Source organism: Arsukibacterium sp. (assembly GCF_033721375.1).
GTDB lineage: Bacteria > Pseudomonadota > Gammaproteobacteria > Enterobacterales > Alteromonadaceae > Alishewanella.
This window is the reverse complement of sequence record NZ_JAWWAP010000005.1, coordinates 173,015-230,685: the sequence shown is the minus strand read 5'-3', so window position 1 is coordinate 230,685 and position 57,671 is coordinate 173,015. Positions and strand designations below refer to the sequence as shown.

Annotated in this window: 50 protein-coding genes and 6 tRNA genes (2 of these 56 running past the window's edge); 42 read left to right on the top strand and 14 right to left on the bottom strand. The window is 47.8% G+C overall.

The window, feature by feature from the left end:
* On the top strand, positions 1 to 637 hold the 3' portion of the coding sequence (locus R3187_RS09590; protein WP_318966603.1) for a replication-associated recombination protein A. 746 nt of this gene lie to the left of the window's left edge; only the last 637 of its 1,383 coding nucleotides appear in the window; its start codon lies off the left edge, out of view; its stop codon occupies positions 635 to 637.
* Between the two features lie 112 nt (positions 638 to 749).
* Positions 750 to 2,039, top strand: coding sequence for a serine--tRNA ligase (gene serS, locus R3187_RS09585; protein WP_318966602.1), 1,290 nt, complete (start codon positions 750 to 752; stop codon positions 2,037 to 2,039).
* Positions 2,040 to 2,065: 26 nt separating this feature from the next.
* On the opposite strand, the gene R3187_RS09580 is transcribed toward serS, so the two are convergent.
* The 5 genes from R3187_RS09580 to R3187_RS09560 form a co-directional block, all read right to left on the bottom strand.
* A complete protein-coding gene (locus R3187_RS09580) occupies positions 2,066 to 2,407 on the bottom strand; it encodes a TusE/DsrC/DsvC family sulfur relay protein (RefSeq protein WP_318966600.1) in 342 nt (113 codons plus the stop codon).
* Positions 2,398 to 2,664 carry a DsrH/TusB family sulfur metabolism protein gene (locus tag R3187_RS09575; RefSeq protein ID WP_318966598.1) on the bottom strand — a complete coding sequence of 89 codons (267 nt, stop codon included), beginning with the start codon at positions 2,662 to 2,664 and terminating at the stop codon, positions 2,398 to 2,400. Before R3187_RS09575 ends, R3187_RS09580 begins: the two co-directional genes overlap by 10 nt.
* Before the next feature lies 1 nt (position 2,665).
* Entirely contained in the window at positions 2,666 to 3,022 is a 357-nt protein-coding gene (tusC, locus tag R3187_RS09570) for a sulfurtransferase complex subunit TusC (RefSeq protein WP_318966596.1), read from the bottom strand.
* Positions 3,022 to 3,369, bottom strand: a complete 348-nt coding sequence (locus tag R3187_RS09565) for a DsrE/DsrF/TusD sulfur relay family protein (RefSeq protein ID WP_318966594.1) — start codon at positions 3,367 to 3,369, stop codon at positions 3,022 to 3,024. The genes tusC and R3187_RS09565 overlap by 1 nt, the downstream gene beginning before the upstream one ends.
* Positions 3,370 to 3,439: 70 nt before the next feature.
* Positions 3,440 to 4,105 carry a Bax inhibitor-1/YccA family protein gene (locus tag R3187_RS09560; RefSeq protein WP_318966592.1) on the bottom strand — a complete coding sequence of 222 codons (666 nt, stop codon included), beginning with the start codon at positions 4,103 to 4,105 and terminating at the stop codon, positions 3,440 to 3,442.
* Positions 4,106 to 4,266: 161 nt separating this feature from the next.
* Between R3187_RS09560 and R3187_RS09555 the strand changes: the two genes are divergently transcribed.
* The 9 genes from R3187_RS09555 to R3187_RS09515 all read left to right on the top strand — a co-directional run bounded on the left by R3187_RS09555 (position 4,267) and on the right by R3187_RS09515 (position 8,540).
* Positions 4,267 to 4,357 (top strand) — tRNA-Ser (locus tag R3187_RS09555).
* A 201-nt stretch (positions 4,358 to 4,558) separates the two neighbouring features.
* Positions 4,559 to 4,649: transfer RNA gene (locus tag R3187_RS09550), tRNA-Ser, on the top strand.
* Between the two features lie 232 nt (positions 4,650 to 4,881).
* Entirely contained in the window at positions 4,882 to 5,532 is a 651-nt protein-coding gene (uvrY, locus tag R3187_RS09545; RefSeq protein WP_318966590.1) for a UvrY/SirA/GacA family response regulator transcription factor, read from the top strand.
* A 4-nt stretch (positions 5,533 to 5,536) separates the two neighbouring features.
* Entirely contained in the window at positions 5,537 to 7,354 is a 1,818-nt protein-coding gene (gene uvrC, locus R3187_RS09540) for an excinuclease ABC subunit UvrC (RefSeq protein WP_318966588.1), read from the top strand.
* Between the two features lie 32 nt (positions 7,355 to 7,386).
* Positions 7,387 to 7,944, top strand: coding sequence for a CDP-diacylglycerol--glycerol-3-phosphate 3-phosphatidyltransferase (pgsA, locus tag R3187_RS09535; protein WP_318966586.1), 558 nt, complete (start codon positions 7,387 to 7,389; stop codon positions 7,942 to 7,944).
* Between the two features lie 132 nt (positions 7,945 to 8,076).
* Positions 8,077 to 8,152: transfer RNA gene (locus R3187_RS09530), tRNA-Gly, on the top strand.
* Between the two features lie 61 nt (positions 8,153 to 8,213).
* Positions 8,214 to 8,287: transfer RNA gene (locus tag R3187_RS09525), tRNA-Cys, on the top strand.
* A gap of 51 nt (positions 8,288 to 8,338) precedes the next feature.
* A tRNA-Leu gene (locus R3187_RS09520) sits at positions 8,339 to 8,425 on the top strand.
* A gap of 39 nt (positions 8,426 to 8,464) precedes the next feature.
* Positions 8,465 to 8,540 (top strand) — tRNA-Gly (locus R3187_RS09515).
* A 67-nt stretch (positions 8,541 to 8,607) separates the two neighbouring features.
* On the opposite strand, the gene R3187_RS09510 is transcribed toward R3187_RS09515, so the two are convergent.
* The 4 genes from R3187_RS09510 to R3187_RS09495 form a co-directional block, all read right to left on the bottom strand.
* Positions 8,608 to 10,038, bottom strand: coding sequence for a DASS family sodium-coupled anion symporter (locus R3187_RS09510; RefSeq protein WP_318966584.1), 1,431 nt, complete (start codon positions 10,036 to 10,038; stop codon positions 8,608 to 8,610).
* Between the two features lie 8 nt (positions 10,039 to 10,046).
* Complete coding sequence (gene rluF / locus R3187_RS09505; RefSeq protein ID WP_318966581.1) at positions 10,047 to 10,808, bottom strand: 23S rRNA pseudouridine(2604) synthase RluF; 762 nt, start codon at positions 10,806 to 10,808, stop codon at positions 10,047 to 10,049.
* A 68-nt stretch (positions 10,809 to 10,876) separates the two neighbouring features.
* On the bottom strand, positions 10,877 to 13,066 hold the full coding sequence (locus R3187_RS09500; RefSeq protein WP_318966579.1) for a hypothetical protein: 2,190 nt from the start codon (positions 13,064 to 13,066) through the stop codon (positions 10,877 to 10,879).
* A 148-nt stretch (positions 13,067 to 13,214) separates the two neighbouring features.
* The gene (locus R3187_RS09495; RefSeq protein WP_318966792.1) at positions 13,215 to 14,849 is read right to left on the bottom strand and encodes an electron transfer flavoprotein-ubiquinone oxidoreductase; all 1,635 of its coding nucleotides are present in this window, start codon (positions 14,847 to 14,849) and stop codon (positions 13,215 to 13,217) included.
* Between the two features lie 197 nt (positions 14,850 to 15,046).
* On the opposite strand from R3187_RS09495, the gene R3187_RS09490 reads away from it, so the two are divergent.
* The 3 genes from R3187_RS09490 to R3187_RS09480 all read left to right on the top strand — a co-directional run bounded on the left by R3187_RS09490 (position 15,047) and on the right by R3187_RS09480 (position 17,337).
* Positions 15,047 to 15,796 (top strand): electron transfer flavoprotein subunit beta/FixA family protein, encoded by a 750-nt coding sequence (locus R3187_RS09490; protein ID WP_318966578.1) that lies wholly within the window; start codon positions 15,047 to 15,049, stop codon positions 15,794 to 15,796.
* Positions 15,796 to 16,722 (top strand): electron transfer flavoprotein subunit alpha/FixB family protein, encoded by a 927-nt coding sequence (locus R3187_RS09485; protein WP_318966576.1) that lies wholly within the window; start codon positions 15,796 to 15,798, stop codon positions 16,720 to 16,722. Before R3187_RS09490 ends, R3187_RS09485 begins: the two co-directional genes overlap by 1 nt.
* 117 nt (positions 16,723 to 16,839) lie before the next feature.
* Positions 16,840 to 17,337, top strand: a complete 498-nt coding sequence (locus R3187_RS09480) for a GNAT family N-acetyltransferase (RefSeq protein ID WP_318966575.1) — start codon at positions 16,840 to 16,842, stop codon at positions 17,335 to 17,337.
* Between the two features lie 52 nt (positions 17,338 to 17,389).
* Here R3187_RS09480 and fur read toward each other — a convergent pair whose 3' ends face one another.
* Positions 17,390 to 17,830 carry a ferric iron uptake transcriptional regulator gene (gene fur / locus R3187_RS09475; protein ID WP_318966573.1) on the bottom strand — a complete coding sequence of 147 codons (441 nt, stop codon included), beginning with the start codon at positions 17,828 to 17,830 and terminating at the stop codon, positions 17,390 to 17,392.
* Between the two features lie 154 nt (positions 17,831 to 17,984).
* Between fur and R3187_RS09470 the strand changes: the two genes are divergently transcribed.
* On the top strand, positions 17,985 to 18,449 hold the full coding sequence (locus R3187_RS09470; protein ID WP_318966571.1) for a DUF4442 domain-containing protein: 465 nt from the start codon (positions 17,985 to 17,987) through the stop codon (positions 18,447 to 18,449).
* 44 nt (positions 18,450 to 18,493) lie between these two features.
* On the opposite strand, the gene fldA is transcribed toward R3187_RS09470, so the two are convergent.
* Genes fldA through R3187_RS09450 form a run of 4 tightly spaced genes read right to left on the bottom strand, consistent with a single transcriptional unit; the run spans position 18,494 to position 20,349 of the window.
* Positions 18,494 to 19,024: a flavodoxin FldA gene (gene fldA / locus R3187_RS09465; protein ID WP_318966569.1), complete on the bottom strand. Its 531-nt coding sequence runs from the start codon at positions 19,022 to 19,024 to the stop codon at positions 18,494 to 18,496.
* Between the two features lie 14 nt (positions 19,025 to 19,038).
* A complete protein-coding gene (gene ybfE / locus R3187_RS09460; protein ID WP_318966567.1) occupies positions 19,039 to 19,311 on the bottom strand; it encodes a LexA regulated protein in 273 nt (90 codons plus the stop codon).
* 14 nt (positions 19,312 to 19,325) lie between these two features.
* Positions 19,326 to 19,523: a DUF2788 domain-containing protein gene (locus R3187_RS09455; protein WP_318966565.1), complete on the bottom strand. Its 198-nt coding sequence runs from the start codon at positions 19,521 to 19,523 to the stop codon at positions 19,326 to 19,328.
* A gap of 49 nt (positions 19,524 to 19,572) precedes the next feature.
* Complete coding sequence (locus R3187_RS09450) at positions 19,573 to 20,349, bottom strand: alpha/beta fold hydrolase (protein WP_318966563.1); 777 nt, start codon at positions 20,347 to 20,349, stop codon at positions 19,573 to 19,575.
* Positions 20,350 to 20,456: 107 nt separating this feature from the next.
* Here R3187_RS09450 and seqA point away from each other — a divergent pair, with 107 nt between their 5' ends.
* From seqA to R3187_RS09315, 27 genes are all read left to right on the top strand, one after another.
* On the top strand, positions 20,457 to 20,996 hold the full coding sequence (seqA, locus tag R3187_RS09445) for a replication initiation negative regulator SeqA (RefSeq protein WP_318966561.1): 540 nt from the start codon (positions 20,457 to 20,459) through the stop codon (positions 20,994 to 20,996).
* A gap of 9 nt (positions 20,997 to 21,005) precedes the next feature.
* A complete protein-coding gene (pgm, locus tag R3187_RS09440) occupies positions 21,006 to 22,655 on the top strand; it encodes a phosphoglucomutase (alpha-D-glucose-1,6-bisphosphate-dependent) (protein WP_318966560.1) in 1,650 nt (549 codons plus the stop codon).
* A gap of 176 nt (positions 22,656 to 22,831) precedes the next feature.
* The gene (locus R3187_RS09435) at positions 22,832 to 25,312 is read left to right on the top strand and encodes a glycogen/starch/alpha-glucan phosphorylase (RefSeq protein WP_318966558.1); all 2,481 of its coding nucleotides are present in this window, start codon (positions 22,832 to 22,834) and stop codon (positions 25,310 to 25,312) included.
* Between the two features lie 225 nt (positions 25,313 to 25,537).
* The gene (locus tag R3187_RS09430) at positions 25,538 to 26,377 is read left to right on the top strand and encodes a hypothetical protein (RefSeq protein WP_318966556.1); all 840 of its coding nucleotides are present in this window, start codon (positions 25,538 to 25,540) and stop codon (positions 26,375 to 26,377) included.
* A 26-nt stretch (positions 26,378 to 26,403) separates the two neighbouring features.
* The gene (locus R3187_RS09425) at positions 26,404 to 27,201 is read left to right on the top strand and encodes an SAM-dependent methyltransferase (RefSeq protein ID WP_318966555.1); all 798 of its coding nucleotides are present in this window, start codon (positions 26,404 to 26,406) and stop codon (positions 27,199 to 27,201) included.
* Between the two features lie 71 nt (positions 27,202 to 27,272).
* Positions 27,273 to 27,752 (top strand): GNAT family N-acetyltransferase, encoded by a 480-nt coding sequence (locus R3187_RS09420; protein ID WP_318966553.1) that lies wholly within the window; start codon positions 27,273 to 27,275, stop codon positions 27,750 to 27,752.
* Between the two features lie 25 nt (positions 27,753 to 27,777).
* A complete protein-coding gene (locus R3187_RS09415; RefSeq protein ID WP_318966551.1) occupies positions 27,778 to 28,077 on the top strand; it encodes a hypothetical protein in 300 nt (99 codons plus the stop codon).
* A gap of 394 nt (positions 28,078 to 28,471) precedes the next feature.
* Positions 28,472 to 29,893, top strand: coding sequence for a GGDEF domain-containing protein (locus R3187_RS09410; RefSeq protein ID WP_318966549.1), 1,422 nt, complete (start codon positions 28,472 to 28,474; stop codon positions 29,891 to 29,893).
* A gap of 50 nt (positions 29,894 to 29,943) precedes the next feature.
* Positions 29,944 to 30,990, top strand: a complete 1,047-nt coding sequence (gene astE, locus R3187_RS09405; RefSeq protein WP_318966547.1) for a succinylglutamate desuccinylase — start codon at positions 29,944 to 29,946, stop codon at positions 30,988 to 30,990.
* A gap of 173 nt (positions 30,991 to 31,163) precedes the next feature.
* Positions 31,164 to 32,348, top strand: coding sequence for a thiamine pyrophosphate-dependent dehydrogenase E1 component subunit alpha (locus tag R3187_RS09400; RefSeq protein WP_318966542.1), 1,185 nt, complete (start codon positions 31,164 to 31,166; stop codon positions 32,346 to 32,348).
* Entirely contained in the window at positions 32,348 to 33,325 is a 978-nt protein-coding gene (locus tag R3187_RS09395; protein WP_318966540.1) for an alpha-ketoacid dehydrogenase subunit beta, read from the top strand. The genes R3187_RS09400 and R3187_RS09395 overlap by 1 nt, the downstream gene beginning before the upstream one ends.
* A gap of 9 nt (positions 33,326 to 33,334) precedes the next feature.
* Positions 33,335 to 34,933, top strand: a complete 1,599-nt coding sequence (locus R3187_RS09390; protein ID WP_318966538.1) for a dihydrolipoyllysine-residue acetyltransferase — start codon at positions 33,335 to 33,337, stop codon at positions 34,931 to 34,933.
* A 91-nt stretch (positions 34,934 to 35,024) separates the two neighbouring features.
* Positions 35,025 to 36,485, top strand: coding sequence for an AAA family ATPase (locus R3187_RS09385; protein WP_318966536.1), 1,461 nt, complete (start codon positions 35,025 to 35,027; stop codon positions 36,483 to 36,485).
* Positions 36,486 to 36,518: 33 nt separating this feature from the next.
* Positions 36,519 to 38,357 carry a protein kinase domain-containing protein gene (locus R3187_RS09380; RefSeq protein WP_318966534.1) on the top strand — a complete coding sequence of 613 codons (1,839 nt, stop codon included), beginning with the start codon at positions 36,519 to 36,521 and terminating at the stop codon, positions 38,355 to 38,357.
* A 152-nt stretch (positions 38,358 to 38,509) separates the two neighbouring features.
* Positions 38,510 to 38,983 (top strand): GAF domain-containing protein, encoded by a 474-nt coding sequence (locus R3187_RS09375; RefSeq protein WP_318966533.1) that lies wholly within the window; start codon positions 38,510 to 38,512, stop codon positions 38,981 to 38,983.
* Positions 38,980 to 39,318, top strand: a complete 339-nt coding sequence (locus R3187_RS09370) for a hypothetical protein (RefSeq protein WP_318966532.1) — start codon at positions 38,980 to 38,982, stop codon at positions 39,316 to 39,318. The genes R3187_RS09375 and R3187_RS09370 overlap by 4 nt, the downstream gene beginning before the upstream one ends.
* Positions 39,319 to 39,325: 7 nt before the next feature.
* Entirely contained in the window at positions 39,326 to 40,069 is a 744-nt protein-coding gene (proQ, locus tag R3187_RS09365; protein WP_318966529.1) for an RNA chaperone ProQ, read from the top strand.
* Between the two features lie 17 nt (positions 40,070 to 40,086).
* Positions 40,087 to 42,111 carry a carboxy terminal-processing peptidase gene (prc, locus tag R3187_RS09360; RefSeq protein WP_318966528.1) on the top strand — a complete coding sequence of 675 codons (2,025 nt, stop codon included), beginning with the start codon at positions 40,087 to 40,089 and terminating at the stop codon, positions 42,109 to 42,111.
* 91 nt (positions 42,112 to 42,202) lie between these two features.
* Entirely contained in the window at positions 42,203 to 43,534 is a 1,332-nt protein-coding gene (locus R3187_RS09355; protein WP_318966527.1) for a sodium-dependent transporter, read from the top strand.
* Positions 43,535 to 43,609: 75 nt separating this feature from the next.
* Entirely contained in the window at positions 43,610 to 45,079 is a 1,470-nt protein-coding gene (gene nhaC, locus R3187_RS09350) for a Na+/H+ antiporter NhaC (RefSeq protein WP_318966526.1), read from the top strand.
* A gap of 78 nt (positions 45,080 to 45,157) precedes the next feature.
* Entirely contained in the window at positions 45,158 to 47,740 is a 2,583-nt protein-coding gene (gene pepN, locus R3187_RS09345) for an aminopeptidase N (RefSeq protein ID WP_318966525.1), read from the top strand.
* A complete protein-coding gene (locus tag R3187_RS09340) occupies positions 47,737 to 47,961 on the top strand; it encodes a DUF2835 family protein (protein WP_318966524.1) in 225 nt (74 codons plus the stop codon). The genes pepN and R3187_RS09340 overlap by 4 nt, the downstream gene beginning before the upstream one ends.
* A gap of 319 nt (positions 47,962 to 48,280) precedes the next feature.
* Positions 48,281 to 50,362, top strand: coding sequence for a DUF1302 domain-containing protein (locus R3187_RS09335; RefSeq protein ID WP_318966522.1), 2,082 nt, complete (start codon positions 48,281 to 48,283; stop codon positions 50,360 to 50,362).
* A gap of 16 nt (positions 50,363 to 50,378) precedes the next feature.
* Positions 50,379 to 51,740, top strand: a complete 1,362-nt coding sequence (locus R3187_RS09330) for a DUF1329 domain-containing protein (RefSeq protein WP_318966521.1) — start codon at positions 50,379 to 50,381, stop codon at positions 51,738 to 51,740.
* A gap of 124 nt (positions 51,741 to 51,864) precedes the next feature.
* Positions 51,865 to 52,905: a WD40/YVTN/BNR-like repeat-containing protein gene (locus tag R3187_RS09325; RefSeq protein ID WP_318966519.1), complete on the top strand. Its 1,041-nt coding sequence runs from the start codon at positions 51,865 to 51,867 to the stop codon at positions 52,903 to 52,905.
* Between the two features lies 1 nt (position 52,906).
* A complete protein-coding gene (locus R3187_RS09320; RefSeq protein ID WP_318966518.1) occupies positions 52,907 to 55,225 on the top strand; it encodes an efflux RND transporter permease subunit in 2,319 nt (772 codons plus the stop codon).
* A gap of 233 nt (positions 55,226 to 55,458) precedes the next feature.
* A protein-coding gene (locus tag R3187_RS09315) for an NAD-glutamate dehydrogenase (RefSeq protein ID WP_318966517.1) crosses the window boundary here: on the top strand, positions 55,459 to 57,671 show its start. It continues 2,614 nt past the right edge of the window; only the first 2,213 of its 4,827 coding nucleotides appear in the window; it begins with the start codon at positions 55,459 to 55,461; the stop codon falls past the right edge of the window.

Sequence of the window (57,671 nt, the reverse complement as noted above, 5' to 3'; positions counted from 1 at the left end):
TAAACAGATTGTACCAAGACAACTGCCGGGTTTTGATAATCAGGGTGATATGTTTTATGACCTGATATCAGCTTTTCATAAATCGGTGCGGGGCTCTGATCCGGATGCGGCTTTGTACTGGTATTGCCGGATCCTGGCCGGCGGTGGTGATCCGTTATATGTTGCCAGGCGGCTGCTGGCGATCGCCAGCGAAGATATAGGCAATGCCGATCCCAGAGCGTTAACACTGGCGCTGAATGCCTGGGATACCTTTAGCCGGGTAGGGCCGGCAGAAGGGGAAAGGGCAATAGCTCAGGCTGCAGTCTATCTGGCGCTGGCACCAAAGAGCAATGCCGTATACACCGCGTTTAACCAAATGCGTCAGCTTGCTGAAGAGTTACCTGATTATCCGGTACCACTGCATCTTCGCAATGCCCCCAGTAAATTGCAAAAGCAAATGGGCCATGGCGAGGGGTATCGCTACGCTCATAACGAACCCGGTGCCTATGCTGCCGGTGAGTGTTATCTGCCACCTGAGCTGGCAGATAAGCAATTTTATCAGCCGTCGGACCGGGGTATGGAAAAACAACTGGCCGAAAAGCTGCGTTACTTGCGCCAGCTTGATGCGCAAAGCTCACAACAACGCCATAAAGAGTAAGCTTTATTTAAGCAAAGCATTTCAATTTCAGCCCGAGCTGGTTAATATTCGGGCCTGATATTTTAACCTTGTCTGCCAGTTTTGGCTTCAGCCGACAGAAGAACTTATTATTATGCTAGATCCAAAATTTTTACGTACTGAATTAGCGGTCACTGCGGCGCGTCTGGCCAGCCGTGGCTTTACCCTTGACGTGGATAAATTCACCAAACTGGAAGAGCAGCGCCGGGTATTACAGGTACAAACTCAGGAATTGCAGAATCAGCGCAACAGCAAGTCTAAAGGGATTGGCCAGGCCAAAGCCCGTGGTGAAGACATTGGCCCTTTGCTGAAAGAAGTAGACGGCTTAGGGGCAGAATTGGATGCCGCTAAAGTAAAATTAGATGAGGTGTTAGCCGAGGTTGAGCAATTGGCGTTAACCATCCCGAATTTACCGGACGAGTCTGTCCCGGTCGGTGCAAATGAAACTGAGAATACCCTGGTACGCCAGGTTGGTGAGCCGCGGCAGTTTGATTTTTCGGTCAAAGATCACGTGGAATTGGGTGAAGCCTTTGCTGAGGGCCTCGATTTTGCGGCCGGTGTAAAGTTATCCGGCACCCGTTTTATTGTGATGAAAGGCCAGATGGCAAGGCTGCACCGAGCGCTGGCTCAGTTTATGCTGGATTTACACAGTGGCGAGCATGGCTACACCGAATTGTATGTACCTTATCTGGTTAATCACACCAGTTTATATGGCACGGGTCAGTTGCCAAAGTTTGGTGCCGATTTATTTCATACCCAGCCGGCAACTGAAGAGGGGCAGGGCCTGGCGTTAATTCCGACGGCAGAAGTGCCGGTAACGAATCTGGTGCGGGACAGCATTATCGACGCTGCTGAATTACCGTTAAAGTTTACCGCTCATACGCCGTGTTTTCGCAGTGAAGCCGGCTCTTATGGCCGCGACACCCGGGGTCTGATCCGCCAGCATCAGTTTGATAAAGTGGAACTGGTACAATTAGTACAACCCGAGCAATCCATGCAGGCGCTGGAGCAACTGACCGGCCACGCTGAAAAAGTATTGCAGTTACTGGGTTTACCGTACCGGGTTATGCTGTTATGTACCGGCGATATGGGCTTTGGTGCCTGTAAAACCTATGATCTGGAAGTGTGGTTGCCGGCCCAGAATACCTATCGGGAGATTTCATCGTGCAGTAACATGGCTGATTTTCAGACCCGCCGGATGCAAGCCCGCTACCGCAGTCCCGATATGAAAAAGCCGGAGTTGCTGCATAGTTTAAATGGCTCAGGCCTGGCTGTTGGCAGAACCTTAGTGGCCATTCTGGAAAATTATCAGCAGGCAGACGGAACGGTCTTGATCCCAGAGGTACTGCAACCTTATATGGCTGGTCAAACCCACCTAAAATAATATGGTAGCGCTTTAACCCGTTGCTGTTACAAGCAGCGGACGGGCTTTGGCAGGCCAGCCAGCCGGGTTGCCTGCTTCGCAGGGCCTTGCGGAAATAACATAAACAAATACTTACTGTTGCCTTTATCCGGGCCCAGCTGCTGGGCCATGGCTTTAACCAGTACCCGGATGGCTGGCGACGTACCAAATTCCTGATAAAAATCCCTGACAAACTGGATCACTTCCCAATGGGCGGCCGTTAAAGTTAGTTGCTCCAGTTTCGCAAAATGCTCTGCTACGGCCGGTTGCCACTGATTTATATCGGCCAGATAGCCGTGTTTATCCAGTGCCAGCTGTTTATCCGCAACGCATATATAACTCAACGCCATAACAGCACCTGTGATGCTGCAGCGGTTAGTTTTACCCATTCAGCGGCACTAATGGCACGAACCACTGTAGCAGGGGTTAGCTGGCGCACACTGAGATCAGTGTCCAGTGCCAGCACAGTGCTGCAAGGCCAGACAATATCATTGCGCCGGGCCAGATACACCGCATCCTGTCTTAACAGCAGGGTGTCAACCGGTTGGCACAGCAAGGCTAACTCGGCAATATTTACGGCAGGGCTGGTCAGGGTTATCAGTTTCATTTTAAATACACATTATCTGGTGCTGGCTGGCCAGCAGTTGCTGTATCTGCACTGCGCTAAGCGGCTTAGCTGCAAGGGATAGTGCATTGCTATCAAGTTGACGCTGTTGCAATGACTGCTGACAGACATAGATGCGCTCAATATCATACAGGCCGAACAGTTTAAAGCCTTGCTGATAACGTTTCAGCGCAAAATCGCTGCTTTGGTTAACTGCCAGCAATTGATAAACGGCATCACCACTGAAAATAACACTGAGTTGATGTTCAACTGCAGCAAGTGCCAGCATCAGATCGAGTGCTTCACGACCACTACTATTGATGAACGGGCTTTGCCGCTGAATAATGGCTATTTGCTGCATCAGAACTGCACCAGTTTGCTGTTAGTTAAGCGCATGGCAAATTCAGCCAGGCCGGCAGCGACAAAGCCTGTGTCTGTTGCAACGACACCACGTTTTTCAGCTGCAGTGACACAATACAGTAACGGGATCTGATGTTGCTGACAAAAACCAGCAAGCTGTTCGCTCAGATTGGGCTCGTCAGCGGGTAAATCGATATCAGCTGCTGCTGCCAACACCGCGTCCTGGTACAGAAATACCTGTTCAACCTGATAGCCAGCTTTCAGCGCGGCGCGGGCAAATTGCAGCGCACTGGCAAAATCCTGACTGGCCAGCGGACTGGTGGTCAATAACAGACTAAAGGTGGTCAAAGCGGCCTCATAAAAAAATACCCCGTACAGGACGGGGTATTCTAACGGAACTTAACTATGGGGCAAAGGGTTACTCGTCGCCCATTATGCCCAGCAGGCTTAACAAATGAACAAAGATATTAAAAATGTTCAGATATAATCCCACTGTTGCCCGGATATAGTTAGTCTCACCACCATGGATAATCCGACTGGTATCAAACAGAATAAAACCAGACATGATTAAAATGATGGCGGCGCTGATGGCAAGGCTAAGGGCCGGGATCGCCAGAAAAATATTAGCGATAACGGCAACCAGCGCCACAATGAGACCCACCATTAAAAAACCGCCCATAAATGAGAAGTCTTTACGGGTGGTTAATACATAGGCCGACAGAGCAAAGAAAATAACAGCAGTGCCACCCAGTGCCTGCATAATCAGGCTGGGGCCATTGGCCAACCCGGCATAGGCGTTTAATAACGGCCCAAGGGAAGCACCCATAGCGCCGGTAAAGCCAAATACCCAGAACAAACCACTGGCAGAGTCAGCTTTCTTGTTAACGATAAACAACATAATAAAGCCTGCTACAAAGCAGACTATAGACCCCAGCGGTGACAGATTCATCGCCATGGCTATCACTGCAGTAAGCGCACTGAATGCCAGGGTCAGGCCAAGTAAAAAGTAGGTGTTGCGCAATACTTTGTTGATCTCAATACTGCTGCTGACGGTGTTGATAGTACTGGTTTCTCTGTACGACATATGCAGTCTCCTGTTAGCTGAATATTATGTCCGTTTGGCAGTTATCATACTGACTAAGTTCCCGTAGCTCCAGTAGTTATCAGATAAAAAACTGCATCAGTTGATTTTTTTTAACTTTTGGCTTTCTTTTCTCCGGCAAACTGATTAGTATACGCAGCGCTGGAGGGATGGCAGAGCGGTTTAATGCACCGGTCTTGAAAACCGGCGTGGGTTAATAGCCCACCGAGAGTTCGAATCTCTCTCCCTCCGCCACTTAACCTCGTTGTTACAGTGAGATATACGCAAACCACCGTAAGGTGGTTTTTGCGTTTTTAAGCCTGGCTGTTAATGACAGTCAGGTTAATAATGTAGAAAAATGCATCGTTGTTGGCGGATTAATAGCCAAACAGCCAAAAGTGAATAAAAAGCGCTTTACAAAGCAGAGGGGAGTTCTTAATATTCGCCCCGTAGTGCGGAGGGATGGCAGAGCGGTTTAATGCACCGGTCTTGAAAACCGGCGTGGGTTAATAGCCCACCGAGAGTTCGAATCTCTCTCCCTCCGCCACTTTCCCTAAAGTTTACCCATCATAGTTTTCTTTTATTGTTACCTATTAATATTTAGTCGCTCAGGTTAAATAGTTATGGAATATTGTTTCCTATTATTTACCTTTCTGGCACACTAGCTATTGAAAAGCCAAGATCAATGTATTGGTGTCGAACCAGTTAGCAGAAAAGCTCAGGCTCGACTATGCTAGCTGCATAAAAACTCTAATAACCAGTGAGACGGAGAAGCCAAGTTGATTAACGTGCTGTTAGTTGATGATCATGAGCTTGTACGAACTGGGATCAGTCGCATACTAATGGATGAGCGCGGTATCAAGGTGATAGGCGAAGCTGGATCCGGTGAAGAAGCTCTGCAATTTTGTCGTCAGCATGAACCTGATGTGGTGCTGATGGATATGAATATGCCTGGTATGGGCGGGATGACTGCCACCAAGCGAATTTTACATTTTTGTCCGGATATCAAAGTGCTGGCATTGTCGGTATCGTGTGAAGAACCCGTACCAACCAAGGTAATGCAATTAGGTGCGGCAGGTTTTATTTCAAAAAACTCTGCGCCAAAGGAAATGGTATCGGCCATTCGCAAAGTATACAGTGGCGTGCGGCATATCTCTGACGAAGTAGCACAGAAAATGGCATTGGCTAAGGTTAATAACCATAGCGAAAACCCATTTGAAGGGCTGTCAGATCGTGAGTTGCAAATTATGCTGATGATTACCCGTGGCCAGAAAGTCAACGACATTGCTGAACAGTTAAGCGTTAGCGCCAAGACGGTAAATTCATATCGGTACCGGATGTTTGAAAAGCTGGCTATCAGCGGTGATGTAGAGTTAACGCATCTGGCGCTGCGTCACGGCATGATTGACATTGCCAAGGTAACTTCCTGATTTAATGTTTGACCCCAAAGCGTTTTTAGCTTCAGTACCTGCTCAGCCTGGCGTCTATCGGATGTTTAATCAGGCAGAGCAGGTTATTTATGTTGGCAAAGCGAAGGATTTAAAAAAGCGCCTTAGCAGCTATTTCCGACAGCAGCTGGACAGTATTAAAACCCGGGCGCTGGTTGCCCAGATTGCCAATATCGAAATTACCGCGACGCACAGTGAAACAGAAGCGCTGATCCTGGAAAACAACCTGATCAAGCAATTCATGCCCAAATACAATGTGCTGCTGCGGGATGACAAATCTTACCCTTATATATTTATTTCCGACCATAAACATCCGCGGATCAGTTCGCACCGGGGGCCGCGAAAACATCGCGGCCAGTATTTTGGTCCTTATCCCAATGCCGGTGCTGTTTGGCAGAGTCTGAAAACGCTGCAGAAAATATTTCCGATTCGCCAGTGCGAAGATGGGTTTTACCGGGCGCGCACCCGGCCTTGTCTGCAATATCAGCTAAAGCTGTGTTCAGCGCCTTGTGTTGGCAAAATCTCTGATGAAGATTATGCTGAACAGGTGCAACTGGCGAGCTTGTTTCTCAGTGGCAAAAATCAGCAGGTGGTGGAGCAGCTGGTTCAGAAAATGAACACCGCCAGTGAACAACTTGCATTTGAAGAAGCGGCCAGTTATCGGGATCAGATAACGGCACTGCGTAAAGTGCAGGAACAACAGTATGTCAGTGGTGAGCATGCTGAGCTGGATATCGTTGGCTTTGCGATGTCAGGTCAGGTAGCCGTGGTGCATGTGCTGTTTGTTCGTCAGCAAAAAATACTTGGCTCCAAATCATATTATCCTAAAGTTCCGGCCAACACCGAAGCGGATGAGGTGCTTGCTGCCTTCCTGCTACAGTTTTATCTCAGTGGCGGCGGGGGCCAGCAAATACCGCCTGAAATTGTGGTACCGCTTGAACTGGAAGATTCAGCTTCATTAGCTGAGGCAGTCAGTGACGCTGCCGGGCGTAAAGTTCGGATAATTGCTGCCAAACGTGGTGAAAAGTCGCAGTATCTGAGCCTGGCGCAGAAAAATGCCAGGCTGGCTTGTGACAGCAGACAATCCGCTGGACAGAAAATGCAACTGCGCTACTCGGCGTTAAAGCTGTTACTGGGTATTGAGGATAATATTCAGCGAATGGAATGTTTTGATATCAGCCATACCATGGGGCAGGCCACGATTGCCTCCTGTGTGGTGTTTGATGGTGAAGGACCGTACAAACAGGAGTACCGGCGTTACAACGTAACCGGTATTACCGGTGGCGATGATTATGCTGCGATGCAGTTTGCGCTTAATAAACGTTACAGTAAGCTGACCGATGAAACAAAGATTCCGGATATTATTTTTATTGATGGTGGCCAGGGCCAGTTGAATATTGCGCTGGCGCAGTTTACTGACTGGCCGCATCAGAAGAAGCCATTACTGGTTGGTATTGCCAAAGGGGTTAGCCGCAAACCCGGACTGGAGACGCTGATCCTTGGCGACAGTGGCCGCCAGTTACATTTGGCTGCTGATAGCCCGGCCCTGCATTTAATCCAACAGATCCGGGATGAAGCCCACCGTTTTGCCATTACCGGCCATCGTAGTAAGCGGGGCAAAAGTATGACCAAAAGCCCACTGGAGAATATCACGGGTATCGGTGAAAAACGACGTCAGGCTTTGCTGCAATACCTGGGTGGCTTGCAGGGAGTAATGAAAGCATCAGTGACTGAACTGAGTTCAGTGCCCGGTATTTCCCGCCAGCAAGCAGAAAAGATTTACCAGGCCTGTCATAACAAGTAGCATAGCAACATTGATTTTGTGAGAACTGTTATATGTGGAATATCCCCAACCTTTTGACAATGTTCAGGCTGCTACTGATCCCGGTATTTATTTTCTGTTTTTATTCCGGCTGGGAGTATTACCGTTTCTGGGCGGCACTGGTCTTTTGTTTAGCAGCCATTACCGACGCTCTGGATGGTTATCTGGCGCGTAAACTGCAGCAGTCCACCCCGTTTGGTGCCTTTTTGGATCCGGTGGCAGATAAAGTCATGGTGGCTGTTGCTCTGGTGGTGCTGGCGATCCATGAGCAATCTCTCTGGTTCAGTATTCCGGCCATTATTATTATCAGCCGGGAAATTGCGATTTCTGCGTTACGGGAATGGATGGCGGAAATTGGCAAAAGGGCTAATGTCGCGGTGTCTAATCTGGGTAAGTACAAAACCATTGCTCAGATGCTGGCACTGATTGGGTTAATCTGGCAGCCACAGTTTGCGTTACTGGCCTGGTTTACCCCGGTAGGTTATGCCATGTTGTATCTCGCCACAGTATTAACCCTGTGGTCAATGTATCAATATTTAACGGCAGCCTGGCATGATTTGTCGCAGCAATAAGCGGATAGCGGATAATTAGTACAAGTCAGTTAAAAATTAAGCAGTCAGTTGCAAAACTACTAATTTGTTATTGACTGGCTTAATTAAAACAGTAGAATGCGTCACGTGTTAAGGCACATGGCCATAAGCATCGCGAGTATAGCTCAGCTGGTAGAGCGCGACCTTGCCAAGGTCGAGGTCACGAGTTCGAACCTCGTTACTCGCTCCAACTCTTAATTTGAATCAGACTATTAATTTGAATCAGAATAAGAGTGGCACAGTGATTTATTGGCGGGTTGGCAGAATGGCCATGCAGCGGATTGCAAATCCGTCTATCTCGGTTCGACTCCGGGACCCGCCTCCATAACACCTTACCGTTTTTAACGAGTAAGTTTTGTTTTGAAAGAAGTTGTCTGCCCGGGTGGTGAAATCGGTAGACACAAGGGATTTAAAATCCCTCGAGGGAAACCTCGTGCCGGTTCAAGTCCGGCCCCGGGCACCATTTATTGTTGGCACCAGCTGACAATAACACCAGATTTTCGCGAGTATAGCTCAGCTGGTAGAGCGCGACCTTGCCAAGGTCGAGGTCACGAGTTCGAACCTCGTTACTCGCTCCAAATTAGAAAAAGCAGCCCTCTGGCTGCTTTTTTGCTTTTCGCTAGTTTGACTGTCTGTTCAGAGATATTAGAAATCAAACAACATCGGGCTGATAAACCATACCGCTGCAGTAATAACAACTATTGCCAGTAGGTTCAGCACCAGGCCGGCTTTTGCCATATCAGCAATTTTCAGCTTGCCAGAGCCAAAAACAATGGCATTAGGTGGGGTCGCAACCGGCATCATAAAGGCGCAACTGGCGGCAATGGCTGCCGGGATCACCAGCATTGAGGCGCTGGTATTAAGCGATACGGCAACGGGCCCTAACAATGGCAGAAAAGCCGCTGCGGTTGCGGTATTGCTGGTCACTTCAGTCAGGAAGATAATAATCGTGGTTACCAGCACTATCAGCAGCAATACATTAATAGCGCCAAGCGCACCTACCTGGCCGGCGATAAAGTCGGCCAGTCCCGATTGTTGTATTTGCGCGGCCAGGGTTAGGCCACCTCCGAACAGGATTAAAATACCCCAGGGCAATCTGACGCAATCTTCCCAGACCAGCACCCGCTGGCCACTTTTCAGATTAACCGGTATCACAAACAACAAACTGGCGCAAAAAATGGCGGTCAGGGTATCATTTAATGGCAGACCGGTAAGGCTGGCAATCCAGGTTCTGAACACCCATAAGCAGGCGGCCAGTAAAAACACTGCCAGTACTATTTTTTCAGCCCGCTGCATCGGACCGAGCGCCGCCAGTTTATCAAGATATAACTGGCGGCTTACCTGCACTTCATCAGCTGCAAACCGGAAATGCAACTGGGTAAGCCAGTACCAGGCACCAAGCAGCATAACCACCGCTACCGGTACCCCCAGTAACATCCAGTCAGCAAAACTTATTTCCAGCTGATACTGATTGCGCAAATAGCCGGCAAGCAGGGCATTGGGAGGCGTGCCTATCAGGGTGGCAACACCGCCGATACTGGCCGCATAGGCAATAGCTAACAACATGGCTTTGGCGAACTTATCACTTATGCTGTCCTGCATACCGATAATAGACAGGGCAATTGGCAGCATCATCACGGCTGTTGCTGTGTTGGACATCCACATCGATAAAAATGCGGTCACCAGCATCATACCGGCAATTTGCTGGCTGGGTTTTGTGCCTACCGCTAACATGGTTAACAAGGCTATTCTTTTATGCAGATTCCAGCGTTCCATCGCGATGGATATTATAAAGCCACCGAGAAACAGGAAAATCAACGGATCAGCATAAGGCGCCGTGACATTGGCGACTGAATCGAGGTTAAGTAACGGCACCACCACTATCGGCAATAACGATGTTGCAGGAATAGGCACGCTCTCTGTTATCCACCAGATCGCCATCCAGGCAGTCAGGCCACTTAGCCACCAGGCCGTCTCTGACATGCCGGCAAACAACGGCTCATTAAGCAACACCAGCAGAAACACAGCCGGACCAGCGAGAAGTGATGGCAGATAGCCTGAACGCAACCTAACCATGGGCGGTGTTACTCCTCGTCGTCCTGCTGATTATCATTGGCATCATTAGCTGTTTTGCTTGAATGCTGCAGTAACTGCTCCATCTGGGACAGTTCAAATTTGTCCAGTAAGCGCCATTGGCCTGCGCGCAGTTCAGCCAGTCGCACATGCATAATCCGGGTACGTTTCAGTTTGATAACGTCATAACCCAGATATTCAGTCATCCGGCGAATTTGCCGGTTAAGCCCCTGGGTTAAGATGATTTTAAAAGTATTTTTAGATACCTGGGTTACCGTACAGGGTAGGGTAACAGTATCAAGAATGGGCACGCCGCTGGCCATTTTGCTAATAAAATTAGCAGTGATGGGTTTGTTTACCGTCACGGTGTATTCTTTCTCATGAGCATTACCGGCGCGCAATACCTTATTGACGATGTCGCCGTCATTGGTCAGAAATATCAGCCCCTCAGAGGGCTTATCAAGTCGGCCTATCGGGAATATCCGCTCGGGATAACCAATGGCGTCAATAATATTACCTTTAACATGCCGCTCGGTGGTACAGGTAATACCCACCGGTTTATGGTACGCCAGATAAATCCGGGCCGGCTTTTCTTTAAGAGGCTTACCTTCTACCCGCACTTCATCGCTGGCGGATACTTTTAATCCTACCGGGGCAGTCTGGCCGTTAACGGTCACTAAACCTTGTTCAATGTACTTGTCGGCCTGGCGCCGGGAGCAAAAACCGGTGTCACTGATAAATTTATTTAAACGATACTGGGTAGGTTCTGTCATTGGATTCTTGATTCAAAAAAAACAGCCCCTAGTTTAGGGGCTGACAGAGCAGGCAGCAAGCATTAGCCTTATTCAGCTGCCGTAGATTTTTTTACTGTCGGGTTATTAAGAGAAATAACCTTGGTTTTACTTATTTTATGCCGGTAAATTTCCCGTAGGTATTTGATGGCTTTTTTTACACTGTCACGACTGAGCCGGATATCATTGATGGAAATAAACTTATCTTTATTATGGATAAGTTCACGGTATTTTTTCTCATACATGGGCTTTATCGCATACCAGTTGGTATCAAGAATTTTTGCCGGGTTTTCAAATTCATTCAGCATGGCATCGACTTTCTGCTCATCAAACTCATCACTACGAATAAAATCCAGCATTGCCTGATCAAGCTTTTCATCAAAACGATAACTGTCTTTGGCAAAGCAGCGTTTAATAAATGCCACAATCAGCGTTAAAAAATCATCGCTCAGACACGGGCTTTTCACAATTAACGTGGTTAGTGAAATATTGGCAGAGGCACCAATAACTAAAGCGTAGCGTTTTAACGTGGTATTAGGGAACAAATTATTTAAATGAGACTTTAACCGGTTTAAATCCATATATGACAGCTTATAGTCTTTGGGTAACGACACAATAGACACTACTGAAGAGCAGTTTTTGAAAAAGTGCAGATCATTTAATTCAGCTGCGTTGTAACCATTTTTAACGTAGCTGGCCAGCGTCTGACGGTAGCGTTCCGATTCTATTGGTAGCAAGCTGATCCCTTCGATCGCCTGCGTGACCTTATTAAAATGCGGCAAATCGATTGACCGGAAAAATAAATCGTCAATATTCAGGCCGTTTTTATCCGATGTTTTGCTTTTTTCAGCGCTATCGCGCTGGTTTGCCGGGATAACCGACTCCGCATATGCGACAGCAACCGGTCCTGCCAGGCTCATAAACAAGTCGTTTGCATCCAGCCTAATGGTTTCGCCGATATCAATCCCCGCCCGGCGAAAATAGTTTTCGTCATAATCGGTGGTAACAGCCTGGGCGGTCAGAATATTAAATATCTGCTGCGAGATGTATTGATTGGCGTATTTCTCCATGGCATTTACATCGATGTGCTGTATATCGCCATCATCAGTTTCTTCAGCGTAACGCATAATATCATTTGAAATCAGCATCATGGCATTCCAAGGCCGGATCCGGTGCATCACGCTGGACTCACTGCTGTTTTCGTTATCAAAGTTGTAGGAAAAATCCCACTCTTCAGACAGATACTTACACAGTAAACGGCCAGCGTTAATATGTAAGGCTTCTGACATTTCAACGCCATGGTCTGAAATATTTGGCAGGATACAAATACCGCTGGTAAATATGGGCTCAAACACAAAAGAGTGGCCACGGTTCTCTTCATTTTCAGTGACCGGACGGGTGTCAAAGGTTTTACTCATATAGGCATATTGCTGAGCCAGACCAAATTCGGAGGCCATACCTGAACCGGTGCCGCCGCCGGCACTGAATATGTAAAAATACAAACGTGATTGATTGGCTTTAATACCACAGGAATCGATAAGGTAAGAATGAATAAACTTCCACTCGGCATTGGAAAAGCGCTGGGTATCTTTATTTAAAATAATCTTCGCTAAATATTGGCCGAGAATAGGAGCGTTGCCGGCGCCTCCGGCATGTACTTCTGACAAGTCCATTATTTTCATTTTAGTATAGTCATGCAGAAAGCCGCTTTTTTCACCTTTATGTGAAAAACGAATGCGGCCTTCAATATCTTTATCCAGATCGCCGAGCATAACTAACGGCTCAATTAAAAAAACCGGTTTCAGACTATTGTTCTGTGACAGATGTAAACTGCGTTTAATCCAGCGCATTGGCCGGTATTCTTGTTCGCGGCTTTGTTTTTCTTCATTATTAAATTCATTCAAATAGAAGTTGCGGGCGCTGTAAACAAGAGAGGCGACATCCAGTGCTATGTTAGAACCACAGCGGCCCAGACCAATCAGGCATACCGACGGGAAATGTTGTTGTTTACGGTTTTCCAGCTCGTTATCGGTTTGCACCTGCGGAAACACACTGCTGCGTAGCGCGTCAAGATTGGCCAGAATGCGATTTAAATCGCGCTCAGTAAAATACAGATAGCCTTCACTGGCAAAGGCTACCGAGGTTTCAGCTGGCGTATCGTCTGGTAGTGGCCCGGCTTTTGCTTTGCTACTGACGGCAGCGACAGTCGTTGGTTGTTTATTTATTATTTTATTGGTCATAACGCTCACCCCGATTAATACCTATAGCCATTACAAAGCAAATAGACGCAGATTAAACGTAGTCGGGATTTTAGCTGAATACAATTTACGCCAAAAAAAGCAGCGGCCGGGCCACTGCTTTTTAAATAAACAAACGAATAAAACGTTATTACATATTCGGGTAGTTTGGTCCGCCGCCACCTTCCGGTGTTACCCAGGTAATATTCTGACTCGGATCTTTAATGTCGCAGGTTTTACAATGAATACAGTTCTGGGCATTAATCTGAAAACGCGGTTGCTGGCCTTCTTCATTAATCACTTCATAGACCCCGGCAGGACAATATCGTTGAGCCGGCTCATTATATTTTGGTAAATTGACCTCAATAGGAATACTTGGATCAGCCAGTTTTAAATGACAGGGTTGCTCTTCTTCATGATTAGTATTGGATAAATATACAGAGGTCAGCTTGTCAAAGCTGAGAATATTATCTGGCTTAGGATATTCAATTTTAGTGGAATCAGCCGCAAGCTTTAGCTGGGCATAGTCCCGGTTGTCGTCCTTCAGCGTAAAGGGCAGTTTGCCCCCGAACCAGTTTTGTTCGATGGTATTGAAGACACCGCCCCAGAAGGTACCGAATTTATGCATGGCCGGGCCAAAATTGCGCGAGCTGTGTAATTCGTCATACAACCAGCTTTGTTTAACAGTATCAGCATATTGGGTTAAGTCTTTACCACCTGCATCATCACTGTTTAACGCAGTAAATACTGTCTCCGCTGCCAGCATGCCCGATTTCATCGCGGTATGGTTACCTTTAATCTTGGCAAAGTTCAGGGTGCCGGCATTGCAGCCCAGCAGTAAGCCGCCGGCAAAGCTCATTTTCGGCAAGCTGTTCAACCCACCTTTAGTAATGGCTCTGGCACCATAACTGACCCGTTTACCCTCAGCCAGGTATTGCTTGATTACCGGATGCTGCTTGTAGCGCTGAAACTCGGCAAAGGGGTCAAGATAAGGGTTGCTGTAATTCAAGTCGATAATCAGGCCAACAACAATTTGCTGGCTTTCTGCATGATACAGATAGCCGCCGCCAGAGGCTTCGTTGGCCAATGGCCAGCCGGCAGAATGGACTACCAGCCCCTGATGGTGATTATTGGCCGGTACATCCCAGATCTCTTTAAAGCCAATAGCATAATGTTGCGGCGAGACATCTTTATCCAGCTGATAGTGGTTGATAAGCTGTTTACCCAGATGACCACGGCATCCTTCAGCAAACAAGGTATATTTGGCACGTAACTCCATGCCCGGGGTAAAGCTGTCTTTTGGTTTTCCCTCGCGGTCCAGCCCCATGTCGCCAATAACAATACCTTTTACCACATCGTCTTCCAGCAACAATTCACTGGCGGCAAACCCTGGGAAAATTTCAACACCCAACGCTTCGGCCTGTTCGGCTAACCAGCGGCAAAGGTTGGCGACTGACACAATATAGTTGCCACTGTTGTGCATAGTTTTAGGTACGGCAAAGCCGGGTAACTTCCGGCTGCTTTGTCCATCGCTGAACAGATAAATATCATCGTGGGTCACTGGGGTGGTCAGCGGCGCGCCGGTTTGCTGCCAGTCCGGTAACAGTTCGTTCAGCGCTCTGGGTTCAAACACCGCACCGGATAAAATATGAGCGCCCACTTCTGAGCCTTTTTCCACTACACAAACCGTAATTTCTTTGCTGGCTTGCGTGGCTTGTTGCATCAACCGGATCGCGGCCGATAAGCCCGCTGGTCCGGCGCCAACGATTACCACATCGAACTCCATTGCTTCTCTTTCCACGATGGTTACCTCTTGGATGCTTATATTTACAGTATTCACTGCGTTTATTGTGCTGATAAGGGTATTGCAGGTTGACGTTAACGTCAACAGTAAGTAGATTGTGCAGCAATGTACAGGGTTATGTTTACCTTAACGTAAACCCGCAGTCAGGCAAGCGTTGGCATGCAATTGAAGAGGATTATATGAAGATATTAGTTCCGGTTAAACGGGTTATCGACTACAACGTAAAAGTTCGGGTAAAAGCAGACCAGACCGGCGTCGATTTAGCCAATGTGAAAATGGCACTTAATCCGTTTTGTGAAATTGCGGTAGAAGAAGCGGTACGCTTAAAAGAGGCAGGTACTGCAACAGAGGTGGTTGCGGTGTCGATTGGAGCCAAAGCAGTGCAGGAACAACTGCGCACAGCATTAGCTTTAGGAGCAGATCGGGCTATTCATCTGGAAACTGAACTTAATCTGGATTCATTGCAGGTGGCGAAATTGCTGGCAAAGCTGGTTGAAGAAGAGCAGCCGCAACTGGTTATTCTGGGTAAGCAGGCAATTGATTCCGACAACAACCAAACCGGTCAGATGCTGGCGGCACTGACCGGAATGGGGCAGGGTACCTTTGCCTCTAAAGTGGTGGTTAATGGTGATAAAGTTCAGGTTACCCGGGAAATTGATGGTGGCTTGCAAACCGTTGAGTTAACGCTGCCGGCAGTGGTTTCTACCGACTTGCGATTAAACGAGCCTCGCTATGCGTCATTACCCAATATTATGAAAGCCAAGAAAAAACCATTAGATGTTAAAGCTGCTGACAGTCTGGGCGTAAATCTGCAGTCTAATGTGACGACATTGAAAGTTACCGCACCACCAAGCCGTCAGGGTGGGGTAATCGTCGAGTCGGTAGCCGAACTTGTTGAAAAATTAAAGCATGAAGCGAAGGTGATCTGATGACTATTTTAGTAATTGCAGAACATAGCAATGATGCACTGAAAGCCGATACCCATAAAGTAGTGCAGGCCGCCGCCAGCATCGGTGGTGATATTCATCTGCTGGTTGCCGGCGAAAACTGTGATAAAGCGGCCAGCGCAGCAGCCGCTATCACGGGAGTAAGCAAAGTCCTGGTTGCGGATGCCACAGCCTATGGTCATCAGCTGGCCGAAAACGTGGCCGCACTTGTAGCTGAAATTGGTAAAGACTACAGCCATATCCTGGCAGCAGCGACGACAACAGGTAAGAATATGTTGCCAAGAGTTGCAGCATTATTAGATGTTGCACAGTTGTCAGATGTGATTGCCATCGAAAGTGCCGATACTTTTGTCCGGCCGGTTTATGCTGGTAATGCCATTGCCACGGTGCAATCAGCTGATGCAATCAAAGTACTGACGGTTCGTGGTTCGGCTTTTGACGCAGCGGCAGAGGGCAGCAATGCGCCGATTGAAAAGCTGGATATTGTAAAAAATCTGCAGGTATCGTCATTTGTTAGTGAAGAGCTGACTAAATCTGCCCGGCCTGAACTTACTGCTGCTAAGGTTATTATTTCCGGTGGCCGCGGAATGCAAAATGGCGAAAACTTTGCCATGCTAAATGGCATTGCTGATAAGCTTAATGCGGCCATTGGTGCCTCGCGCGCAGCGGTAGATGCGGGTTTTGTGCCAAACGATATGCAGGTTGGTCAAACGGGTAAAATCGTCGCGCCGGATTTGTATATTGCGGTGGGTATTTCCGGTGCCATTCAGCATTTAGCCGGTATGAAAGACTCGAAAGTTATTGTCGCAATTAACAAAGATGCCGAGGCACCAATTTTTCAGGTTGCAGACTATGGTTTAGTGGCTGACTTGTTTACGGTACTGCCAGAGCTGGAGCAGCAGCTTTAATAAATTGCTTATGCCACCAAAAAGCCAGCATCTGCTGGCTTTTTGCATAATAGCTCTTGTGAGCAGGATGAATTCCGACTTAAGATAAATGACTTATTTGCCAAGGACGCTGTAACCATGCCTGTTGTGATCCGCCATGCCGAACCGGGTGATATTGAAGCCATCAAAGCGATCTATGATCAGCCAACCATTTTTGCCAATACCCTGCAGTTGCCTTACCAGCCGGTTGCCAGCTGGCAAAGACTATTCAATGCGGGTGGCGGCTTCTATAACCTGGTCGCCGAAATGGAGGGTAAAGTTGTTGGGCAACTTGGGCTGCAGGTATGTCAGAACCCCAGACGCCGCCATGTTGCAGAGCTGGGCATGGGTGTGCTGGAAGAGTTTCAGGGCCAGGGTGTTGGCTCAGCTTTGCTCAGAGCCGCGCTGGAAATGGCTGACAACTGGCTGAACATCCGCCGGATGGAACTGACGGTATATAGCAGCAATGAAGTGGCGATTGCTTTGTACGAACGCTTTGGTTTTGAGGTGGAAGCAGAACTTGCGGACTTTGCCTTTCAGTATGGCAATTACGTCAGTGCTTTGATAATGGCCAGGATTAATAGTGGTAGCGTCTGATATCGGCTAGCAAAAAAATGGCAGCCCGGGCTGCCATTGCGGTTATCGCGGATTAATGCGAACTGGCGTTTTTCTTACATTGTTCAGTATCAGTGCACTCACCATATAAATACAGGCTATGGTGGGTTAACTTAATGCCATTTTTCTCGGCAATTTCCAGCTGTTTGGCTTCAATGATTTCATCTTCGAACTCAATAACCTTGCCACATTTCAGGCACACCAGGTGATCGTGATGGCTGTTACCGGTCAGTTCAAATACTGATTTACCGCCTTCAAAGTGGTGTCGGGTTAAAATACCGGCATCATCAAACTGGTTAAGTACCCGGTATACTGTGGCCAGGCCAATATCTTCACCCAGCTCTAACAGGATTTTATATACATCTTCTGCACTGATATGCTGATGATTCGGATCTTGTAAAATCTCAAGTATTTTCACCCGCGGCAGGGTAACTTTCAGGCCGGCCTTACGTAGCTCATGATTATGATCTGACATAAAAAACTCTGTCTTGCTGGTGGATTTGCATCGATTATAAAGACATTAGCGCAATATTGAAATGGCCGATTAGCGCTCATTTCATCATGAAGCTCTTGTACTTTCACTTTGACAGGTTAAAATGCCTCTTTAACAGGTCATACCAGGTAAAGTTATGCGTTGGGCGTTTAAGCCGCAGGTTATGCGACATTTACTGAATTTCTGGCCACCGTTATTATTCAGCGGCATTAAAGTTGCCAGTCTGGCTGATGATTATCGTTACGCCAGAGTAGAACTGAAAAACAGACCATGGACCCGAAATATAAACAGTAGCCAGTTTGGCGGATCAATGTTTGCGATGACGGATCCGATATACCCGTTATTATTAATGGGCGCCCTGGGGAAAGAATATATGGTCTGGGATAAGCAGGCTGACATTGATTACATTAAACCCGGGCTTGGCAAACTGACCGCTGAGTTTTTGCTGACCGACGATGCGGTGGAAGATATCAAAGCGAATACTGCAACTGGTGATAAGTATTTCCCGCAGTTTCTGGTACATATTAAAGATGCAGATAACAATATTGTCTGCGAGGTGAACCGGACGGTGTATATCCGCAAAAAACCGAAGTATAGGTAATAAAAAAGAGGCGTATAGCCTCTCTCTTATTACCGGAACCGGGGTTACAGGTTGGCAAATTCCTGCAGGCTCATTTCTTCATACACTTGTTTGCACCACTGTTTTACCCGTTGCTCGGTTAACTCCGGCTGACGGTCTTCATCTACGCCCAGACCGATAAAATGGCTGTCATCAGCTAATGCTTTTGATGCGACAAAGTTATAGCCGGCTGTTGGCCAGTGGCCGACTATAATAGCGCCTTTCGGCTCGATGATATCGCGCAGCGTGCCCATCGCATCCAGAAAGTATTCAGCGTAGTCTTCCTGATCACCACAGCCGAATATTGCCACTAGTTTATTGTTAAAATCGATATTTTCCAGCTCAGGGAAAAAGTCATCCCAGTCACATTGGGCTTCGCCGTAGTACCAGGTGGGAATACCCAGTAACAGCAGGTCAAAGCCGGCAATGTCTTCTTTACTGCTTTTAGCTATGTCACGGATCTCTACCAGATTTTTGCCCAGCTCTTTTTGGATCATCTTAGCGATATGCTCAGTATTGCCGGTATCACTACCAAAAAATATTCCTACAGTTGCCATGGTTTATTGCCTTCTTACCTGGATAAAGCCTGTTCTAAAAGTTGTTCAATTAAGTTACTGCGTGTGGTGTCAGCTTGTTCAGCAGCCTTAGTTAATGCCGCATACAACTGGCCAGATACCTTAAATTCAATACGCTTTAACCCGTTATTACGATCGCGTTTAATTTGGTTGCGCTTATTCAACTTAAGCTGCTCTTCACGTGGCAACGGATTGGTTTTAGGCCGCCCCGGCCGCTTTTCAGCCGCAAACAAATCAATGGTGGTGCGATCAGTGGCGATTTTGGCCATTAATCTCAACCCTGTTATTCAAAAAAGAGCTGCAAAACAGTTTTAATCACAAATACCAATGGTGATAAAAACAACACCAGCCAGACAAAAAAGCGTCCCATCCGTGGCGCCTGACTTTTTTTCAGCACATCATTAATGGCCAGCACAATAAAAATATACAGTGCAGCTAAACCCAGCCATAAACCTATGGTTTCAAATTGCGCTACGGTCATTAATCCTGGCCATACTGAAAAAATTGGCGGCACTATAGCATAAAAATCACTACTTTTTAGTGTGCTGGCTCAATAAAAAGTCTCGCACCAGCTTGGTAAATGCCACAGGTTTTTCCGCATGCAACCAATGACCGGTGCCATTAATTATTTTTGCCTCTGCTGCCGGAAAATAGCGCAGAATTTGTGGTCGGTGCTGCGGCAGAATATAGTCTGATTCCGCGCCTTTAATAAAAAGCACCGGCCCGCTGTATTTACTGTCAAACTCTGTTGCGCTAAGCAACGTATCGTAGCAGTGTTCCAGTGCGCTTAGATTAAAACGCCAGTTAAAGCCGTCGCCTGACTTTTGCAGACTTTTTAACAGAAACTGGCGCACCCCGGGCTCTGTGATATGTTCAGCCAACTGTTTGTCTGCGTCGGCACGGCTGCTGATATTGGCTAAATCTACCGCATTTAAGCCGGCAAATACGCTCTGGTGGCTTCGCGGATAGCTCACCGGCGCAATGTCGGCGACAATAAGCTCTGTTACCCGCTGTGGATAGGTAAGAGCAAATGCCATTGCCAGTTTGCCACCCAGGGAATGACCCAGAATCGCAACTTTTGTCAGCTGCAGGCTGTCGAGAGTTTCTGCTAAGTCGGCTACCATACCAGGGTAATCCATCTGGTCCTGGTGGGGGGATTGACCATGATTCGGTAGATCTATGCTGATAATCTGCCACTGGTCGCTTAATGCCCGGGCAATACTGGCCAGGTTTTCATAACTGCCAAACAGGCCGTGGATAAGTACCAGCGGTTCGCCGCTGCCAGTGCTATGGGTATGTAGAATCATCGCTAACTCACTGATAAAGTTAAGCCGATATTTTAACAAATTAAGCTGCTGGCGTCAGTGGCAAAGCCTTTATATAATGGGACAACTTTCAGTTGACGGAAAACCTTATGAAAACCATTGAAATTGAAGACGATTTGTATCACTACATTGCCGCACAAACCCGCCAGATTGGGGAAAGTGCTTCTGATATTCTCCGTCGTTTACTGTTAGGTGAGCAACAGATCAGTCAAACCACCGTTGATAGCAGCGCCCCTGTAGCGGCTGGATCTGCGCTGGCTGACAATGCAGTGGCCCGCGAGAATAACAACCCAGGCAGCGTTTTTGATTTAGTCAGTCGTCAGGATTTACAGGCTGAATCCAGTGTAGTAGGGCGTTTTTTATATTTGCTGTCAGTACTGGCGCGGGTTCACAAAAAACAGTTTGGTAAGGTGCTGGAAATTAAAGGTCGTAACCGGCTGTATTTTGCCACGTCAGCAGAGGCCTTGTCTGAAGCCGGTAGCAGTACCAACCCGAAGCAAATACCCAATACCGGCTATTGGGTAATTACCAACTCCAATACCACCAGAAAAAAAATGATGTTAACCGAAACTGCCATCAAACTGGGTTATAGTGAGCAGGACGCTGAGCGGATCCGCGATTTATTATAAGGAAAGAGTATGTCTTTACATCCCCTGGCTGGCCAACAGGTACCGAACGACCGTATTCCTAACATCAGTCGGTTAATGACCGCCTATTATGTGCTGGAACCCGACGTTCATCAGCATCCGGAGCATAAAGTCAGCTTTGGCACCTCTGGTCATCGTGGCAGCGCCCTGACTTGCTCGTTTAATGAGCCTCATGTGCTGGCAATTTGCCAGGCCATTGCTGACTATCGCAAGGCCCAAGGTATCAACGGCCCATTGTTTCTGGGCAAAGATACTCACGCGCTGTCGGAAGCGGCTTTTGCCTCAGCGCTGGAAGTATTGATTGCCAATAAAATTCAGGTTTGTATTCAAAAAGATTTGGGCTATACCCCGACCCCGGTTATTTCGCACGCTATTCTAACCCAAAATGATGGAGCAGACGGTAAACTGGCTGATGGCATTGTCATTACACCCTCACATAATCCACCTGAAGATGGTGGTATTAAATATAACCCGCCACACGGTGGTCCGGCCGATACTGACGTTACTAACTGGATAGAGCAACGGGCAAATGCCCTGCTGGCCAAAGATTTAGAGGGCGTAAAAATGATGCCCTACAATCTGGCAATCCAGTCAGGCTATTGTCAGCATATTGATTATATCCAGCACTATGTTGACGATTTAGAGAATGTGATTGATATGGCAGCTATTGCCAAAGCCGGGATCCGGATTGGCGTAGACCCGCTTGGCGGCTCTGGTATTGCTTACTGGCCGCGAATAGCAGAGAAGTACGGCCTGGATATTACCGTTGTTAATGACAAAGTGGATCCGGCGTTTGCCTTTATGCCACTGGATAAAGATGGTCAGATCCGGATGGATTGCTCGTCAGCTTGTGCCATGGCCAATTTAATTCAGCTAAAAGACCAGTTTGATATCGCTATTGGCAACGACCCTGATTTTGATCGGCATGGCATTGTTACCCGCAGCGGCGGTTTAATGAACCCCAATCACTATCTGGCTGTGGCCATTAATTATTTATTGTCAAACCGGCCAGACTGGCCGGCCAGTCTGGCAATAGGTAAAACCCTGGTCTCCAGTGCATTAATTGACCGGGTTGTGGCGGCGCGGGGCTGTAAATTGTCTGAAGTGCCTGTTGGCTTTAAATGGTTTGTTGCCGGCCTGTATGACGGCAGCCTGGCTTTTGGCGGCGAAGAGAGTGCCGGCGCCAGCTTTTTGCGCTTAAACGGTAAAGTCTGGTCAACCGACAAAGACGGTATTATTTTAGGGCTGCTTGGCGCTGAAATGCTGGCGAAAACCGGCGTGGACCCTTACAAGCAATATCAGGCACTGACCAAAGAGCTGGGCTCGCCGCTGTATCGCCGACTGGACGCGCCGGCATCAGCCGAGCAGAAGGCTGCGCTTAAATCCCTTGATATTGCCAGTGTCAGCCAGACTGAACTGGCGGGCGATCCGATACTGGCAGTTTTAACAAAGGCGCCAGGAAATAACGCTGATATTGGCGGCGTAAAAGTGGTTACCCGCAATGGCTGGTTTGCCGCGCGTCCGTCAGGTACTGAAAACGCCTATAAAATATACCTGGAAAGCTTTGTCGACCAATCACACCTGCAGCAGTTGGAAACAGATGCCAAAGCCTTTGTAGACAAGGTGTTCAGTCGTATCTGACGATTAAAAAGGCCGCCATTATTATGTAATTTAATTACAAAAGCGGCCTTTATTTTGCCAATTGAAGTAAATTGAGGTATCGTTTTCGTAATATTTCTACATTAAACAATAATATCAACTGGCTCAGCTATGTTGATTTGCTTAATTAATAAGCTCAGTAAATTTCAGGATTGGCAATGAAGAAAGCAACCTCAGCTAAAACCGCTGCCGGCGGTGCATCTACCGAACAATTAAAACAAAACATCGTTAAACATCTGCATTCAAGCCTGGGTACAGACGTTAATAAAGCCAGCAGCCAGGCCTGGTGGCGGGCAACTTGTGCCGCCGTCAACGAGCAGGTGTTTGATGGCTTACGTAACACCCAGCGCACCCATTATCAGCAGGATACCCGGGCATTGCATTATTTCAGCCTTGAATATCTGATGGGCCGTTTATTCAGTAATAACCTGCATAACTTAGGTTTGTATAATCAGGCTAAACAGGCCTTATCAGAGCTGGGAATGAATATCGCTGATCTTGAAGATCAGGAAGAAGATATGGCATTGGGTAACGGTGGTCTTGGCCGCTTAGCCGCTTGCTTTATCGACTCGCTGGCAACGTTAAATTATCCGGCGATTGGCTATGGTATTCATTACGAGCATGGCCTGTTTAAACAAAGTTTCCAGGACGGCCGGCAGATAGAACGGCCAGACAGCTGGCGCGAATATGGCAACCCATGGGAGATATGCCGTCCGGAATCGGTGCAGGAAATATCGGTATATGGCTATGTTGAAACCGTATACGATTTGCAGGGCGCTATGAAAAAAGTCTGGCACCCAGGCCGGATCATCAAAGGCGTGCCGTGGGATATTCCGGTGGTAGGCTACAACGGCAGCTCAGTTAACGTGCTGCGTTTGTGGGAAAGCCGCGCCAGCGACTTTTTTAACTGGGATGTGTTTAACTCCGGTGGCTATATTGATGCGGCTCGCGAGAATATTGAAGCGGAAACCATCTCCAAGGTGTTATACCCGAACGATGAAACCGATGCCGGTAAAGAGCTGCGGTTAATTCAACAATACTTTTTCTGTTCCTGTTCACTCAAAGACATTATTCGTCGCTACAAACGCGCACATGGCGATGACTGGAGCAAATTTCCAGCGCAGGTGGTCATTCAGCTGAATGATACGCACCCTGCAGTGGCTATTCCGGAGCTGATGCGTATTCTGATTGACCGGGCTGATATGAGCTGGGATGACGCCTGGGCGCTGTGCCAGCAGGTATTTGCCTATACCAATCACACCTTGCTGCCAGAGGCGCTGGAGCGCTGGCCGGTACGGTTGTTTGAAAAAGTGTTGCCACGGCATATTGAAATTATTTATGAAATTAACCGCCGTTTTCTGGTTGAACAGGTTGATGTGCTCTGGCCTGGCGACAATGCTAAAAAGCGCAAGCTATCGATTATTGAAGAAGGCGACGAGCCGATGGTCCGGATGGGACATTTGTCAGTGGTTGGCTCGTTTAAAGTAAATGGGGTGGCTGAAATTCACTCGAAACTGGTGCAGTCAGATTTATTCCCGGAAATGGTTGCGCTATGGCCCGATAAATTTACCAACGTCACCAATGGTGTAACGCCACGGCGCTGGCTGAAAGCCTGCAACCCGCGGTTGTCGAAACTGCTGGATGAGAAAGTGGGCGATGGCTGGCCGGTAAACCTTAAACTATTGAGCAAATTGGCCGAGTTTGCTGATGATGCCCAGGTTCAGGACAGCTTTATGGCAATTAAGCAGCAGAACAAAGCTGATTTTGCCAAAGAAGTGAAAAAGCTGACCAAAATTGATATTGACCCTGCCGCCATTTTTGATATTCAGATTAAGCGCTTGCATGAATACAAGCGCCAGCATCTTAACCTGCTGCATATTCTGGCCTTGTACCGGCGCATTCTGCAAAATCCGGATTACGACATGGTGCCGCGGGTATTTATCTTTGGTGCCAAAGCGGCACCGGGTTATAAACTGGCGAAAGAAATTATCTATGCCATCAATAAAATTGCTGACAAGATAAATAACGACAAAAGGGTTAAAAACCGCTTAAAAGTGGTGTTTATGCCAAACTACCGGGTTACCCTGGCAGAGAAAATGATCCCGGCTGCTGATGTGTCGGAACAAATTTCAACGGCAGGTAAAGAAGCGTCCGGTACCGGCAATATGAAACTGGCGTTAAACGGTGCGGTTACGGTCGGCACCCTGGATGGCGCCAATATTGAAATTGCCGAGGAAGTCGGCAGTGACAATATTGCGATCTTCGGTTTAACCGTAGACGAAGTTAAAGCACTGCATGCAAACGGCTATCACAGCTATGATTACTATCATAATAATCCGGAAATTAAAGCCATTTTAGACTGGCTGGAAACGGATTATTTCACGCCGGGTAAACCCGGTGAGCTGGCGGCGATAAAACACAGCCTGTTGCAAGGTGGCGACCCTTATCTGGTGCTGGCAGATTTTGAGTCTTATGCCAAAGCGCAGCAGCAGATAGACAGCTGGTATCGTGATAAAGCCGGTTGGGCTAAAAAAGCTATCCTGAATACGGCGTTAGTGGGTAAATTTACCTCTGACCGCTCTATTGAAGACTATGTCAGCAGGGTATGGCATTTAAAACCGTGCAAAGTGGCCGGTTAAATCGGCATAAACAGTTAGTTAGCTGCCTTAAAACCCATCGTAAGATGGGTTTTTTATTGGACCTTATTGGCAAATATAGCAGTTGAACGTTAGTCTTTAGATAAATGCACCAGACAGGGCTATGCTATGGTTTCAGGATTTTGCGGACCTGCCGTATTATTGTTGCTGTTAACTAGTCCAGGCCTGGCCGCGAAGGAGACAGGCGGTTCTGAGCAGATTTTATCGGTGTCCTATAATGAAACTCAATCGAGGGTTATTCATTGGGCAATAAACGACGCGCCACCTTTTCATGTATTGCATGGTGAATATCAGCGACACGGGGTTTGTGATGTGCTGACCAGAGTAGTGCATCGTTATCTGCCGGAGCAGCAGGCCAGCTATCTGCAAATGCCGCAACCGCGAATATCCCAGGCCCTGGACAATAAAGAACCAGTTTGCTTCCCCTGTATGATTTACAAACCAGAGGGAGAAGCCAGAGCGGTGTACAGTTCACCAACCCATTTCTACTACCCACACCATATTATTACCAGTGCCGCGACAGCGAAAACGCTCAGGGCAGTATATGGTGAACCGGTTTCACTGGAAAAGTTGCTGGACGATCCGCGTTTTCGGCTGGGGTATCCGGCAGGACGCCGTTATGGGGTATTACAGCCACTACTGAACGAGCATGATCCCTATCTGGCGAGGGCTGGAACCGGTGGGGCGGTGGCGATATTGCATATGATAAGTTCCGGCCGGCTTGATTACACCATTGACTACCCAATCGTCGCCAATTATTTTCAGCGGCTTTATAATCGCAGTATGGTTACCCTGCCAATTGCCGAGAACAATCAGCAGCCGGTGGCCGGTGCTATTGGCTGCGCCAACAACGCCTGGGGTCATAGCAAGATTGCGGAAATAAACCGGGTAATAACCCAGATAAGGCAGGATCCAGAGCTGTTGGAGGTATTACAGTTATGGCATAGTAATTACCAGAGTAACAACGACGATTTTGATAGCTTTAACCAGCAATGGCTGCAAAAATTCAATGACAACACAGCTGAATCGCAACAACGATTACGATAATAATTATAAATAAACCGGAGTATCAGGTGGAGCAGCAGGGAAGTTTAGTTTGTGTCGGTACCGGCATGACATTGGGGTCACATATCAGCCCGCTGAGCCGCAGTTATATTGAGCAGGCCGATGTGGTGTTCTTGCTGGTTGCAGATGGCATTACCGAACAATGGGTGCAGCAGATGAACAGCGATGTGCGGTCTTTGCAGCCCTATTATCAGACCGGTGTATCGCGAATGCTCAGTTATCAGCAAATGGTAGCCGCGATGCTTGCTGAAGTCAGACAACATAAAAAAGTGGTTGGCGCCTTTTATGGCCACCCGGGAGTATTTGCCTGGGTACCGCATAAAGCGATTGCCGAGGCGAAAGCTGAGGGTTTTGCCGCCCATATGGAGCCAGGCATTTCGGCAGAGGACTGCCTGATAGCCGATTTAGCGATAGACCCAGGCACCTATGGCTGCCAGCATTTTGAAACCAGCCAGTTTATGTTTTATAAACGCACCATTGATTCAGCCGCATACCTGATTTTATGGCAGGTAGGTGTGGCAGGTGATCGCAGCCTGGCTAAGCGTGGCACGGATGGTCGTTACCGGCAGCTACTTATTGAGGTATTGGCGGAATATTATCCGTTAAGCCATCAGGTTATATTGTATGAGGCGGTAACCTTGCCTATTCAGCAGCCGCGTATCACAACCTTGGCGCTGGCTGAGCTGGTGACTGCCGAGATGGATCCCAAAACCACCCTGGTGATCCCGCCAGCCACCAAAATGGTCGCCAACCAGCAGATGCTGGATAAACTGGCAGCGTTGCAGGCTGATGATGACAAATATTGATGATGATAAATATGGGGAATCCGCTAAACCACAGCTTTTGTTTTGATACGCCATTGATGCAGGTACGAACAATGACCGCATCTGATCAGTCACTTTACCGGCAGCTTTTTAGCAGTAAAGAGATAATGCAATGGATTGCTGAGCCATTAACTGATACCCGGTTAACCAGCAGTTTTGCGGCGGCGCTGCAACATAACAACGGCGCAGCGGACGAGCTCGTGGCGGGAGGCCGGCTCTTTCTGGTGATTGCTGAACGGCCAGCTCAGACAGCGGTTGGCATAATGGCTGCCACATTTACAGCTGCCAATGCAACAACATCTGCTGCCAGCGTTAACGCAGAAGTTGGCATTATGCTGTTACCCTCTGCTCAGCGTAAAGGCCTGGCTCAGGAGGCTTTAGCTGGCTTGTGCCAAAGGTTGTCGCAACGTAGCGTAGTCAATAATATAATATGTAATATTACCGACGGTAATCTGGCGGCAAAAAAGCTGGTTAGTGGTCTGGGCTTTGTGTATTGTAAGCAGGCTAATTACTATAAATTAGAAAAACAATAATAAAATAACGTACAGGGTGTTCAGCATGAATAATGTATTACAGTTATTACAACGGTTGGGTGAAGATGCAGCACTGCGCCATCTGGCGGATACTCAGCTGGAACAAGTTGTTAACCCGTTAAATCTGGATCCGGCAATCCAGCAAGCCATTTGTCAGCAAGACGAGATTACATTGGCCCGGTTGCTTCATGCCAAAAATAAAATTGTTTGCATGATATATCCTGCTGAAGAACCGACGCCATCAGATGAGCCGGCAGAACAACCGGTCAAACAGCCAGAGGACACCCCTGAGCCAACCGATACCGAGATAAAACGGGCCAGCTAAGTTGAACTCAACAGCAATAAGCGATCTATTGGTGCTGTTGAGCAAACTAACATTTTCAATAGCATTATACTTTTTGTTTTTAGCAACTGCTGCACCGGTTGTTGCTAGTGACAGTGGCAATGTTGTGCCCGGTGAAAATGTTATAAGCCATCTAACGGTGCAGCAACAGTTAGCAGAGCTAGACGAAATTAGACTCGAAAATTTACCTCGTTTTAGAGCTGAGCTGGCAAAAATAAGGGATACAAAGCTTACTCAGCCAGAAGATATTGAATACTTTACGTTACTTACCGCATACGAGTTTGCTTTACAAGGACAGTATGACAAAGTACTCCCGACCCTTACACCATTATTAAATCCGACGTCGAATTCTGTCTTTACTACCAGAGCTCAGCTTATGGCGGTAAACGTTCTTTTTTTGTCCAACAACTATAAGTTAGGGTTCTCCTACTTTGAACAGCTGATAGATAGTATTCCAAGTATTACTGATCCAGAGCTATTGGCAAATGTTATCGTCATAGTAATGTTTACATACAATCAGTTAGAACGTTTTGATTTAACGTTGTTATACGAGCGCTATATTGACTTTGATGCCATCTCTCCCAAAATGTCTTGTCTTATTCGCGCGACGTCTATTGATGCTAAATATCAACAACATGATCTCGCTTTTATGGAAGCAGAGGCCGGTAACGTCATAAATGAATGCATTGCAGCCAAACAAATAATTCCTGCTAATCTTGTCAGAAAAGAGTTGATGCGAGCTTTTTTAAACGACAACAATCACAAACGAGCTTTGTCATTTTTTCAACAACATATTGAGGAAATTGAGCAGATACAGTATCCCATGCTGATCTCACAGATAAACGCGTTGGCGGCGCAAGCATATTTAGAAGAAGGGTACCTAAAAAAAGCACTTGTCTTGGCAAATAAGGCGCTGGAATTTGGTCAGGCTAGCCCTAATAATGTGGCGCTGGTTGAAGCTTACGACGCGTTATATCAAATTGCCAAAGCAGAGCAGAACTATCAGCACGCGTTAGCTTATCTGGAACGCAAACAGCAGATTGAAAACGAATTTAACGCCAGTAAAACCTCACAGCAAATTGCTTATCATACGGTTAAGTCAGAAATTGAACTGAAGAATCAGCGGATAAACTTACTGGACAGAGATAACGAGTTGCTGTTTTTACAGCAAAGTATCTATAAGGAAGAAGCCAAAAATAGTCGCTTAATGCTGATCCTGACGACGCTAACCGGATTTATTGCGCTGGTGCTGGCTTATCGCGGCCTGACAGGTCGTAAGCGCTTTAAACTAATGGCTGAATATGATCAGTTAACCGGTATCAGTAACCGCTACCATTTTAATAATCAGGCGAAGCAAGCGTTAAAGTATTGCCAGGCGAAACAAATACCTGTGGCGATGATTTTATTCGATCTGGACCATTTTAAGACGATTAACGACCAGTTTGGCCATGCCACTGGTGACTGGGCGTTGCAGCAAATTGTCCAGACCTGTAAGCAGTTTATGCGTTCAAACGATATTTTCGGCCGGATTGGCGGAGAAGAGTTTGTTATTATGATGCCGGGCTGTGAGCTGGATAAAGCCACGTTGCTGGCTGAAATTTGCCGGGATGCTATCGTCAGCATTGATTGCAGCCACAATGAGCATCAGTTTACACTAAGCGCCAGTTTTGGGGTCAGCGGCAGCGAATTGAGCAACTACGATTTAAAACAATTACTGGCTGATGCTGACAAAGCAATGTATCAGGCCAAAGCCAAGGGCCGGAATCAGGTCGTCGAATATCAGCAAACTGAACACTAATACGCTTGCTATTAGCTGTTATATTTGTCAAATGCACGGAGTCGTCATTTATGCTAACGCAACTAATACCTGCGGCAGATTTTCTTAAACTTACCCTGGATAACCCTGATGGCCTGGCGCCGTTTCAGTTTACTCTGGATAACGGCACGTCAGTGCAGGTATGGGACAGCGGGGTTATTTGTTTTGAACCCTACGGGGCAACAAACGAAGATGTGGTGTTGTCATGCGGGGTGCATGGTAATGAAACGGCGCCTATTGAAATTTGTGCGGCAATAGTTAAAGACATACTGAATGAGCGATTAGCACCGTCCGTCCGGTTGCTGGTGCTGTTTGGAAATCCGCCGGCAATTAATGCTGGCTCACGCGAAATTACTGAAAACCTGAATAGGTTGTTTTCGGGCCATCATAGCAAAGGCGCCGGCCTGATTAACGCTGAAAGGCGCCGGGCTAAAGCGCTTGAGCAATATGTCAGTCAGTTTTATCAGCAGTCACGCGTTACCAATCAAGCTACGCGTAACCGAAGTCTGTATGATTTGCATACCGCCATCCGCGGCTCACGGTTTGAAAAATTTGCGGTATGTCCTTTTTTACACGGCAAACCCTGGCGTAAGGCTGAGTTTGCGTTTCTGGCAGCCTGCGATGTCCATACCGTGCTGTTGATGCAAACGCCAGCCACGACCTTCAGCTACTATGCGTCGAATGAACATGAAGCACATTCCTTTACCATTGAACTGGGTAAGGTTAAACCTTTTGGCCAGAATGATATGGCCCGTTTTGGCCGTGCCGACAGCAGTTTACGGGCGTTAATTCGCAATGAACCGGTTAAAGCCGGCGCCTTTGATGCTGAAAAATTTAATATGTATAAGGTGTATCGTTCAATAGTTAAACAAACCCAGGATTTTAAGCTGCATTTTGCTAATGATATTGAAAACTTCACCAGTTATCCGCCAGGTACCTTGCTGGCCACAGATGGTGATATTGAATACCGGGTGGAGCAGGAAGGTGAGGCATTAATTTTCCCGAATGCGAAAGTTGCTATCGGCCAGCGTGCCATGCTGATGGTAGTACCGGCATCAGTTGCTGATAATCTGGCCTGACAGGCGGCGCTGCCCGCCAATGCAGGGCTGACAGACAGTAAATATAACCTGACAGCTTAGCCGGCGGTCAGGTTTTTTTGTGCCCGGGCACGGTTGCAATGCAGTTTACGTAAAGGTAAAGTTCCCCGCAAATAACGATAATCGACAGTGTGTCCACAACCCAAGAGATTGCTATGACAAACCCTAATAACGCCACCATCACCACGGTGCATACTGCAGCTTTTACTGCCGGTGATGCGTTAAAAATTCCTACTCTGCGTATTCTGCAAGACGATGGCAACCTGTACGACGGTGCCGATAAACCCACCGTTGAGAAAGAAACTGCGCTGAAAATGTACGACACCATGGTGTTTACCCGGGTACTGGACGAACGGATGCTGGCAGCGCAGCGCCAGGGCCGGATCAGCTTTTATATGCAGTGTCTGGGCGAAGAGGCGACGACTGTTGGCAGTGCTGCTGCACTGGACGAACAGGATATGATTATGGCGCAATATCGCGAGCAGGGGGCACTGCGCTATCGTGGCTTTAGCCTGGAACAGTTTATGAATCAGCTGTTTTCCAATGAAAAAGATCTCGGTAAAGGCCGGCAGATGCCGGTGCATTACGGCAGTAAAGATATTTATTATATGACCATCTCGTCACCACTGGGTACCCAGATCCCACAGGCAAGCGGTTATGCCTATGCTCAGAAGCTGCGTGGCTTAGACAACACCACCATTTGTTACTTTGGTGAGGGCGCTGCGTCTGAAGGTGATTTTCATGCTGGTTTAAATATGGCAGCTGTGCATAAAGCCCCGGTATTGTTTTTCTGTCGCAATAACGGCTATGCCATTTCAACCCCGGCTAACGAGCAGTTTGTCGGCGATGGCATTGCCTGCCGGGCGGTGGGTTATGGTATGAAAGCAATCCGGGTAGATGGCGCCGATATTCTGGCCGTGTACCAGGCAACAAAAATGGCCCGTGAACACGCCCTTAAGCACAATGAACCGGTATTAATTGAAGCAATGGCTTACCGGTTAGGTGCTCACTCGTCATCAGATGATCCCAGCGGTTATCGCTCGAAAGAAGAAGAAGAACTGTGGCGTAAAACTGACCCTATTTCCCGTTTCCGCTTATGGCTGATTAAACAGGGCTGGCTGGATGAAGACGCTGACAAAGCCAAAACTGACCAGCTGCGCACTGAAATACTCGACGCCCTGAAAGTGGCCGAAAAAGTAGCGAAGCCGGGTATTGAACATTTAATTTCTGATGTGTATCAACAGCCGATCCCGGCATTGCAGCAACAATTAGATGAATTAAAACAACATATCAGAAAATACCCGGATGCCTATCCGGTGACGTCGGGGAGAATGGACTAATGGCAAAAATGAATATGCTGCAAGCGATTAATAACGCGCTTGATATCGCCATGGCTAAAGATGATTCGGTAGTATGCTTTGGTGAAGATGTTGGCCATTTTGGTGGTGTATTTCGCGCGACCAGTAAGTTGCAGGAAAAATATGGCAAAGCGCGCTGTTTTAATACGCCGTTAACTGAGCAGGGTATTGCCGGTTTCGCCAATGGTATGGCGGCGCAGGGTATGAAGCCGGTAGCCGAAATTCAGTTTGCCGATTATATCTTTCCGGCGTTCGATCAAATCGTCAACGAAACAGCCAAATTCCGTTATCGTTCAGGTAATGAATTTAATGTTGGCGGAATTGTTTTCCGCAGTCCTTATGGCGGCGGTATTGCCGGTGGTCACTATCACAGCCAGTCACCGGAAGCCTATTTTGCGCATACTCCGGGTTTAAAAGTGGTGATCCCGCGTGATCCATATCAGGCAAAAGGTTTGTTGCTGGCCTCAATTGCCAGTGCCGATCCGGTTATCTTTTTTGAGCCGAAAAAGCTGTACCGGGCATCGACCGGCGAAGTGCCGGAAGATTACTATGAAATTGAGCTGGGTAAAGCAGAAGTTGTGCAACAGGGTAAGGATGTAACCGTACTTGCCTGGGGTGCACAGATGGAAATCGTTGATAAAGCGGTGGCAATGGCCAAAGAGCAGGGCGTGTCGTGTGAAGTTATCGATTTACGCAGCATTTTGCCCTGGGACGCAGACACTGTTGCCGCGTCTGTCCAGAAAACCGGCCGGCTGGTAATTAACCACGAAGCACCGTTAACCGGTGGTTTTGCCGGCGAAATTGCCGCGACCATTCAGAAAATGTGTTTCCTGTATCTGGAAAGCCCGATTGAACGGGTATGTGGTTTAGATACGCCGTATCCGCTGGCACTGGAAAAAGAATACGTTGCCGATCATCTTAAAACCTACGAAGCCATTATGCGCTCGGTTAACTTCTAAGGAGATGGCATGAAACAGGATTTTATACTGCCGGATATTGGCGAAGGCATTGTCGAGTGCGAAATTGTTGAATGGCTGGTTAGCGAAGGTGACACGATAAAAGAAGATCAGCCGGTTTGTGATGTGATGACCGACAAAGCGCTGGTACAAATTCCGGCAGTGCACAACGGTGTGGTCAGTAAGCTGTATTACGCCAAGGGTGAAATAGCCAAGGTGCATGCACCGTTATTTGAAATGGAAATTGCCGACGGCGCAGCAGCCAGCGAAGAAAAACCGGCAGCTGAGAAAGCACAAGCCGCAACGGCGCCAGCTCAGCACAGCACCAGTGCAGATGCTTCCGGCAGTCGCAGTGAAGACTTTATTCTGCCAGATATTGGCGAGGGTATTGTTGAGTGTGAAATTGTCGACTGGCTGGTTGCTGAAGGCGATACCATTGTCGAAGATCAGCCGGTTTGTGATGTGATGACTGACAAAGCGCTGGTGCAAATTCCGGCGAAATACTCCGGCGTGGTCAGTAAGCTGTATTACGCCAAAGGCGACATTGCTAAAGTACACTCGCCGTTATTTGCGATGCAGGTAAGTGGCGAGGCAACGGCTGGCGCCTCACAAGCTGCCTCCACATCGGCTGAAAGTGCCGGGCAAAACAAAGCCGCGCTGGCAAAGCCCGATAATACTACTGCAGTTAATAGCGGTAAGGCATTAGCCAGCCCGGCGGTACGCCGACTGGCCCGTGAGCTTAGCATTGATTTAGCGAAGGTGCAGGGCTCGGGTGATAAAGGCCGGGTTTACAAAGAAGATGTTAAAGCGTTTGCTGAAGGTAACGGTAAGCCGGCAACCGCAGGCAAAGCTGAAACTCAAGCTTCAGCGACAACCGCTGCGCCGGTTCAGGGCAACGCCCAGGCTGAAGACAGAGTTGAGCCTATTAAAGGTATCAAGGCGGCAATGGCGCGGCAGATGGCCGATTCAGTGGCGACTATTCCGCACTTTACCTATTGCGAAGAAATTGACTTAACTGAGCTTATCGCCCTGCGCTTAAGCCTGAAAGACAGTTATGCCAAGCAAGGCGTGAAGCTGACCATGATGCCGTTTTTTATGAAGGCCTTGTCACTGGCGATTAAAGACTTCCCGGTAATGAACAGCCAACCTAACAGCGATTGCACTGAGTTGCGCTATTTCAGTGAGCATAACATTGGGGTAGCGGTAGACTCAAAAGTGGGCTTACTGGTACCAAATGTTAAAGGCTGTCAGGCGAAATCGATTGTTGATATTGCCCGCGAGCTTGGTCGTTTAACCGATTCGGCCCGTGAGGGCCGGGTAAGTCCGGCAGACTTAAAAGCAGGCACTATTACTATTTCCAATATTGGCGCTATTGGCGGCACTGTTGCCACCCCGATTATCAATAAACCGGAAGTTGCGATAGTGGCCCTCGGTAAAGTACAGACCCTGCCGCGCTTTAATGCCAAAGGTGAAGTGGAAGCCAGACAACTTATGCAGATAAGCTGGTCAGGCGATCACCGGATCATCGATGGTGGCACAATTGCCCGCTTTACTAATCTGTGGAAGCAGTATCTGGAACAACCGTCATCGATGCTGGTAAACATGATTTAAGCAGTTGGCAAGTGTAAGCGTTTCTGATAAAAACCCACGATAGCAGTGGGTTTTTTTATGGCTGGCTTTGCAGCCGGTACAGGGATTACAGATGTACGAATTTGAAGATTTAAGAGTGCTGGTGCAGGCCAAAAGCCCGTTAATTATTATTGAAACCTATGAAGAGCTGCGGGCGCTGGCATTGATAAAACGGCTGGCGGTAAATTTAATGCGGCCGGTGTTTCAGTGGACCATTACCGACGGGCTGCAACGTACCGATCGTGACAGCAGCCCGCAAGCTTTTAATACCGAGCCGGCCCAGTTGCTGGCTCAGATAAAAGGGACCCGCATTCCCGGCATCTATGTGCTGTGCGACTTTCATCCGTTTTTAACAGAGCCACGAAATATCCGCTTTATCAAGGAAATTGCCCAGGCGCATGACAGCCTTGGCCACACTGTTATTTTACTGAGTTACGCCTTAGATACGCCGCCTGAGCTGGCGCGGTTAAGTTATCGTTTTCAGTTATCGCTGCCGGGCGAGCAGCAGATCCGGCAAATGATCAATGAAGCGGCCGGCAAATACAGCCGCGAGCATGGTCATTTAGCTGAGATGGCGCCGGCGGATGTAAATGCACTGGTCAGTAATTTACATGGCCTGACATTTGATGAAGCTAAACGCCTGGCATACAAAGCAATAGCAGATGACGGCGCGATAACCGGTGCTGATATCCCGCGGATTAACCGGGCGAAATTTAATATGCTGCAAACCGCCGGTACCTTAAGCCAGGTGTTTGATACCAAAAGCCTTGATGAAGTGGTTGGCCTGCCGAATTTAAAGCGTTGGTTAAAGCAGCGAGAACAGGCGTTTAAACAAAATGGCCGGGATACCCCCAAAGGCATTTTGCTGACCGGGGTGCAGGGTACCGGTAAAAGCCTGACGGCAAAAGCGATAGCCGGCGGCTGGGCGATACCGTTACTGCGACTGGACATGGCAGCCCTGTATAACAAATACATTGGTGAAACAGAGAAAAACCTGAATCAGGCGCTGGCCCAGGCAGATGCGATGGCGCCCTGTGTGCTGTGGATTGATGAAATTGAAAAAGGCCTGGCTGGTGGCGATAACGACAACGGCGTTACCCGGCGGATTTTAGGCAGTTTACTAACCTGGATGGCCGAGCGAAATAAACCGGTTTTTCTGGTGGCTACCGCTAACAATATTGAAGAACTGGCGCCGGAGCTATTGCGAAAGGGCCGGTTCGACGAAATATTCTTTGTTGATTTACCGGATGAGCAGCAAATTAAAGCGCTGCTGAGCCTGCATTTACAGCGTCGTCAGTTAAGCCTGAACGATGCTGAGCTAAGCCAGTGCGTGGCGTTAGCGCAGGGGTTTTCCGGAGCAGAACTGGAGCAGGCGGTGGTCAGTGCCAGTTACCGGATGCACAGCGACGGCGGTGGTTTCAGCTTACAGCATTTACTGGCGGAACTGGCTGAAACGCAGCCGTTGTCAGTGGTTATGGCTGAGCGGGTTGCCCGCTTACGCCAATGGGCAGCCGAGCGCTGTGTTATCGCCTGATGTTTGGCCCTTGCTATCGGCAACAGGATACCTATGCCTGATAAATCTGATAAAAGCGCATTGCGTAATTTTTATATCCCGGAAGAGCAGTCGGTATATTTACTTAATGCCAACGATGCCAAAAAACTGAAAGACTGGGTGGCATTGTGCATTGATGAGCTGGAAAAGCTTGGTTATCGCCAGATAGAACTTATCGGTAAAGGTGCCTATGGCTTTGCTTTTGCCGGTTTCGGCCAGGATGGTGTGTCTTATGTATTTAAATTCTCCAGAATTAATTTAGCCCAGCATATTCAGGAACGCCTTGCTGATGAAGCTTATATGTTGTCGCTGGTGAAACATCCTGCCATCCCGTCTTACATTACCTATCAGGTGATAAAAAAACAGGGCATTTTAATGATGGGCCGGGCCAGCGGCCTCGATTTGGAACAATACAGTCTGAAAGTAGGGCGGTTGCCGGTACGGTTAATTATCGACATTGCGGTGCAGTTAGCTCAGCTGTTGTTATTTTTACGCCAGCAACAAATAGACGGTAACAGTGCGCCGATAGTTCATGGCGATATCAAGCCATCAAATCTGGTGTTTGATGAACAAACCGGCAAAATCAGCCTGATTGACTGGGGTTCGTCAGTCCATGCCCAGCTGGACAGCCAGGGCCAGTTTCTGGCCAATAATGTAATGCAGCTGATGTCGGCTGATTTACAGCATTCCAACGCCCGGATGGGCGATGTATATTTTATCGGGCCTGAACAGCGGGCAGGGGCGTTATCCAGCCCCCGGTTTGACGAACAGGGGGTTGCCAGTACTTTATACGCGCTGGCATCAGCGCAGTCCTGCCGGTTTGGCCGCCAGGCGATACCGGCGCGAAGCCTGGGTCTGCCGGTTGAATTTGCCACGATGCTTGACAGTATGCTGGCCGATGATCCGTTGTTGCGCCAGCAGGCCGGTGATTATTTTATCAGCAGAATGCCGCAGCTAAGCCGGTTGGTATTGCCGCCGCTGCGCTTATTGAGCGACATGCCATTGCTGCCGGTTTGGTGCAGTAATCAGAGCCAGCAGCTTGATACAGTGGTTTATTCGTCGCGAAAATCGTTTTTACGGGAGCACCAGGAAGATGCAAACCTGCATTATGTCGATGATGTGCAACTGGAGCGTTATTATAAGAATTATCTGGAAGGCATGGGCGAAACGGAGAAAGCCTTTATTGCAGCAGTAGGCCGGCTGGCGCGTTATCCGGTGGTAGGTGGCCTGGCTATTCACTGGCAGGCAAGCGGTGTCTATATCGACTCCAGTTTAAATCTGTACAATAGCGAGCTTAAAATCGCCTTTAATCATGCCGTTAATAATGTGGTTAATCTGGCACGAGCCATTGGTAAATTAGGCGTATTTAAAGCCTGTTTATTTGATGCTCGCAATACGATCCATATCAGCCGCGACAGCACAGAGCAGCCGTTTGTGGTACCCGCTGGCGCAGAAATACACTATCAGGCAGCGCCGGTGTTAAGTCAGGAAGAGGCCAGCAAACAGCATTCTTATTTTGAAGATGGTAAAGATCCGGATGAGCAGCTGGTGCTACCGGAAGCCATTATGGACGATATCGCCAGATTAAACCTGATCCGCCATACCGGCTGTATTATTTTTGAAGTGACCCCGCTGTATATGAAAGTGCATAGCTACTATCGTTTACTCGACAATACGGCTGAACCGGAATTTGCAGCATTACTGCAAAGCATTCTGGCCAAAGTGCCGCTGATAAGCGGTGAGGGGGTTGGCGGCTTTATGAAACTGCCCTACAAAGATACCCGTTTTTTTGAGCATCAGCCGCAAACTGCCGCCTGTTATTATCCGCCGAATCCGTTGCAATTCGCGGACTGAAACCGCGGGTTGCACGAATTATCAGCAGTTTCATTAATTCTGTGCAGAATTCATGCTGATCGAGGCAGTCTTTCACACTAAAAAGGTTTAAATTAAGTGGCAAACCAAGTAATGTAGTGCCTTTGATACCTGTAAGTTGAAACCGCAAACCGATGTCTAGCGAAAAACACACTCAATACGACTTGCTGTTACAGCAGGCGCAGGCGCTCATTGCCGATGAATCTGATGTAATAGCCAATATGGCCAACCTTAGTGCCCTGCTATATAACAGTCTGCCAGATTTAAACTGGGCTGGCTTTTATATTATGCGTGCTGGTGAATTAGTGCTGGGACCGTTTCAGGGCCAGGTTGCCTGTGTCCGGATCGCGGTAGGTAAAGGCGTGTGTGGCACCGCCGTTGCTACTGGTGAGGTGCAACTGGTGGAGGATGTACATCAGTTTGCCGGACATATTGCCTGTGACGCTGCCAGCAATTCAGAAATTGTGATCCCGGTGCGATATAACAACGCTATTGTTGCAGTGCTGGATATCGACAGCCCGCTACTGGCACGATTTGATAGCGTTGATAAGCAACATTTAGAGTCCTTAGTTAAACTGCTGGAACAGCGGTTGTCCGGGGCCATATGAAAGACGCACTGACCGTTCAGGATTATTTATTGCACGAATCTGAAGTAGGTGACTGGGATGGTGAAGAAGAGCTGGTAACCGATAAAATTAACAGTATTATTCACGCTGTCTGGGACGCCTTACCCGATGATCTGGCAACGGAACAGATTGAGCGGATAATGCCGCAACTCTGGCAGCAATTAGGTAATGATACTGTGCTGCTTGATGTTGATGAACATGAACTGACCGGTTGGGCTTTGGTCTATATGCGGCAACAAATTGAACTGGGCATTGATGATGCTGAAGCTGCAAATGCAGAACAGCCAGAAATCAGTGCAGATGATGAAGAAGAGTGAAATTTTAATGACAACCTCCACTGAAGCGTTAACGACTGCCGATACCCCTGCGTCAGAGCATGAAACGACGGCCAACCCGAGTGAAACCAGAAAATTGGCCAATGTGAAAGAAGTACTGGCCTATCTGGCACAGCAGTTTCCTTTATGTTTTAGTGTTAAAGGGGCAGCAAAACCGCTGAAGATTGGTATTTTTCAGGATCTTGCTGCCGAACTGGAGCAGGATAGTCTGGTAAGTAAGACTCAGTTGCGCCAGGCGCTGCGGGTATACACCTCAAGCTGGCGCTATCTCGAAGCAATCCAGCCCGGGGTTGCCCGCGTAGATCTGAAAGGTGAGCCCGGTGAGCAGATTGATCAACAGCAAGCTGATCATGCGCTTAACACCCTAACGGACAGTAAGCAGAAAGCTGCTGAAGTTCGTAAAGCACGGATAGCAGAGCAAAAAGCCAAAGCGAAGCCTGCTACTGACAAACCTGCTTACAAAAAAAAGCCGAACAAAACGGCAAATAACAGCTCTAACAGCACTAAGCTAAGCAGTAAAGCAGTGACTAAGCCTGTTACCCCGGCGGCAACAGCACCTGCTTTACAAGCTGTAGCGAACGAGCAACTTAAAGTAGGCGCTGGTGTACTGGTAAAATTAGGCCAGTCACCGATGACCGCGACCGTACTTGAAGTGCATAAAGACGATGTGACCGTGCAGCTGACGTCTGGAATGGTGGTCAAAACCCACCGGGACAGTTTGTATCAGGCCTGAGAAATACAGAGTAGCTTATGAAAAAATTATCCATTTTAGCGGCAAGTTTGATGATGGCTCTGGCTGTGCATGCCGAGCCCGAAAAATCTGAAGAGAGTTTAGTGTTGCCGGTGGTGGCACAGGCCTCTCATCACGCAACAGCCAGCAAAAGGATAACAGCGCTGTTTACCCGCGGCCATTACGTACCGGTACAACTTAATGATGAGTTGTCAGGTCGCATATTTGATATGTATTTGAAAAATCTGGATTACTACCGGAATGTGTTACTGAAATCAGATGTTGATGCCTTTGAGCGCTATCGTGAAGAATTTGACGATGGACTAAATAAAGGTAATTTAAACTTCGCGTTTGACATGTTTAATCAGACGCTGCAACGCCGTGCTGAGCGTTTTGATTTTGCAATAAGTTTGCTGGCACAGGATTTTGACTTTAGCAAAGACGATAGCTACCAGTATGATCGGGAAGATGCACAATGGCCTGCCGATCAGGCTGAGATGGACGAGCTATGGCGGCAACGGGTTAAGTTTGATGCATTAAATTTGAAACTGACCGGTAAAACCGATGATGAAGTCAGAGAGATCCTGACCAAACGCTATCGCAATAGTCAGAAGCGTCTCAGTCAGACTAACAGTGAAGATGTCTTTCAGTTAGTGATGAACTCATTTGGCCGGGCTATTGAGGCCCATACCTCGTATTTATCGCCACGCAATGCCGATCGTTTTCAGCAGGAAATGAATTTGTCGCTGGAAGGGATCGGTGCTGTGCTGCGGGCGGAAGAAGACTACACCGTTATTCAGAGCCTGGTGCCAGGTGGTCCGGCTGATCAGACTCAGAAGCTGAAACCTAAGGATAAAATTATTGGGGTTGCTCAGGATAGCAAAGATTTTGTCGATGTTATTGGCTGGCGGCTGGACGATGTTGTTGACTTAATTAAAGGGCCTAAGGGCAGCACAGTGCGCTTGCAGGTATTAGGTGGCAGTGACATTGCTGCCAACAAATCAGAGGTTGTCACCATTGTCCGGGATAAAATCCGGCTGGAAGACCGTGCAGCCAAAGCTGAAGTGCTGGATCCGAAGCTATATGAGTTTGAACAGAATATCGGCGTTATTAGTATTCCCGGTTTTTACAATAACCTCGCTGAAGATGTGAAAAAGTTGCTGGTTGAGTTAAAAGAACAGCAAGTTGATGGCATTGTAATAGACCTTCGAGGCAATGGCGGCGGCTCGTTGCAGGAAGCCACCTTGCTGACCGGACTGTTTATTGACCGCGGACCAGTAGTTCAGATCAGACAGGGCGACGGTAAAGTCACTGAGTCACCCGATACGGATGGTGTAAGTTACTATGAAGGGCCGCTGACAGTATTAGTAGACCGCTACAGCGCTTCAGCATCTGAAATTTTTGCCGCTGCAATGCAGGACTATGGCCGGGCAATAATAGTCGGTGAGCAAACCTTTGGTAAAGGCACAGTGCAACAGCATCGTGGCCTGGGCCGGATTTACGATATGTTTGAAGAACCGTTAGGTAGTGTGCAATATACCATTGCCAAATTTTACCGGATTAACGGTGGCAGTACCCAGCATCAGGGCGTGATCCCGGATATTCATTTCCCAACGGCGATTGACCCGGCGGAGTGGGGTGAAAGTAAGGAGCAACATGCTTTACCCTGGGACTCTATTCCACCGGCGAACTTTGCCAGTGTTAATGATATCCAGGAACTGGTACCGGTTCTGCTGGAAAAGCATCAGCGGCGGATCAGCAAGGAAAAAGAATTTTCTTATCTGTTATCTGATATCAGTGATTATCAGAAACGTCAGGATGAGAAAACGGTTTCATTAAAAGAAGCCGTGCGGATCAGTGAGCGTGACAAAGAGAAAGCAGAGCAACTGGCCCGGATAAACGAACGGTTGGAAAGGTTTGAGCTTGAAAAGGTCGAGTCAGTGGATGATGCACCAGAGCTTATCAGTGAGCTGGATCCTTTTCTGGAGGAAGCCGCCAGTATTACTGCCGATTTGCTGATGGTTAGCCGGCTGGCGAAAAAATAAACTTACGTTAATAATAACCAACAAAAAAGCGGTATTCATTACCGCTTTTTGTTAGGCTCAGCCAAATAAATAATAATTATAAAGGTTTACTATGACAACACGGGGTGTATTTTCATCAAGGCTGGGGTTTATTCTGGCCGCTTCTGGTTCGGCAGTAGGTTTAGGGAATGTCTGGGGCTTTCCGTCTCAGGTTGCCAGTAATGGCGGTGCGGCTTTTGTACTGATGTATCTGATTCTGGCTTTTGTGCTGGCTTACCCGGTACTGATGGCGGAATTGTTGATTGGTCGGGCAACAGAATCAAACGTGGTGGATGCGCTAGGAAAAATATCCCGTGGACCGGCAGGCAGGGTCGTTGGGATCTGGGGTATCGTTACAGTTTCACTTATTTTAGCGTTCTACGGTATTGTCGGCGGCTGGATGCTGTCGTATACCCTGGAGGCCCTGGCCAGTTTAGCCGGTTTTGACCAGCTGGCGAGCTGGCTTATATCTTCATCACTCTCACGTAATATTTTATTTTGTGGTCTGTTTATGCTGCTGACGGTAGGTATTGTCGGTGGCGGGGTGGTTAATGGTATTGAACGTTGGTCAGTACGGTTAATGCCGACTCTGTTTGCGCTGATGTTACTGCTGTTTGGCTATGTTATGACTCAGGATGGGGCGTTAGAGGGGTTGAAAGTCTACTTACTACCCGACTTCAGCGAAGCGCTTAACCCCAATTTACTGATTAGCGCTATGGGGCAGGCCTTTTTCTCGATGTCGCTGGGCGTCGGCACCATGTTAATTTATGGCTCCTACGTCAGTCATAAAGAAAATCTGCCCCGGTTAGGTGCGGCTGTCGCTCTGGTTGATATCGGTGTGGCGGTACTGGCTGGTTTACTGATTATTCCGGCCATGTATGTTGCCTTGCATAACGGCGTTGAGATTTTTGCTGCCAATGGTCAGCTACTGGCTGAAGATACCCTGATCTTTACGGTACTGCCGTCGTTGTTTACGTCAATGGGCTCAGTCGGGCTTATCGTTGCCTGTGCGTTTTTTCTGCTGATGTCGATAGCAGCGCTGACATCCTCTATTTCTATGCTCGAGGTACCGGTTTCATACGTTGTTGAAAACCGTAGGGTTAGTCGTCATAAAGCGGTCTGGCTGATTGCCGCTATTATTTTTTCGCTCAGTGTAGTTATTCTGCTTAACTTTGAAACCTTGTTTGGTTTGGTTATTGCCCTGACCACACGCTACAGCCAGCCACTACTTGGCTTGATGCTTTGTATTTTTGCCGGCTGGGTGTGGCATCGGGATAATATTCTGGCTGAACTTAAAAAAGGTGATGCAGGCGCCGCACACAGCTGGTTCTGGCGGATCTGGCCCTGGTATGTCAGGTTTGTCTGCCCGGTAATTATTTTGCTGATGTTTTATCGGTCGCTGTAAGTGACAACAAAGACCATCCATCAATAATAACAACAGAAGGCGCTGCAGGCGCCTTTGCCTCCTGGAGCAATATTAATGACTGAAAAACATCCCAGTTTTCTGGATGCTGCCTTGCCGCTTATTGTGCTGATCATTTTGTTGTCAGCATCGGTTTATCTGTTTGGTAGTGATTCTTCTTATGGGCCAAACCAGATTGCTTTGTTTGTTGCCACGGCAGTAGCGGTGATAGTTGGTCTGAAAAACGGTTACAAATGGCAGGTGATGGAACAGGCCATGGTTAACGGTATTTCTTTATCGCTTGGTGCTGTGCTGATATTGCTGTCAGTTGGGGCGTTAATTGGCACCTGGATGTTATCCGGTACCGTGCCGACTTTAATTTATTATGGCTTACAGTTGTTAAACCCAAGCTGGTTTTATGCGGCCAGTTGCTTATTATGCGGTATCGTGGCAATGAGTATTGGTAGCTCCTGGACCACAGCGGCGACCATAGGTGTGGCGCTGATTGGTGTCGCCTCGGGTCTGGGGCTATCGCCTGCGATCACTGCCGGCGCCATAGTATCGGGCGCTTATTTTGGCGATAAACTGTCACCTTTGAGTGAAACAACTAATCTGGCGCCGGCAGTAGCCGGCGCAGAATTGTTTGAACATATCCGGCATATGCTGTGGACCACAGTACCAAGCTATATCCTGGCGTTAATTCTGTTTACTATTATTGGTTTTAATACCGATATTGCTGCTGACTTTGCCCGGATTGAGCAAATCAGCACAGTATTGCAGCAGCACTTTGCGATCAGTCTGGTATCTCTGGTGCCGTTGCTGGTATTACTGGCAATGGCCATAAAGAAAGTACCGGCATTTCCAACCGTGTTTATTGGTGCATTGCTTGGAGCAGTTTGGGCTGTATTTTTCCAGCAGGAATTGCTGGCGCAACTGGTCGATGACTCGCTGCCAGCTTTCGTTGGTGTTTTCAAGCTGGTCTGGCATACGTTTTATGCGGGTTTTACCATAGAGACCGGCGATAGTAATTTAAATGACTTACTAAGCGGTGGCGGCATGGCCAGCATGCTCAATACCATCTGGCTGGTGTTCTGTGCCATGATGTTTGGTGCCACTATTGAAAAAATTGGTTTGTTGCGTAAATTTGTTCAGTCTATTTTATTCTTCGCCCGCAGCACCGGTTCCCTGATTACCAGTACTATAGCCACGTGTTTTGTGACTAATTTACTGACGGCAGATCAGTATATGTCGATTGTAATGCCCGGCCGGATGTTTAAAGAAGAGTATGAGCGCCGTGGCCTGGCGCCGGTCAATTTATCACGGTCACTGGAAGATGGCGGTACGATCACCAGCCCGTTAATACCGTGGAATACCTGCGGTGCTTATATGCATGGTGTACTCGGCGTCAGTCCGCTTGACTACGCTTTCTATGCATTCTTTAACTTAATTAATCCGCTGTTGTCTATAATTTATGCCTATCTGGGGGTTAAGATCCTACGATTGGCACCACCGTCCGGCATACAGCCAGCCCAGACAGTCAAAAATTAATAACATATTACTGGCCTGAGTATTGTCAGGCTTTTTATCCTGAATATCAAAGTATCTAAGCCGTTCCAGGGAGCAAGTATGAGTAGTAATTCAGCACGCAATAGCCGGCGTTTAGCCGATTACCGGCAACCGGATTTTTTAATTCCGGAAATTGAGCTGACCTTTGAGTTAGCAGCTGAAGCTACCCGGGTAACTGCAGTGATGCAGGTTAAACGTTGCAGTGACAACGTGCCTCTGGTGCTGGATGGCCAGCAGTTAGACTTGCAGAATATTGCTGTTGATGGCGTCGAATTACTACCAGAGCATTATCAACTGACAGAAGAGCAGCTGATTATTGCCAACCTGCCTGCGGAATTTAGTCTGCAGATTGTGACCCTGATTAATCCGGGTGCTAATACCGCGCTGGAAGGTTTATACCTGGCAGATGATGTCTTTTGTACCCAATGTGAAGCCGAGGGCTTTCGCCGGATCATGTACTTTCCCGACCGTCCGGATGTATTAACGGTCTACACCACTCACATTATCGCTGATCAGCAACAATACCCTTATCTGCTGGCCAACGGTAACAATATCGCGACTACACAGTTAGCTGATGGCAAATGCAAGGTGAGCTGGCATGATCCCTTTGCGAAGCCCTGTTACTTATTTGCTCTGGTTGCCGGTAACTTCGATTGTCTGACCGACAGTTTTACCACCCAAAGTGGCCGGGAAGTAAGCTTGCAATTGTTTGTTGAACCGGGGCAGCTGGCAAAAGGTCAGTTTGCCATGGCGGCACTTAAGCGGGCGATGCGCTGGGACGAAAGCCGATATAATCTTGAGTATGACTTGGATGTCTATATGGTTGTAGCCGTCGATTTCTTCAATATGGGCGCTATGGAGAATAAAGGGCTGAACGTATTTAACAGCAAATATGTGCTGGCAGACGATAGCAGTGCCACAGATAAAGATTACTTTAATATAGAGTCTATCATTGGCCATGAATATTTTCACAACTGGACCGGAAACCGCGTAACCTGCCGCGACTGGTTTCAACTGAGTCTGAAAGAAGGGCTGACCGTTTTCCGGGATCAGGAATTCAGTGCCGATATGGGCTCAGCTACTTTAAACCGGATTGATGCGGTAAAGTTAATCCGCACCGCCCAGTTTGCTGAGGATGCCGGGCCTATGGCGCACCCGATCCGGCCTGAGCACGTGCTGGAGATGAATAACTTCTATACTGTTACCGTATATGACAAAGGGGCAGAAGTGATCAGGATGCTGCAGACTATTCTTGGCACACCCGGATTTAACCGCGGCTTAGCCTGTTATCTGCAACGCCATGATGGCCAGGCCGTAACCTGTGATGATTTTGTCAGCGCAATGGAAGATGCAAACAAGGTTGATTTGCAGCAATTCCGCTTATGGTACAGTCAGGCTGGCACCCCGGTTGTCACTATTAATCAACGCTATGACAGTAATAAGCGTACTTTGCATCTTGAAATCTGTCAGCAACATACACCGACTGCCAACCAACCGGACAAGCAGGCACTGCTTATCCCGCTGCAGGTGCAGCTGCTGAGCCAGGATGGTCAGGTTAATCTGCAACATCTTATTATGCTCAGTCAGCTGACCGGGCAATTTACTTTTGAGGATATTGGCAGTGAACCGGTTGTGGTTTGGGAGAACTTCTCTGCACCGGTGAAATTACAGCAGGATTATCAGTTGCCTCAATTACTGCTGATTGCAGAGCAGGCCAGCAATGGTTTTGCCCGCTGGGATGCGATGCAGGTATTCTGGTCAAACCTTGTCCGGCAAATAGCAGAGCAGCCAGCTTCGCCGCTTGAGCTGCCTGATACACTGCTGCAGGTCATGCGCCACTGGTTGCAGCAGCCATTGGCCGATAGGGCGCTGACCGCAGAGCTATTATCCCTGCCTGACTTTGACACGTTAGCAGAACAATACGAGCATATTCCGGTAGATGCGATTATTAGTGGTTTGCGTTCGATTAAACGGCAGTTAGCGCAAGTGTTGCAACATGACTGGCTGCGCTGTTATCAGGCAGTAACCGCCGGGCCCTATCAGTACACTGAGCACGATGTCGGCGTTCGCGCACTACGAAACCGTTGCCTGAGCTATCTGGCGCTTACTGAGCAAGGTGCTGAGCAACTGAGCGGGCATTATCACAATGCTGATAATATGACCGATACGCTTGCTGCACTTTTTGCAGCACAGTACGCTGCGTTACCGGTCTTTTCTGAGTTTGCTGCTGATTTTGCCAGTAAATGGCAGCATGATATTCAGGTAATGGATAAGTACTTCTCATTAATGGCATGCGATCCAGGCAGTGCGGTATTTACTCATTTAACTAAACTCAGTATGCATCCGTTGTTTAGCTGGAAAAATCCAAACCGGGTCAGGGCGTTATACGGTGCCTTTAGTATGCGTAACCCTGAACAATTTCATCGCGCTGACGGTCAGGGTTACCGCACGCTGGCAGAGGTAGTGGCCAGGATGGACCCGATCAACCCGCAAGTAGCCGCGCGGCTGGTTACGCCGTTACTCGCCTGGCAACGCTTTAAAGACCAACGTCGCAGCCATATGCTGGCAGAGTTAAAACAACTGGCCACCACGCCTAACCTAAGTAATGATCTTTACGAGAAAATTTCGAAAAGCTTGTCATGAAACGTCAATACCTGTTCAGTGCCTTTCTGTCCCGGGAGAAATGCTTGCTTTATTATCAGGGCAGCATTCGTTATGTCGTGGTTACTGCAGATTCCGGTGAAAGGATCCAACTGGGGCTGAAGCATTTCCAACCCTATTTTTCAGCACTGGGACTGCGGGGGCGATTCAGACTGACCCTGACGGAAAACGGTGCTTTTGCCGGGCTGGAACAAATTAATTAGAGTTATTACTTTAAACGATAGATTAAAACAAAGCCTTGCAGTTTCATCTGGTTTGACCTTTAATTTCATTAGCTTATGGCGAGGTAGTTGTAAGGTTAAACCGTTGGTTAAACTGAAAACTCATTTATCTGCTGAAGCAGACGCAGCAATATGTAAAAATTGAATAAAAATCAACAGATTTACGCAAGGAGAAGCCTTGCTAACACCCTAAAATGATGTAATTATTTCCGTGATGCAAGCTGAGCTCCGAGCAGTTGGTTCAGCATAATAATTAAAAAGACACAAAACATACCTGCAGGGACAGGGGGGAGATCACAAGATGAATAGAAGGCCTAATACTTTTTATAAAAGTCCGTTAGCCTTGGGGGTTGCATCTGCATTACTGGCACTGTCCGTTGTGCCTGCTAAAGCTGCAACCTTTGACGTTGGCAATTTCCAGGTTGTATTCGACTCAACCTTTTCGTATGGCGCCAGTGTTCGTACTGAAGGGCGGAACTGGGATACAATTTCTAAAGTAAATCACCCACGTTTCGACTGGACAGGCTATAACGCGGCCACTAATGTCATTTATCAACCAGCGGATATCTGGGCTCAGCCCGGCGCCTATTCAAGTAACGGTGATGCCGGTAATCTAAACTTCGACCGTGGTGATATGTTCTCCAGTCTGTTTAAAGGCCTGCATGAATTATCGATTACCAATAACAATCTCGGCTTTTTTGGCCGTTTTATGTATTTTTACGACTTTGCCCTGAATGATGGTGATTTCGCCTATAGCAATCCACTGAGCGGTCAGCAGGTTGACCCTTGTGCAGATAAAGAATCCAGAGAACTTGCCTGTAAGGATTTCAGGGTTTTAGATGCGTATCTTTACGGCAACTTCTCGTTTAATGATGGCATGAACCCGGTTACGGTTCGGGTGGGTAATCAGGTGCTAAGCTGGGGTGAAAGTACCTTTATTCCACATGGTATTAATATTACACCGGTAGATGTCGGCATTTTGCGGGCTCCCGGTGCAGATTTGAAAGAAGCCTTTATTCCGACAGGAATGGTAACATTATCTGTCGGCTGGACCGAAAACCTGTCAACTGAGATGTTCTATCAGTACTCCTGGCAGGAGAGCTATCTGCCACCTCCGGGCACTTACTTCTCGACTAACGATTTTGCCGGCCGGGGCGGCTATGCTCAGAATATTCAGTTAGGTTTTGCCGGTAACCCGGATATTGACCTGGCGTATTTGTTGCAAAACTTAAATGGCATTGGCTCGGCAGTGGCTGCCGGTCAATTGGATCCCGCAACTGCAGCTCAGCTTTATCTGGCATATCCAACCAAAGTTGCCCTGCGTCCAACGGGTACTGATGGCCGGATTGAGCCGGAAGACGGTGGCCAGTATGGTTTGAAAATTGAGTATTTTTCACCTGACTTAAACGATACTGAATTTGCCCTGTACTACATGAACTATCACAGCCGGGTACCAGTAATCTCTGGGGTTGCCTCTGATTTCAGAAGCGCTGCTATCCAGCAGGATATTGGTTATTTAGCCCAGCAGGCTGGCAATTTAACAGCTGATAATGTCGATAATTTACTGGCGTTCTCTAAGGGCAAGCTGGAATATCCAGAAGATATCAAGCTTTATGGTTTTAGCTTCAACACCACTGTTGGCACAACCTCAGTTGCTGGTGAAATTGCTTACCGTCAGGATGATCCGCTGCAAATTGACGATGTTGAAATTCTGTATGCTGGTATGCCTGAGCAGCTGGCAAATGCCGGAATTCGACCTGACTTAGCCGGTATTTCACAGATTGGCCGGGAAATTGGAGTTAAGGTTCAACCGGGTGATCCGGCGCAGGGCTATATTTTACGTGATACCCTGCAGGCTCAGATGACGTTTACGCATTTGTTTGGCCCAACTGCCTGGCTTGCTGCTGACAACTTCACCATGCTGGCCGAAGTCGGTGGTATCCAAATCCAGGACATGCCTTCGCAAGATGTACTGCGGTTAAATGGACCGGGTACTGATCGTAGCGGCGCGCCACTGACTGGGGTGAATGGTCCTTCACAAGGCCTGCATACCGGTTTATCAGATGGTCCGGAAACCAACCCGTTCCCTACGGCATCAGCCTGGGGCTACCGTATATTGGCAAAAGCAGACTATAACAACGTTTTTGCCGGGGTAAATATGTCACAGCGGATCGTTTTTTCGCATGATGTCAACGGTATTACACCCGACCCATTGTTTATGTTTGTTGAAGACAGAAAATCAGCAGCCTACGCTGTAAGCTTTGACTACTTAAGCAAGTGGTCAGCTGAACTATCTTACAATTGGTTCTGGGGCGGTGTAGGGACTACCAATAACGTAGCCGACCGTGATTTTGTATCTTTTAATATTAAATACTCTATTTAAGGGACGAGAGCCGATTATGAAAAAACTCACCCTATTATCTTCAGCTATTGCACTGGTATTCAGTTGCAGCGCCCTGGCAAAAATCAGCGCCGAACAAGCTGCCAGATTAGGTAACGATTTAACGCCGGTTGGTGCTGAAAAAGCAGGCAATGCTGATGGTAGTATTCCAGCCTGGACCGGCGGTATTACCAGTGCACCAGCGGGTTACACTGCTGGCGATCATCATCCTGATCCATTTGCATCAGACGAAATTGTCCTAACGATAGACAAGTCAAACGTCGCAGAACACCGGCAGTTTTTAAGCCCGGGAATGATGCAGCTATTTGATATTTATCCTGATACCTTCAAGATGAATGTTTATCCGACCCGTCGTAGTGCGTCATATCCACAGTACTTTTATGATGCAACTAAAAAGATTGCCACTGAGGCTGAATTGGTGCAGGGCGGTAACGGTTTAATTAACGCTGCAATTGGTATTCCATTTCCTATTCCGGCCAATGGCCTGGAAGCGGTTTGGAACCACATCGTACGTTACCGTGGTGTGGCAGCCAGCCGTAATGGTGGTCAGGCTGCACCGACATCGAACGGAGCTTATACCGTAATCGGTTTTGATGAGCAGATCATGTTTAAATACTCTCACCCGGATGCGACAGCTGATGCGTTAGAGGCGGAAAATATCCTGTTCCGCTTTAAACAAAGTGTAACCTCACCGGCCCGGCTTGCAGGTACTGCACTGTTAGTTCATGAAACGATGGACCAGGTGGCAACACCGCGTCAGGCCTGGACTTATAATACCGGCCAGCGTCGGGTGCGTCGTGCACCAAACGTAGCCTATGACGCGCCGGGTACGGCGTCTGATGGCCTGCGGACCACCGATGATTTTGATATGTTTAACGGTTCACCAGATCGTTATAACTGGGAGCTGAAAGGCAAGCAGGAAATGTATATCGCTTATAACGATTATAAACTGCATAGCAAAGAAGCAAAGTATGACGACATTCTGATGGCCGGTCATATTAACCCCGATTATGTACGTTGGGAAAAGCATCGGGTCTGGGTAGTTGAAGCAACGCTGAAAGATGGCACCCGCCATGTTTATGGTAAGCGGGTATTTTATATCGATGAAGACAGCTGGCAGATCCACGTTGCTGACCTGTACGACAACCGCGGTGACATGTATCGGGTAGCGGTGGCGCATGGCTTGAACTATTATGAAGTACCAACCCACTGGAGTACGCTGGAAGTGTATCATGATCTGAATTCACGCCGTTATATTGCTATCGGTCTGGATAATGAAGACAGAATGTATGACTTTTCAGTTAGTCTGTCTGACAATGATTTCACCCCTGCGGCACTGCGTCGCGAGGGCACCCGTTAAGTAACATCGTTGGTTAAACGGCTGGCATTAGCCGGCCGTTTTTTTTAGTAGCGATTGCTGTCTGTAACCTTATCCGGATAGCAATCTATGTATTCAATGAATTAAAAGAGTAGTTACGCTGCCTATGTTTAATAAACTTTTCCAGGCCTGCGCTTGTTTGTTGCTAACCGGCATTCCATTTGACATCCAGGCTGACGTTAATTCTGTAGACGAGGCTAAGGCAGCGTACATCATGCCGCTCGCTGACAAGTCTTTGTTAACCGATGTGCAGCAGGTCAACAATGATTTTTTTGTAGCTGTCGGAGAGCGCGGCCACATTCTGCTAAGCACAAATGGCAATGAGTGGCAACAGGCCGCAGTGCCCGTACAAAGTATGCTTACCGCCGTCTATTTTGTAGATGAAATGCGGGGTTGGGCTGTCGGACATGATGCCGTCATTCTCGCTACCCGTGATGGCGGCACAAGCTGGCAGCTGCAGCAGTTCTTACCGCAAGAGGACAAACCGCTGCTTGATGTCTATTTCAGGGATGCTCAGTTTGGTATTGCTGTGGGCGCATATGGTTTGTTTTATAAAACCACTGATGGTGGTAGCAGTTGGGAGCAGGCGTTATTTATTGAACTGGCTGCTGAAGACGACAAAGAGTATCTGCTGGATCTGCAGCAATCCGACCCGGAAATTTATCGCGCCGAACTAAGCTCTATTTTGCCGCACTTTAACCGACTTTTTGTTGATGGCAATACCTTATATATGGTTGGTGAAGCGGGCTTTATTGCTAAAAGCAGTGACTTTGGTGACAGCTGGCAACGTATGGAAGAGTTTTACAACGGGTCACTGTTTGACTTGCATCGTACCGCTGATATGAGCTTATTGGCAGTAGGTTTACGGGGGAATGTGTTTCGCAGCGAAGATAATGGTCAAAGCTGGCAACAGATTGAACTCAGCGAGTCAGCAACCCTGAACAGTGTATTTAGTGACACACAGGGTAACATCTACCTGGCGGGTAATGCCGGCTCGCTGTTTTACAGCAATGACGATGGCCTTAGCTTTACTGAGCGGTCACAAGCTGATGGCAAAGCCATTTTAAATGGTGTGGTTCAGAATGGCTCACTGCTGCTGGTTACTGAAGTTGGCATTAAAGTATTAAAACTGGATAAGTCTGAATAATATGAGTGTAAATTCGCTGGTTAATAAAATTGAGTTTGCGTTGTTCCGTCACCGCTTCGCAGTGCTGGTTATGTTTTTACTGGTTACGGTTGGTTTACTGATAAAAGCAACCGATATAAAGCTTGATGCTGCTTTCACCAAAAATATCCCATTGCAACATGAATATATGCAGACTTATCTGGAACATGCTGACGATTTTGGCGGTGCCAACAATATTCTGATTGCGGTGTGTGATGCCAGTGGTGATATTTTTAACCCGACCTTTTTTGAAACCTTTCGGCAGGTACATGATGAAGTGCTTTATACCCCGGGTATTAATCGGGTATTAGTTAAATCGATCTTCAGCCCCAGTACCCGTTTTATTGAAGTTGTTGAAGACGGCTTTGCCGGTGGTCCTGTGATACCCGCCGATTTTGTTGCCGATAAACGCGGCCTTAACAAAGTTAAAGAAAATATTGAAAAAGCCGGGATAGTCGGCCGGATGGTAGCTGACGACTACAGTTGTGCAATGATAACAGCGCAGTTGCTTGAAATTGACTCTGAGACAGGAGAGGCCGTTGATACGCTGGAATTTGCGGCCGCACTGGAGCAGAATATCCGGGCCAAATATCAAAGTGAACAAATCAGCCTGCATATTATTGGCTTCGCTAAAATGGTTGGTGATGTGGCAGACGGCGCCAAAGGCGTAGTGTTATTTTTCCTGGTGGCCATTGGCGTTACTGCGTTGATGGTTTATTTCTTCTCCAAGTCGGTCATGCTGACTGTACTGCCGATAGCCTGTTCTCTGATCGCAGTTGTCTGGCAAATGGGTTTACTGACTATACTGGGCTTTGGCATTGACCCGATGTCAATTCTGGTGCCGTTTCTGGTATTTGCGATTGGGGTGAGTCACGGGGTGCAGATGATTAACTCCACCGGTAAGCGGGTTGCTGCCGGTATGGATGCTAAAACCGCTGCTGAGTCCAGTTTTCGGAAATTGCTGGTACCGGGTGGTGTTGCACTATTATCAGATACCGTCGGCTTTTTAACCTTACTGATCATCGAAATTGGTGTTATCCGTGAATTAGCCATTACTGCCAGCTTAGGGGTGGCGGTGATTATTTTAACCAATCTGGTTTTGCTGCCTGTGTTGATGTCCTATGTTAAATTCAGCGCAGCTTACAAAGCACGGGTCGCGGCGCCCTCAGTCAAAGCAGAAAAATTCTGGTATGCGATGTCGGCTTTCGCCACCAAACGTTTTGCTTACGGCATTCTGGTAATAACGGCCATCTTATTTGCCGCTGGTTACTGGCAGAGTCAGCAGCTTAAAATTGGCGATTTGCACGAAGGTGCACCGTCGTTGCATGAAGACTCGCGTTACAATCTTGATACTGCGTTAATTACTGACAGCTTTGCTATCTCAGTTGATTACATCAATATTATGGTTGAAACAGTGCCCAGTGCCTGTACTGAGCATGACATTATGGATCGGATTGACCAGTTTCAGTGGTTAATGGAAAACGTTTCCGGCGTACAGTCTGCAGTATCGCTGGCGTCAGTGTCGAAAACCATTAACGCAGCTTACAACGAAGGCAATCAGAAATGGCGGGTACTGCCGCGTAATACCCAGTCGTTGGTGCAGGCCACATCCAGAGTCGAAACCAGTACCGGGTTACTTAATGCTGACTGCTCAGTGATGCCGGTGATGATTTTTCTGGAAGATCACAAAGCTGAAACCATTGAGCGCGTTGTCAGTGCTGCGAAAAAGTATGGGGCGGAGCTTGGCGACGAGCAAACCCAATTTAAGCTGGCTTCAGGTCCTGCCGGGGTAATGGCTGCTACCAATGAAGCCGTAGCAGCTGCTCAGCAACCGATGATGTGGTATGTCTATGGTGCTGTAATAGTACTGTGTTTACTGAGCTTCCGTTCCCTTCGGGCAACCATCGCAGTTGTGGTGCCATTGTATGTGGTCTCGGTATTGGCAATGGCGCTGATGACGAAACTACAAATTGGCTTAACAGTATCAACCTTGCCGGTTATTGCCCTTGGCGTCGGTATTGGTGTCGATTATGGTATCTATATTCTGTCCAGTATGAGTCAGTTACTACGCGATGGTATGCCGCTGCGTCAGGCCTATTTTGAAGCCCTGAAAGAGCGGGGCAGTGCAGTGCTGTTTACCGGCATTACTCTGGCGATAGGCGTAAGTACCTGGGTATTTTCAGCGTTAAAGTTCCAGGTAGATATGGGAATTCTGCTAACCTTTATGTTTTTGGTCAACATGCTGGGGGCAATAGTGGTACTTCCGGCATTAGCCGCTGTTTTATGGCGGAATAATCGTTAACTACAGAAATTTATTTCTGCATGTTTAAACACGAAAATGGCCGAAAGGCCATTTTCTATTTAAGCCAACTGAATAAGTTGTCAAAAGCCTTAGAAACCACTGGTTTAACCAGCATAAAAGCCAGAAATAGTGCTTCAAAAGCGCTACAATAGTCACTACACTGCGCAGCAGACAAGACCTTGTATGTTAGGTAGATCCAGCTGTAAAGCTGTGCTCTGAAAAAGGATACAATAATGGCACTGATAGACGGTCATCCCTCTGTACTACTACAAAACGTAAGCAAACTGATAAAACAAAAAGTAAAAGATCAGCCTGAGCTGGTAGAAAAATTTGCTTATACCCTTTTTGGCAATATGTCTAATGAAGATTTAGTTGGCCGCAACGACAGTGATCTGTACGGTGCCGCATTAAGTTTATGGCAGACTTTTAACCAGCATGCTGAGCCCGAAGCGCGGATCCGGGTGTACAACCCCGAAATTTCCCGGCATGGCTGGGAGTCCAAACACACTATTGTTGAAATAGTGGTTCAGGATATGCCATTTCTGGTCGACTCCGTGCGGATGGCATTAAGCCGGCACAGTATTGCCGCGCATTTATTGTTGCATTATCCGCTGCAAACCCAGCGCGATAAAACCGGTAATATTACCGATTTCTATAAACTGGGCAGTAAAGCCAGTTCGAGTACCCAGCAAACGGTTTTTCATATTGAAATAGATCGGATCACCGATGAAGCGACGATTAAGGCATTAAAATCTGAATTGCATTCAGTGATGGAAGATGTGTCACTTGCCGTGCAGGACTGGCAGCCAATTCGCCAGAAACTGCTGGATGTGACAAAGACTTTTGCCAAGCAAGGTGGTAAAGCCGCTGCTGATGAAATTAAAGAAACAACCGATTTTCTTAACTGGCTGGCCAAAGACAATTTCACCTTACTTGGCTATCGTGAATATAAAATGACCCCGGTTAAAGGGGATTATAAAATTGCCGGCGTTGATGCCAGTTCACTTGGATTAATGCGTCGCTCTGAGTCCCGCGATTTAATGTTGTCTGAACTGCCCGATGCGGGTCGCAAGCAGGCATTAAGCCCAACCGTACTGGTGCTGACGAAAACGAACAATAAATCCAGAGTCCACCGGCCAGCTTATATCGACTATGTCGGGGTTAAGCAATTTGACAAAGATGGTAAAGTGGTTGGCGAACACCGGTTTATCGGTCTGTACTCCTCGTCGCTTTACAATAACAGCGCTGCTGATATTCCCTTACTTAAAAGTAAGCTGGCCCGGGTTATGGCAATGTCGGAGTTCGCTACTGGCACCCATGCCTACAAAGCACTGTTAAATATACTTGAAACCTATCCGCGTGATGAACTGATCCAGGCCAGTGCTGACGAACTGTTACACGTTGCGATGGGGGTGCTGCAAATGCAGGAACGGGATATGACCCGTTTATTTATGCGTAAAGATGCCTTTGGCCGGTTTGTTACGGCAATGGTGTACGTGCCTCGTGAGCGTTATAACACGCAGCTACGCAAAGAAACCCAGGCTATTTTGCAACGGGCACTGGGCACCGACGAGCCGGTAGAATTTACTACTTATTTTTCAGAATCTGTGTTGGCCCGTACCCATTATCTGGTGCGGATCACTGATAGCCATGTCGAGTATAAAGTGAAAGATATTGAACGCAATCTGGTTGAAGCAGCCCGTACCTGGGAAGACAAGTTAGAAACGGCATTAACCGGTGTGTACGGTGAAGCCAGAGGTCGGGAGCTCGGCCGTAAATATGTTAATAGTTTCCCCCGTGCCTATAAAGAAGAAATGCTGCCAAGCGATGCCCTGGTAGATATTGGTAAACTTGAATCGTTAAACGATGACAACAAGTTAGAAATGCTGTTTTACCGGCCGCAGGAAGAAAGTAAAGACAGCAAAGCGGTGCGCTTAAACCTGTTCCATAAAGACCATCCCATTCATTTGTCAGACGTTTTGCCAATGCTGGAAAATTTCGGTCTGCGGGTAATTGGTGAAACGCCGTACGCAGTGAAATCTCCGGATGGCGGTGTCAGTTGGATCTTAAACTTCTCAATGGAGCTGAACGGTGAAGTGCCACTGGATTTTGCTGAAGCGCAGCAAAGTTTTCAGTTATCGTTTGCCAAAGTCTGGGGCGGCCAGCTGGAAGATGACGGTTTTAACCGGTTAATTTTAGGTGCGGGTTTATCGGGTCGTCAGGCGTCAATTATCCGCGCGTATGCCAAATATAAGAGACAGATTGGTGGAACTTTCAGTCAGAGTTATGTAGAAAGTACCTTTACCCGTTATCCCGATCTGGCCGGGTTACTGGTGCAGTTATTTGATAAAAAATTTGCGCCATCTTCCAAAGCTACGGCTAAGGTTATTGAGAAGCTGGAAGAGCAAATCAATGCCCAGCTTGAAAACGTGGCTAACCTGGACGA

Bases quoted from the DNA above. Each gene is read 5' to 3' on its own strand.
- R3187_RS09485 (WP_318966576.1), top strand. From the start codon at position 15,796: ATGACTATTTTAGTAATTGCAGAACATAGCAATGATGCACTGAAAGCC.
- R3187_RS09325 (WP_318966519.1), top strand. From the start codon at position 51,865: ATGTTTAATAAACTTTTCCAGGCCTGCGCTTGTTTGTTGCTAACCGGC.
- R3187_RS09470 (WP_318966571.1), top strand. From the start codon at position 17,985: ATGCGTTGGGCGTTTAAGCCGCAGGTTATGCGACATTTACTGAATTTC.
- fur (WP_318966573.1), bottom strand. From the start codon at position 17,830: ATGTCAGATCATAATCATGAGCTACGTAAGGCCGGCCTGAAAGTTACC.
- R3187_RS09450 (WP_318966563.1), bottom strand. From the start codon at position 20,349: ATGATTCTACATACCCATAGCACTGGCAGCGGCGAACCGCTGGTACTT.
- astE (WP_318966547.1), top strand. From the start codon at position 29,944: ATGCTAACGCAACTAATACCTGCGGCAGATTTTCTTAAACTTACCCTG.
- R3187_RS09335 (WP_318966522.1), top strand. From the start codon at position 48,281: ATGAATAGAAGGCCTAATACTTTTTATAAAAGTCCGTTAGCCTTGGGG.
- R3187_RS09510 (WP_318966584.1), bottom strand. From the start codon at position 10,038: ATGGTTAGGTTGCGTTCAGGCTATCTGCCATCACTTCTCGCTGGTCCG.
- R3187_RS09385 (WP_318966536.1), top strand. From the start codon at position 35,025: ATGTACGAATTTGAAGATTTAAGAGTGCTGGTGCAGGCCAAAAGCCCG.
- fldA (WP_318966569.1), bottom strand. From the start codon at position 19,024: ATGGCAACTGTAGGAATATTTTTTGGTAGTGATACCGGCAATACTGAG.
- rluF (WP_318966581.1), bottom strand. From the start codon at position 10,808: ATGACAGAACCTACCCAGTATCGTTTAAATAAATTTATCAGTGACACC.
- R3187_RS09455 (WP_318966565.1), bottom strand. From the start codon at position 19,523: ATGACCGTAGCGCAATTTGAAACCATAGGTTTATGGCTGGGTTTAGCT.
- R3187_RS09355 (WP_318966527.1), top strand. From the start codon at position 42,203: ATGACAACACGGGGTGTATTTTCATCAAGGCTGGGGTTTATTCTGGCC.
- R3187_RS09490 (WP_318966578.1), top strand. From the start codon at position 15,047: ATGAAGATATTAGTTCCGGTTAAACGGGTTATCGACTACAACGTAAAA.
- R3187_RS09395 (WP_318966540.1), top strand. From the start codon at position 32,348: ATGGCAAAAATGAATATGCTGCAAGCGATTAATAACGCGCTTGATATC.
- nhaC (WP_318966526.1), top strand. From the start codon at position 43,610: ATGACTGAAAAACATCCCAGTTTTCTGGATGCTGCCTTGCCGCTTATT.
- R3187_RS09560 (WP_318966592.1), bottom strand. From the start codon at position 4,105: ATGTCGTACAGAGAAACCAGTACTATCAACACCGTCAGCAGCAGTATT.
- R3187_RS09410 (WP_318966549.1), top strand. From the start codon at position 28,472: ATGGCGGTAAACGTTCTTTTTTTGTCCAACAACTATAAGTTAGGGTTC.
- R3187_RS09340 (WP_318966524.1), top strand. From the start codon at position 47,737: ATGAAACGTCAATACCTGTTCAGTGCCTTTCTGTCCCGGGAGAAATGC.
- R3187_RS09320 (WP_318966518.1), top strand. From the start codon at position 52,907: ATGAGTGTAAATTCGCTGGTTAATAAAATTGAGTTTGCGTTGTTCCGT.
- ybfE (WP_318966567.1), bottom strand. From the start codon at position 19,311: ATGGCCAAAATCGCCACTGATCGCACCACCATTGATTTGTTTGCGGCT.
- pepN (WP_318966525.1), top strand. From the start codon at position 45,158: ATGAGTAGTAATTCAGCACGCAATAGCCGGCGTTTAGCCGATTACCGG.
- R3187_RS09420 (WP_318966553.1), top strand. From the start codon at position 27,273: ATGACCGCATCTGATCAGTCACTTTACCGGCAGCTTTTTAGCAGTAAA.
- R3187_RS09480 (WP_318966575.1), top strand. From the start codon at position 16,840: ATGCCTGTTGTGATCCGCCATGCCGAACCGGGTGATATTGAAGCCATC.
- proQ (WP_318966529.1), top strand. From the start codon at position 39,326: ATGACAACCTCCACTGAAGCGTTAACGACTGCCGATACCCCTGCGTCA.
- pgsA (WP_318966586.1), top strand. From the start codon at position 7,387: ATGTGGAATATCCCCAACCTTTTGACAATGTTCAGGCTGCTACTGATC.
- R3187_RS09575 (WP_318966598.1), bottom strand. From the start codon at position 2,664: ATGAAACTGATAACCCTGACCAGCCCTGCCGTAAATATTGCCGAGTTA.
- R3187_RS09370 (WP_318966532.1), top strand. From the start codon at position 38,980: ATGAAAGACGCACTGACCGTTCAGGATTATTTATTGCACGAATCTGAA.
- R3187_RS09415 (WP_318966551.1), top strand. From the start codon at position 27,778: ATGAATAATGTATTACAGTTATTACAACGGTTGGGTGAAGATGCAGCA.
- pgm (WP_318966560.1), top strand. From the start codon at position 21,006: ATGTCTTTACATCCCCTGGCTGGCCAACAGGTACCGAACGACCGTATT.
- R3187_RS09500 (WP_318966579.1), bottom strand. From the start codon at position 13,066: ATGACCAATAAAATAATAAATAAACAACCAACGACTGTCGCTGCCGTC.
- R3187_RS09495 (WP_318966792.1), bottom strand. From the start codon at position 14,849: ATGGAGTTCGATGTGGTAATCGTTGGCGCCGGACCAGCGGGCTTATCG.
- R3187_RS09580 (WP_318966600.1), bottom strand. From the start codon at position 2,407: ATGGCGTTGAGTTATATATGCGTTGCGGATAAACAGCTGGCACTGGAT.
- R3187_RS09390 (WP_318966538.1), top strand. From the start codon at position 33,335: ATGAAACAGGATTTTATACTGCCGGATATTGGCGAAGGCATTGTCGAG.
- R3187_RS09435 (WP_318966558.1), top strand. From the start codon at position 22,832: ATGAAGAAAGCAACCTCAGCTAAAACCGCTGCCGGCGGTGCATCTACC.
- uvrC (WP_318966588.1), top strand. From the start codon at position 5,537: ATGTTTGACCCCAAAGCGTTTTTAGCTTCAGTACCTGCTCAGCCTGGC.
- R3187_RS09375 (WP_318966533.1), top strand. From the start codon at position 38,510: ATGTCTAGCGAAAAACACACTCAATACGACTTGCTGTTACAGCAGGCG.
- R3187_RS09330 (WP_318966521.1), top strand. From the start codon at position 50,379: ATGAAAAAACTCACCCTATTATCTTCAGCTATTGCACTGGTATTCAGT.
- tusC (WP_318966596.1), bottom strand. From the start codon at position 3,022: ATGCAGCAAATAGCCATTATTCAGCGGCAAAGCCCGTTCATCAATAGT.
- serS (WP_318966602.1), top strand. From the start codon at position 750: ATGCTAGATCCAAAATTTTTACGTACTGAATTAGCGGTCACTGCGGCG.
- R3187_RS09380 (WP_318966534.1), top strand. From the start codon at position 36,519: ATGCCTGATAAATCTGATAAAAGCGCATTGCGTAATTTTTATATCCCG.
- R3187_RS09400 (WP_318966542.1), top strand. From the start codon at position 31,164: ATGACAAACCCTAATAACGCCACCATCACCACGGTGCATACTGCAGCT.
- prc (WP_318966528.1), top strand. From the start codon at position 40,087: ATGAAAAAATTATCCATTTTAGCGGCAAGTTTGATGATGGCTCTGGCT.
- seqA (WP_318966561.1), top strand. From the start codon at position 20,457: ATGAAAACCATTGAAATTGAAGACGATTTGTATCACTACATTGCCGCA.